The organism is Streptomyces sp. NPDC056128, assembly GCF_042263835.1.
Classification (GTDB): domain Bacteria; phylum Actinomycetota; class Actinomycetes; order Streptomycetales; family Streptomycetaceae; genus Streptomyces.
Map to the genome: position 1 here is coordinate 1 of NZ_JBHJVQ010000036.1, position 56360 is coordinate 56360.

Here is a 56360-nt window from a genome sequence, read left to right on the forward strand (position 1 = left end):
CCTCGGAACGGCGCGGAATCGGTCGGCCACAGAAGTGCCCTCCGTTGACGCGCCAACCGCTGCGGGCGGACACCCCCCGACACGACCCCTTCGCGCCGTACGCGGCTCTCCCTCCCTCCTAGCTGCGGGCAGTCGTGCCGCTGGGGCGGCACGGGTGGGCGCGGCGGCAACCGGCCAGCGCCGGGTCGCGTCACCCACCCGCGGGCCACATCCGCGCCGGGCAACACGTGAGCGCCGGGGCGCAGAACCCCGGCCCGGTCAGCGCCCGCGTCCCGGTGTCAGTGGGGGCCGTTACGGTTCGTGCATGGCTGCTCGTGCGAAGTCCACCAAGGAACGGCCGTCCTTCCGCTGCACCGAGTGCGGCTGGCAGACGGCCAAATGGCTCGGTCGCTGTCCCGAGTGCCAGGCGTGGGGGACCGTCGAGGAGTACGGCGCGCCCGCCGTGCGGACGACGTCGCCGGGGCGCGTGACCACCTCCGCCGTGCCGATCGGGCAGGTCGACGGGCGGCAGGCGACCGCGCGGTCGACCGGTGTGCCGGAGCTGGACCGGGTGCTGGGTGGCGGGCTGGTGCCCGGTGCCGTGGTGCTGGTCGCGGGTGAGCCCGGGGTCGGGAAGTCCACCCTGCTGCTGGACGTGGCGGCCAAGTCCGCGAGCGACGAGCACCGGACGCTGTACGTCACGGGTGAGGAGTCGGCGAGCCAGGTGCGGCTGCGGGCCGACCGGATCCGCGCGATCGACGATCATCTCTACCTCGCCGCCGAGACCGATCTCGCGGCGGTGCTCGGGCATCTCGACGCGGTCAAGCCGTCGCTGTTGATTCTGGACTCCGTGCAGACCGTCGCCTCTCCCGAGATCGACGGCGCTCCCGGCGGCATGGCACAGGTGCGGGAGGTGGCGGGGGCCTTGATCCGCGCCTCCAAGGAGCGCGGGATGTCCACCCTGCTCGTGGGGCATGTCACCAAGGACGGGGCCATCGCCGGGCCGCGGCTGCTGGAGCATCTGGTGGACGTTGTGCTTCATTTCGAAGGTGACCGGCATGCGCGGCTGCGGCTGGTACGGGGGGTCAAGAATCGGTACGGGACGACCGATGAGGTCGGCTGCTTCGAGCTGCATGACGAAGGGATCACCGGGCTGACCGACCCCAGCGGGCTGTTCCTCACCCGGCGTGCCGAACCCGTGCCCGGTACCTGTCTGACCGTCACCCTGGAAGGCCGCCGGCCGCTGGTGGCCGAGGTGCAGGCGCTGACCGTGGATTCCCAGATTCCGTCGCCCCGGCGTACGACCTCGGGGCTCGAGACGTCCCGGGTGTCCATGATGCTGGCGGTGCTGGAGCAGCGTGGTCGGATCAGTGCGCTGGGGAAGAGGGACATCTACAGTGCGACCGTGGGCGGGGTGAAGCTGTCCGAGCCGGCCGCCGACCTCGCCGTCGCGCTCGCGCTGGCCAGTGCGGCCAGCGACACTCCGTTGCCCAAGAACCTCGTCGCGATCGGTGAGGTCGGCCTCGCCGGGGAGGTGAGACGGGTCACTGGCGTACAGCGCCGGCTCTCCGAGGCGCACCGGCTGGGCTTCACGCACGCCCTGGTACCGAGCGACCCCGGCAGGGTTCCCGACGGCATGAAGGTCCTGGAGGTCGCGGACATAGGGGACGCCCTGCGGGTGCTTCCGCGCTCGCGTCGGCGAGACGCCCCACGGGAGGAGGAGGACCGCCGGTAGACTTTGCCCTGGTCTCGCCCGTCCGTACGACCGAGTGTGCGACACGGGCGCACCAGAAGAACCTGCGACCGGAGGAGTGCAGTGGCAGCCAACGACCGGGCAGCAGCTCCCGGAAAGTCCGGTGGGAGTGCCGGTGCCGATGGCCTGATGCGCGCCTCGCTGAGCGCCGTGGCGCCCGGCACGCTGCTGCGGGACGGCCTGGAACGGGTCCTTCGCGGCAATACCGGCGGTCTGATGGTGCTGGGGTCGGACAAGACCGTCGAGTCGATGTGTACGGGCGGCTTCGTGCTGGACGTCGAGTTCACGGCGACCCGGCTGCGCGAGCTGTGCAAGCTCGACGGCGGGATCGTGCTCTCCTCGGACCTGTCGAAGATCCTGCGGGCGGGCGTGCAGCTGCTGCCCGACCCGACCATTCCGACCGAGGAGACCGGCACCCGGCACCGTACGGCGGACCGGGTCAGCAAGCAGGTCGGCTTCCCCGTCGTGTCCGTTTCGCAGTCCATGCGGCTTATCGCCCTCTATGTCGACGGGCAGCGGCGCGTGCTGGAGGACTCCGCGGCGATCCTGTCCCGGGCCAACCAGGCGCTCGCCACCCTGGAGCGCTACAAGCTCCGGCTCGACGAGGTCGCCGGCACGCTCTCCGCGCTGGAGATCGAGGACCTGGTGACCGTCCGGGACGTGTCGGCGGTCGCCCAGCGGCTGGAGATGGTGCGCCGGATCGCCACCGAGATCGCCGAGTACGTGGTCGAGCTGGGGACGGACGGGCGGCTGCTGGCGCTTCAGCTGGACGAGTTGATCGCCGGCGTGGAGCCGGAGCGCGAGCTGGTCGTGCGGGACTACGTGCCCGAGCCGACCGCCAAGCGGTCCCGTACGGTCGACGAGGCGCTCGCCGAGCTGGACAAGCTCAGCCATGCCGAGCTGCTCGAACTGTCCACGGTGGCCCGGGCGCTGGGATACACCGGGTCTCCCGAGACGCTGGACTCGGCGGTGTCGCCGCGCGGGTTCCGGCTGCTGGCGAAGGTGCCGCGGCTGCCGGGCGCGATCATCGACCGGCTGGTGGAGCACTTCGGCGGCCTGCAGAAGCTGCTCGCCGCCAGCGTGGACGACCTCCAGACGGTGGACGGCGTCGGCGAGGCGCGGGCGCGCAGCGTGCGTGAGGGGCTGTCGCGGCTCGCTGAGTCGTCGATCCTCGAGCGGTACGTCTGAGGGCGGTACGCATGAGAGCGGTACGTCTTGCCGGTCCTGCTCTCTCGCGTCAGTCGTTCTTCAGCACGAAGGACGTCCGGACCTTCTCGAAACCGGGCGCCTTCGCCTCCACCAGGTACGTCCCCGCCTTGGCCGAGCCCGCCGGGGGCGTACCGCACTCGGGGGCGCTCGGCTTGCGGTCCCACTTCACGGTGTAGGTGATGCCGCTGTTCGCGGCCACCCGGTACTGGAGGCTGGCCTTGCTCTTGTCCTCGACGCAGTCGTCCGAGGCCCAGTAGGCGTCGTCGCCGCTGGCCGGGGTGATGGTGAACACCGCGTGTTCGGGGCCCAGATCGACCTTGCAGTCGCCGCCGGAGGTGTTCCGCGCGGTCAGTTCGAAGGCGGGGGTCTGTCCGGGCGTGTAGCTGTTGCGGACGCTGCGCAGGCTGAACTTCACCGCGCTCGGGGTGCAGTTGGGCAGGGCCGAACCGCCCGGCAGCGCGTCTCCTGCGCCGACGCCCGTCGCCGCGCCGCCCCCGGAGCCCCCGCCGCCCGCGCTGCCCGGATTGTCGGCGTCCTCGCCGGAACCGGCGCCCCCGCCCGAGCCGTCCTCGCCGCCGGAACCCGAACCCGACCCCGTACCACCGGAGTCCGCGCTTCCCGACTCGTCGCGGCCGCCCGGGGCCTCACTGATCGCGGGCCCGGATCCCGAGGGTCCCGGAGTGATCGACGGGGCCGGGTTCTTGCCGTCCGCTCCGTCGTCGCGTCCCTTGCCGCCGCCCCCGCCGCCGGAGACCACGATCCACGTGATCAGCAGCGCCAACAGGGCGAACAGGGACAGCAGTACGGCCCTCCGTCGCCAGTAGATGGAGGAGGGAAGCGGCCCGACCGGATTGCGCAGAGATCCCACGGCGCAAACTGTACGAGAGATCCGCGCGTTCCCTTGTCCCACCCGCCGTTCAGGCCCGCAACTTTTACGGATCATCATCCCGGAGACCGACCCCGACCCCCTGCCGATCGTCAGGTGTCGGACGTGTCGATCGCAGGGTGTGACCGTTTCGGGCAGCCGCCTACCGTCCGTGAGCATGACCTTCGAGGATGACGATCTCTATCGCGACATCACCGGCTTCGCCCAGGACACCCCGACATGGGTCCAGCACACGGCGGAGGTGGGGACGGAGGCGGGAATCCTGGTGTTCGGCGCGCTGTTCGTCCTCGCCTGGTGGCGGTCGCGGCGCGGCGACCCACGGGCGTTCGCGATCGCGGTCCTTGCACCTGTGGCCACGGCTGTCGCGTATGTGTGCAGTGAACTGCTCAAGTCCGTTGTGGAGGAGGAGCGTCCGTGCCGGGCGGTCGCCGGGGCGGGGCCCTCGCTGGCGGAGTGCCCGCCGACCGGTGACTGGTCCTTCCCGAGCAACCACGCGACGATCGCGGGCGGTGCGGCCGTCGCCCTGGCCCTGGTCCGGTGGACCGCGGTCCGGGTGACGGCGCCGCTCGCCCTGCTGATGGCCTTCTCCCGGGTCTTCGTCGGCGTCCACTACCCGCACGACGTCGTCGCCGGGCTGCTGCTCGGCGCGGTCGTCGCCGCCGTGGCCGTACGGCTCGGCATACGTCCGGCGACGCGGCTGGCCGAGGCGATGCGGGGCTCGTCGGCGCCGGTGGTGCGGTGGCTGACCGGGCCGGGGGCCGTGCCGCCGGGCGCGTACGTCGGCTCGCACCGGCGCCGTTGACGGGCGGCGGGCGCCGGGCGAGGGGGCCTATGCGTCCGCCTCGACCAGGCCCGCTTCGTAGGCCACGATCGCGGCCCGGACCCGGTTGCGTACCTCCAGCCGGTCCAGGACCGTGCTCACGTACGCCTTCACCGTGCCCTCGACCAGATGCAGCCGGGCGGCGATCTCCGGGTTGGACAGGCCGGCGCCGACGAGGCCGAGGACCTCGCGTTCCCGGGGGCTGAGCCGGGCCACGCGGGCGCGGGCGTGCTCCTCGCGGGCGAGCCGGCCGCTGCCACCGCCCCGGCCGAGGTCCTCGATGACGTACCGGGCGACCTTCGGGGAGAGGAAGGCGGCGCCCTCCGCCACGGCCCGTACGCCGGCCATCAGTTCGTACGGGTCGCCGGACTTGAGCAGGAAGCCGGTGGCACCGGCGGCCAGGGCGCGGGCCACGTAGGTCTGTTCGGAGAACGTGGTCAGCATGGCGACGGCGGTGCCGGGGACGGTGCGTACGATCTCCTCGGCCGCCGTGAGGCCGTCCAGGCGGGGCATGCGGATGTCCAGCAGGGCCACGTCGGGGCGGTGCGCGCGGGTCAGTTCGACCGCCTCACGGCCGTCGCCCGCCTCCGCGACGACCTCGCTCTCGCCGCCGCTCGCCAGGATGGCGCTCACCCCCGCGCGGACCATCGCCTCGTCGTCGGCCAGCAGGACCCGGATCACCGTACGGACTCCTCTTGTTGGTGCGTGTCGGCGCGTTCGCCGTCGACTCCGGGGACGACGTCCTTCGTGAGGAGTCGCCGCCGGTCGTCGAAGCAGAGCCGGAAGTGGTCGATGGAGACGAGGAGTTCGCCGCTGGCCCGGTAGTAGCGGCAGTCGGCGGCGTCCGGCGGCGGCGCGGGGGCGCGGTCGGTGGGCGGGTCGTGTGCCTCGCGGTCCGGCAGTACGGGCGCGATCTCGTCGTAGGCGGTCCCCGGGCGCAACTGCGCGTAGGCGCTCGGGGTGAGGACCGAGCGGGTCTCGGTGTAGGCGTACCAGGCGAAGGCCGCGCCGACCAGGACCAGTCCGGCACCGGCGGCGGCGCCCAGGCCCAGGGCGACGCGGCGGCGGGCGCGGGCGAAGGGGGCCGTGGGTGAGGGGGCGGGGGTGGGGGCGAGGGTCCGCCCGGCGGGGACGTGGGCCCGGACGCGGAAGCCGTCGCCGTGCGGGGCCGCCGTGAAGTCGCCGCCGACCGAGGTGACGGCGGCGCGCAGCCCCAGCAGGCCCGAGCCGCCCGCCGAGGGGGAACCGGGGCCGGTGGCGGCGGCGTTGGTGACGGTCACCGTCGTTCCGGAGGGCTGGTCGGTGACCGCTACGACGACGGGGGCGCCGGGTGCGTGCCGGGCCGCGTTGGTCAGGGCCTCGCGCACGATCCGGTAGAGCAGCCGGTCGGCGAGGCCGCCCGGTTCGGCGGCCGGGACGGGAGTGTGCCGTGGGTCCCAGCGGACGGGGAGTCCCGACTCGGCGGCGCGGGCGACGAGTTCCTCGACGGTCTCTCCGGACGGGGTGAGCGGGAGGGGCTCGTCGTCCTCGCGCAGGACGCCGATGATGCGGTGCAGGTGGTCGGTGGCGTCGGCGGCGGCGACCCGCAGTTCGGCCGCGGCGGTGCGGTGGCCGGTGCCGAGGCCGGGGGCGACCTGGAGGGCGGCGGCGCGCAGGGCCAGCAGGCTCAGCTCGTGGCCGAGGGAGTCGTGCATGTCCTGGGCGATCCGGGCCCGTTCGCGCAGTCTGGCCCGTTCCTCCGCGTGCCGTTGCTCGTCCTCCAGGCGGGCCGCCCGGAGCCAGCCGGCCTCGGCGAGCGCGCGGCTCTGCCTCCAGTAGCGGCCGCCCAGCCAGGGGAGGACGCAGCCGAAGAGCAGGGTGCCGGTCAGGACCAGCGCCTCGGGCGCCGGGTCCACTCCGACCAGCGCGATCCGCGCCGCGCCGACGACGCCGGTGCCGGCGAGGACGGCCACCGCCGGGTGAGCCCGCGGGGCTCGCAGGCCGAGCAGGAGGGCGAGGGTCGCGAGGGCGGGGCCGTAGGAGACGCTGAACAGCGCCGGGGTGTCGGCGATGCCCAGGGCCGCCGTCAGCGCGAACGCGGCGAGCGGCCGGCGCCGGGCGAGCGCGGCGGCCACCGCGAGCACGCCAAGACCGGCCAGCTGCTGCCAGAGGGGACGCGGCTCGTTCAGGCCGATCCGGTCGGCGGTGACCGCGGGGAGGGCGAGGACGCACCAGAACAGCGCGCCGCGACCGACGGGGGCGAGCCGGGCGGAGCGCGAGCTGGGGGCGTGCGAGCCGGGCGTGAGGGGCGCGCGCGGGTGCGCGTCCGCCGGGGTGCCGGCGACTCCGGCGGCGGATATCCCGGCGTCGGCGGCCGGGCGCGTACCTTCCATGGGCCGACGCTACAAGCGGCGGACAGGGCGGCGCCCCTGCCGATCGTCAGGTGTCGTGGACGCCACCGGGTGACTGTCCGCCCGTGCTCCGGGGACTCCCACGCCCCTCCCCGCCCCGTCGGCCGGACCGAAATCCTTCCCGCCCCCGCCACCGGGCGGAGACCCTCCACCAAGCCGACACCACAAGCGGCGAACCCGGCGGCGCCCGCCGATCGTCAGGTGTCGTGGACGCGACCGGGTGACTGTCCGCCCGGGCTCCAGGGACTCCCACGCCCCTCCCCGCCCCGTCGGCCGGACCGAAATCCTTCCCGCCCTCACCGCCGGGCGGAGACCCTCCACCAAGCCGACACCACAAGCGGCAAACGCGGCGGCGCCCACCGATCGTCAGGTGTCGTGGGCGCCACCGGGTGACTGTCCGCCCGGGCTCCAGGGACTCCCACGCCCCTCCCCGCCCCGTCGGCCGGACCGAAATCCTTCCCGCCCCGCCACCGGGCGGAGACCCTCCATCAAGCCGACGCCACAAGCGGCGAACCCGGCGGCGCCCGCCGATCGTCAGGTGTCGTGGACGCGACCGGGTGGCGGTGCACCCGGTGGGTGGTCTCGTCGTGGCAGGATCGGAGGGTCATGACTGCGCCCACGAAGTCCTCGCACAGCGGCCCCTCCGACCCCGCCGCCGCCTCGTCCGGCGTGCCGTTGCACGCCCCCGTCATCGACTGGTTCGCCGAGCACGCGCGCGACCTGCCGTGGCGGCGCCCGGAGGCCGGCGCGTGGGGCGTGATGGTCAGTGAGTTCATGCTCCAGCAGACGCCGGTGAGCCGCGTCCAGCCCGTCTACGAGCAGTGGCTGGCGCGCTGGCCGCGCCCCGCCGACCTCGCCGCCGAGGCGCCCGGCGAGGCGGTCCGCGCCTGGGGGCGGCTCGGCTATCCGCGCCGCGCCCTGCGGCTGCACGGTGCCGCCGCGGCCATAACGGAACGGCACGGCGGCGACGTACCGGCGGACCACGCCCAGTTGCTGGCGCTGCCCGGCATCGGCGAGTACACGGCCGCCGCGGTCGCCTCCTTCGCCTACGGCCAGCGCCACCCCGTGCTGGACACCAACGTGCGCCGGGTGTTCGCCCGCGCGGTCACCGGCGTGCAGTACCCGCCGAACGCCACCACCGCCGCCGAGCGGAAGCTGGCGCGTGCGCTGCTGCCGGAGCAGGAGACGCGGGCCGCCCGGTGGGCCGCCGCCTCCATGGAGCTGGGCGCGCTGGTCTGCACGGCGAAGAACGAGTCGTGCCAGCGCTGCCCGATCGCCGCGCAGTGCGCCTGGCGGCTGGCCGGCAAGCCCGCGCACGACGGACCGCCGCGCCGCGGCCAGACGTACGCCGGCACCGACCGGCAGGTGCGCGGCCGGCTGCTCGCGGTGCTGCGGGAGGCGTCCGGGCCGGTGCCGCAGTCGGCCCTCGACCAGGTGTGGCACGAGCCGGTCCAGCGGGCCCGCGCCCTGGACGGCCTGGTGTCCGACGGTCTGGTGGAGCCGCTGGCGGACGGGCTGTACCGGCTGCCGCTGAGCTGACGGACAGCGGGGTCACAGGGGCGGCGGTGCCGGTGTCACAGAAACACCGGTCCCGTCGGCCTCGGTTACAGCCCTGGTAACGGGCAAATCGCCACTTACTGTCATCAAGTGGCCCGCTGATTTACCCGGTTCCTCCTTCCGTTACACAACCGACGGACAGCCGAGTGTTCGTCGCAGGCTGCTCCGCACAGCGCCGTGACAACGCTTCCCTACCTTCATTTCTGTGCCCGGCGGGCACGGCAGGACCAGGGACCACAGGCAGTGGGCCGGCGGTGACCACACCGGCGGAGTACGGGGATCGGAAGGCGGTTGACCATGGGCGAGGTGCTCGAGTTCGAGGAGTACGTCCGGACGCGGCAGGACGCGCTGCTGCGCAGTGCCCGGCGTCTGGTCCCGGATCCGGTCGACGCCCAGGACCTGCTGCAGACCGCGCTGGCGCGGACGTACCGCCGCTGGTCGACAATCGAGGACAAGCGGCTGGCCGACGCCTACCTGCGCCGGGTCATGATCAACACGCGGACCGAGTGGTGGCGGGCGCGGAAGCTGGAAGAGGTGCCCACCGAGCAGCTCCCCGAGTCCTGCGTGGACGACTCCACCGAGCAGCACGCGGACCGCGCCCTGCTGATGGACGTCATGAAGGTGCTCGCCCCGAAGCAGCGCAGCGTCGTCGTGCTGCGACACTGGGAGCAGATGTCCACGGAGGAGACCGCCGCCGCCCTCGGCATGTCGGCCGGCACGGTCAAGAGCACGCTGCACCGGGCGCTCGCCCGGCTCCGTGAGGAGCTGGTCGCCCGCGATCTGGACGCACGGGCGCTGGAGCGTGAGGAGCGGGAGCGTTGCGCGGCCTGACCGTCGGTCGATCACCCGGGGAGACCCGGAGGGGCACGCAGGCGACGAGTGCGGCGGTGGCCGTGTTCGTCGCCCTCGGCGTGTGCCTGTCCGGCTGCGCGGCCGGCGGCACCGGCACCCGTGACGAGGGCGCGGCCCACGCGGACGCGGTGGGCGGCGCCGCCGCCTCCTCGCCGGCCGCCTCCCCCTCGAAGGTCCCCGACCGGGTGGACGCGGTGCGGCTGGTCAAGTCGGACCCCAAGGTCTCCGAAGAGGTCAAGCACGAGCTGAAGCCGTGCGTCGCCGACGAGTACCCCGTCGACGTGTCCTACGGGGAGCTGACCGGCGGCACGGCGGAGGACGTCGTCGTCAACGTCCTGACGTGCGGTGACGCGGTGGGTGTGGGCAGTTACGTGTACCGCGAGGAGGACGGCGCGTACCAGAATGTGTTCCGGACCGAGGAGCCTCCGGTCTACGCGGAGATCGACCGGGGCGATCTGGTGGTGACCAAGCAGGTGTACGAGCGGGGCGACCCGGTGTCCAGTCCGTCCGGCGAGAACGTCATCACGTACCGCTGGGCGTCGGGCCGGTTCTCCGAGCAGTACCGCACCCACAACGACTACAGCAACGCCGCGGGCAACGCGCCGACTCCGGTCCCGGACGCGGACGGCTGAGGCGGGCGGGCGTGAACCGATCGGGCCGCTCGCTCCGATGACCGGGTGAACGCGGTGCGCGGCCCGGGCGTCCGTCCCAGTGGGCCTCCGTGACCGCCCCCGCGTCCGGCGACCGCACCCGACCCATCACAACGAGGACTGAGAGCACCGGGATGGCAGACCAGACCCACGTCCTGTTCGTCGAGGACGACGACGTCATCCGCGAGGCCACCCAGCTCGCCCTGGAGCGGGACGGCTTCGCGGTCACCGCGAAGCCCGACGGGCTGTCCGGCCTGGAGTCCTTCCGGACCGACCGGCCCGACATCGCGCTGCTCGACGTCATGGTCCCGGGGCTCGACGGGGTGAGCCTGTGCCGCCGGATCCGGGACGAGTCCACGGTGCCGGTGATCATGCTGTCGGCGCGGGCGGACTCCATCGACGTCGTCCTGGGTCTGGAGGCCGGTGCCGACGACTACGTCACCAAGCCGTTCGACGGGGCCGTGCTGGTCGCCCGGATCCGGGCGGTGCTGCGGCGCTTCGGCCACGCCGGCGGCGGGGACCGGGGGGACGCGGCGGACCACGCGGACACCGGGGGCGTGCTCACCTTCGGCGAGCTGGAGGTGGACACCGACGGCATGGAGGTGCGCCGGGCCGGGCGGCCGGTGGCGCTCACCCCGACGGAGATGCGGCTGCTGCTGGAGTTCTCCTCGGCGCCGGGGACGGTGCTCTCGCGCGACAAGCTGCTGGAACGGGTCTGGGACTACGGCTGGGGCGGGGACACCCGCGTCGTCGACGTGCACGTGCAGCGACTGCGCACCAAGATCGGCCAGGACCGGATCGAGACGGTCCGCGGCTTCGGCTACAAGTTGAAGGCCTGAGGCGGGATACAGGGATATGCGGGGGTTCTTCCGACGCCGGACCGCCTCGCCTCCGGGACGCCCGGACGGCCGCACGGGGCCGGACAGCGGTACGCGCGGACCGGGTCCGCATGGGCCGGGTTCGCATGGGCCGGGACCGCATGCGCCGGGTCCGCATGGGCGGGGTTCGCATGGGCGGGGCCCGAACGGTCCGCGTCCGGACGGCACGCGTCCGCGCGGCCTGCGCGCGCGTGGCATCCGCACCGGGCTGCGCTGGAAGCTCAGCGCGGCGATCGCGCTGGTCGGCGCGCTGGTGGCAGTCGTCCTGAGCCTGGTCGTGCACAACGCGGCCCGGGTGTCGATGCTGGACAACGCCCGTGACCTCGCGGACGACCGGATCCTGATCGCCCAGCGCAACTACGAGCTGTCGGGGCGGCAGAACTTCCCCAACGCCAAGATCGACGATCCCGAGCTGCCGGTGGAGCTGCGCCGCAGGGTGGAGGCCGGGCAGCGGGCGACGTACGTCTCCGAACGGGACGACGGGGTGACGGACATCTGGGCGGCGGTGCCGCTCAAGGACGGGCACGTGATGTCCCTGCACTCCGGTTTCACCGACCGCAGCGCGGACATCCTCACCGATCTCGACCAGGCCCTCGTCATCGGCTCCATCGCGGTGGTCCTCGGCGGCAGCGCGCTCGGCGTGCTCATCGGGCGCCAGCTGTCGCGGCGGCTGCGGGACGCGGCGGCGGCCGCGAACCAGGTCGCCAACGGGGAGCCGGACGTGCGCGTCCGGGACGCCATCGGCGGGGTCGTCCGGGACGAGACCGACGACCTCGCGAGCGCGGTGGACGCGATGGCGGACGCGCTGCAGAAGCGGCTGGAGGCCGAGCGACGGGTCACCGCGGACATCGCGCACGAGCTGCGGACGCCGGTGACCGGGCTGCTCACCGCCGCCGAGCTGCTGCCGCCGGGCCGGCCGACCGAGCTGGTCCTGGACCGGGCGAAGGCGATGCGCACGCTCGTCGAGGACGTCCTGGAGGTGGCCCGGCTCGACGGGGCCTCGGAGCGGGCCGAACTCCAGGACCTGATGCTGGGCGACTTCGTGACCCGGCGGGTGGCTGCGAAGGACCCGGCCGTGGAGGTGCGGGTGATCCACGAGTCGGCGGTCACGACCGACCCGCGCCGCCTGGAGCGGGTGCTGTTCAACCTGCTCGCCAACGCCGCCCGGCACGGCCGCTCGCCGGTCGAGGTCAGCGTCGAGGGCCGGGTGATCCGGGTCCGCGACCACGGGCCGGGCTTCCCCGAGGACCTGCTCGCCGAGGGCCCGAGCCGCTTCCGCACCGGCAGCACGGACCGGGCCGGGCGCGGACACGGGCTCGGACTGACCATCGCGGCCGGCCAGGCCCGGGTCCTGGGCGCCCGCCTCACCTTCCGCAACGTCCGCCCCGCCGGCGCACCCGACCACGTCCCGGCCGAGGGCGCGGTCGCGGTCCTGTGGCTGCCGGAACACGCGCCGACGAACACGGGGAGCTATCCGATGCTGCCGGACCGGGTGTCCGGCGGGGGTGGGGCGTAGGGGTTGTGCCCGCCGGGGCGGCGTCCGGGCGAGGGCGGGGCGTAGGGGCTGTGCCCCGGCGGGAGCGTCCGGGCAGGGGCGGGGCGTAGGGGCTGCGCCCCGCCGGGGGCGCCTGGGCGGAGGCGAGGCGTAGGGGCTGTGCCCGCCGGGGGCGTCCGGGCGGAGGCGAGGCGTGAGGGCTGCGCCCGCCGGGAGCGCCCGGGCGAGGGCCAGGCATAAGGACTGTGCCCCCGCCGGGGCGGCCAGGCGGAGGCGAGGCATAGGGACTGCGCCCGCCGGGCGGGGGACGTCCGGGTGGGCCCCAGGCGTGTGCACCGCCCGCAGGTGTGGCCGCTGCGGCGCCCACGTACCGGGAACCACGACGCCGACGCCACCGGGCACCCGATCGCGGTGCCACGCACCCAGCCGGAATCATGACGCCGCCAGACGCACGGCCGCGGTACACGCACGTGCCGGGACCGGAGCGGTGGTGGCCGTTCGCGGGCCCGGCAGGGGAGGGTGGCCCTTCCGTGCCGGGCCCGGTCCCGGTCCCCCGGCGCGACGTGAGGGTGCGGACCGGGACGTCTCGGTGTGTCAGGCGCCGAGGGCGTCGATGAGGGCCTTGGTGACGTCCTCGGTGGTGGCCGTGCCGCCGACGTCACGCGTGAGGACGCCGGCCGCCGTGGTGGCCCGGATCGCCCGGTGCAGCCGGGCCGCCTCGTCGGGGAGCCCGAAGTGCTCCAGCATCAGGGCGGCGCTGCCCACCGCGCCGATCGGGTTGGCGAGCCCCTGGCCCGCGATGTCCGGGGCCGATCCGTGGACCGGCTCGAACATGCTGGGGAAGCGGCGCTCGGGGTTGAGGTTGGCGCTCGCGGCCAGGCCGAGGCTCCCGGCCAGGGCGCTGCCGAGGTCGGACAGGATGTCGGCGTTGAGGTTGGAGGCGACGACGACCGACAGGTCCTCCGGGTGCAGGACGAACTTGGCGGACATCGCGTCGACCAGGACGCTCTCGGTCTCCACGTCCGGGTAGTCCGCGGCGACACGCTTGAAGACGTCGTCCCACAGCGTCATGCCGTACTGCTGGGCGTTGCTCTTGGTGACGGAGGAGACCTTGCGGCGGGTCCGGGTACGGGCCAGGTCGAAGGCGAAGCGCATGATCCGCTCGCAGCCCACCTCCGTGAACAGTGCCGACTGGACGGCGACTTCGCCGCCCTGCCCGCGCCCGGAGAGGTTGCGCCCGCCCAGGCCCGCGTACTCGCCCTCGCTGTTCTCCCGGACGACGACCCAGTCCAGTTCGGTGTGGTCCGCCTTGCGCAGGGGGCTCTGGACGCCGGGCAGGAAGTGCACCGGGCGGACGTTGGCCCACTGGTCGAAGTTCTGGCAGATCTTCAGCCTGAGGCCCCACAGGCTGACGTGGTCGGGGACGGTCGGCCAGCCCACCGCGCCGAAGTAGAGGGCGTCGAAGTCCTTGAGCTGCTCCAGCCCGTCGTCGTCCATCATCGTCCCGGTCCGCTCGTAGAACGCGCAGCCCCAGGGGAACTCCCGCCAGTCGAAGGCGAACGCCCCGCCCGAGTCGGCGGCGAGGGCGTCCAGTACGGCGCGGCCCACGGCGACGACCTCGGCGCCGACACCGTCGGCGGGAATGGCGGCGATGCGGAAGGTGCGGGGTGCGGTCATGAGGAGCCTCCGGTGGGCCGGGGTCGCACGGCTCGGACAGGGCCGCGAGCCGGGGGAGTTGACGTTTTCTTCGACGGCTCGAGTCAAACCGGCGGACGCCGTCCCCGTCCAAGACCTGCTTCCGATACGACCCATAGGCGCGGCCGATGGGTTCAGCCGCTGTGCGCGCCCCGCTGTCCGGCGTACGAACGCGTCAGCTCCAGGAAGGCGCGGGCGCCGGGGGTGAGGTGCGCGGGCAGGCTGATCATGGCGACGTGGAGGTGTGCGGTGGGCTCGATGCGCGCCACGGCGGCGCCGCAGCGGCGGGCCAGCCGGGTCCAGGAGGCGGGGAGCACCGCCATGCCGACGCCGGTCAGTACGAGGGGCAGGACGGACGTGCGGTGGTCGACGACGGCGACGATGTCCGTGCCCTCGGTGTGCGCCATGACGTCGTCCACGATCGTGCGCATCAGGCTCCCGCCCCGGGAGGCGATCAGCTTGCGCCCGCCGAGGTCTTCCGGCCGCAGCGTCGCACCGTCCTCCAGTCCCGCTCCCGGCGCCGCGACCACGACGAACGGCTGCTCCTCCACGGGCAGGACGTCGACCCCGGACACGGTCACCGGCCGCTCCGCGCCGAGGAGCCCCAGCTCGCAGGCGCCGCTGCGGACGAGGTCCACGACGCCCTCGGGGGTGAACGCGGCCCGGCTGCTGACGGTGACGGACGGGTGCAGCTCGGTGAAACGGTGGATCAGGCTGGTCAGCGGCTCGATGCCGGGCGAGGGCATGGCCGCCACCTCGACCGTGCCCCCGTGCAGGCCGGACAGCGTCGCCGCCTTGTCCCGTACCGCCACCAGGTCGCGCAGTACGCGCCGGCTCGGTTCGAGGAGTTCCTGCCCGGCCTCGCTGAGCACCACGCCGCGGCCCATCCGGTGGAACAGCGACACGCCCAGGTCGGCTTCCAGGTTGGCCATCGCCTGCGACAGCGACGGCTGCGCGACGTGGAGGACGGCAGCCGCCTTGCTGAAACCACCGTGCTCCACGATGGCGAGGAAGTACTCCAGCTGCCGGGCGTCCACCGTGCCTCCCAGTGCCCCGTGGATCGGGCGACAGGTGGACCCTATCGGTTGACCGGCACCGCCCCGTCGCCCTCGGCCGGCCGCGTGGCGGGCACGTCGGCCCCGGTGACGGCCGCCTTCCCCGTCCCCTGCGCGACGGGGGCGTCCTCCCGCAGGCCGCCGGAGAGCACTTGGCGGGCGCGGGCCAGATCGAGGCCGTTCTCCCAGCGGGCGACGAACAGGGTGGCGACCGCGTTGCCGCAGAAGTTGACCAGGGCCCGGCACTCCGACATGAACTTGTCGATGCCGAAGACCAGCATGATCCCGGCGGCCGGCACATGGCCGACGGTCGAGAGTGTCGCGGTCAGGGCGATGAAGCCGCCGCCCGCGACCCCGGCCGCGCCCTTCGACGTCAGCAGCATCACCGCGAGCAGGCCGAGTTGCTGGCCGAAGGAGAGCGCGGTGTCGGTGGCCTGGGCGATGTAGAGGGTGGCGAGGGAGAGGTAGATCGCCGCGCCGTCGAGGTTGAAGCTGTAGCCGGTCGGGACCACCAGTCGGACGGTGGACTTCTCGGCGCCCATGAACTCCAGTTTGCGCATCAGTCCCGGCAGGGCGGGCTCGGCGGTGGACGTGCCGAGGACCAGGAGGAGTTCCTCCTTGAAGTAGCGCAGGAGCTGGAAGATGTTCAGCCGCACGTAGGCCGCCAGCACCGCGCCGAGCACGACCACGACGAAAAGGAAGGAGGTGACGTAGAAGAGCAGGATCAGCGAGCCCAGGCTGGTCAGCGTCGACAGGCCGAACTTCCCGATGGCGTACGCCATCGCGCCGAAGGCGCCCAGCGGGGCGACCTTCATCACGAACGACAGGACCTTGAAGACCACCTCGGTGAGGCGGTTGACCCCGGCGATGATCGGCTCGCCCACCGTGCCGACGGCCCGGAGGGCCACCCCGAAGAGCACCGCCAGGAAGATCACCTGGAGGATGTCGCCCTCGACGAACGCCCCGAAGACACTGTCCGGCACGATGTGGGTCAGGAACTCCCACCAGTGCTGGTGCTCCCCCGTCTCGACGTAGGAGCCGGCCTCGCCGGAGACCTCGATCCGCGAGGGGTCGGCGTGCACTCCGTCGCCGAGCCGGAACAGGTTGATCGCGACGAGCCCCGCGGCCATGGCCACGATGGTGCCCACCTGGAAGTAGGTCAGCGCCTTCACCCCGGTCCGGCCCACCTGTTTGAGGTCCGCGACTCCGGTGACGCCGCCGATGATGGTCAGGAACACGATCGGGCCGATGAGCATCTTCATCGCGGTGATGAAGGTGGTGCCGATGGGCTCCATCGAGGTGGCCAGGTCCGGCCACCGCCACCCGAGCACGATCCCGATCAGGATCGCGACCAGAACCTGCACGTAGAGCTGCCGGTACCAGGGCCTCTTCCGCACCACGGCCTCGCCTGCGGCTTCCTTCGGGGCATGCGTCACTGCAACCTCCATCCAGGCACGGACAAGGCCCGTCGGCGCACGCGGCGAAACGCGTCCGTGAGAGAGCGGAGCGCCGTCCGTCCGGTGCCGGCTTCGCGGGCCCGGGTACGAGACCGGGTCCCGACCGGCCGTCGCACCATCGACGTGGTCAGTGAAGCGGGTCACAGGCGAGGAGGTCCACGACCAAAAATCGATGCCCCGTATAGGCAGTACCTATACGGGGCGCCGCAGCGGGAGGGGACGGTCGACGCCCCCTAGGTCCCTAGCAGGCGAAGTCCTGGTCCAGGTCGAGGCCGCCCTCGCGGGGCTGGGTGAAGGAGAACCAGTTGCCGGAGTCGTCGCGGAAGAGGGCCTCGGTGCCGTAGGGGCGCTCCTGGGGCTCCTGGAGGAACTCGACGCCGCGGTCCTTGAGCTTCTTGTAGTCGCCGTGGATGTCGTCGGTGGTCAGCACGCCGGCGCCGAGCGCGCCCTTGGCCACCAGCTTCCGGATCATGTCGGCGGACTCGGGGTCCATCGCCGGGCCGCTCGGGAGCATCAGCGTCAGCTCGACGTCGGGCTGGTTCGGCGAGCCGACGGTGAGCCAGCGCATGCCGCCCTCGCCCATGGTCATGTCGGTGCGGACCTCCAGGCCCAGCTTCTCGGTGTAGAACTTCTTGGCCCGCTCCTGGTCGAGGACCCAGACGGTCGAGATGGCGAGACCTTTGATCATGGCGTGCTCCCGTGTTGTCGCGCTCGTTCCGCGGCCCTTGTGGCCTGCCCGGCCTGCTCTGCCACCGTAGGCAGGGCGGCCGTCAGTCCGCTTCTCCGGAATTGCGCCGCACCCCGCCCGCCCAGTGCATGACGTAGCAGCCCGGTATCAGGGCGGTCCCGCGGCCCACGTGCTTGGTCCGGTACTCGCTCGGGGTCAGGCCGGTCCACGCCTTGAACCGGGTGGAGAAGGTGCCCAGGCTGCTGAAGCCGACCAGGTGGCAGATCTCGGTCACGGACAGGTTGGCGGTGCGCAGCATGTCCTCGGCTCGCTCGATACGGCGGCGGGTGAGGTACTGGCCGGGCGTCTCGCCGTACGCCTCCTTGAAGGCGCGCAGGAAGTGATACCGCGAGTACCCGGCGTGCGCGGCCACCGCGTCGAGGTCGAGGTCCGGGTCGGCCCAGTCACGGTCCATGGCGTCCTTCGCCAGCCGCAGCTGCCGCAACTTGTCCATGGGCCGATGGTGACACGGGGTACCGACATCGGCCGGGTACCGGATGTCACAGGGGCAGGGGGCGGGTGTCGACGAGGTTCGCCATGACGAGGGTGGAGCTGAGGCGCTGGACGCCGGGGAGGGAGGCGAGGCGTTCGTCGTAGAGGCGCCGGTACGCCTCCAGGTCGCGGGTCACGACGCGCAGAAGGTAGTCGGGGTCGCCGAACAGCCGCTGGGCCTGCACGACATGGGGGACTTCGGCGACGGCCTGTTCGAAGGCGGCGACGGTCGGGCGGTCCTCGTAGCGCATGGTGACGAAGACCAGCGCCTCGAAGCCCAGGCCGAGCGCGGGCGCGTTCAGTGCCGCGTGGTAGCCGGTGATCGCCCCGGAGCGTTCCAGGGCGCGCAGGCGCCGGTGGCAGGGAGAGACGCTGAGGCGGACCCGCTCGGCGAGTTCGGTCAGGGTCAGCCGACCGTCCTTCTGCAGCTCCGCAAGAATCTGCCGGTCTACGTCGTCCATGGAGCAGATTCTTCCACGAGTACGACCGGGCGAGGGAAGAGTTGGAAGCACCTTTCGCGCAATCTTTCCTAATCTGCCCTGGAGGCCTTGGAGGACCTGGAGGCCCTGGCAAGTGTGAGGTGTGTAGACGTGGAGATGGCCGGCATCGCGGCGTTCTGGACGGTGTCCTTCCTGCTGGTACTCGTCCCGGGGGCGGACTGGGCCTACGCGATCACGGCGGGGCTGCGCCACCGGTCGGTCCTCCCCGCGGTCGGCGGGCTGCTGAGCGGATACGTTCTGCTGACCGCCGTCGTCGCCGCGGGCCTGGCCACCGCGGTCGCCGGTTCACCGACGGTACTGACCGCGCTGACGGCCGCCGGGGCGGCGTACCTGATCTGGCTCGGCGCCACGACCCTGGCCCGCCCGGCGGCGCCCCGGGACGAGCGCGGCGACGAGGGCGCCGACGCCGGCTCGTGGGTGGGCCGTGCGGCCAGAGGGGCGGGCATCAGCGGCCTCAATCCCAAGGCGCTGCTGCTGTTCCTCGCCCTCCTGCCGCAGTTCACCGCCCGGGACGCCGACTGGCCCTTCGCCGTTCAGATCGTCGCGCTGGGCCTGGTGCACACGGCCAACTGCGCCGTGGTCTACACGGGGGTCGGCACCACCGCGCGCCGGATCCTGGGCGCCCGCCCGGCCGTCGCCACAGCGGTGACCCGCTTCTCGGGCGCGGCGATGATCCTGGTCGGCGCCCTGCTGCTGGTGGAGCGGCTGCTCGCCCAGGGCTGAGCACAGCAGTTGGCTACCGCATGCCCTTGATGAAGGACTGCCAGGCGTGGGCACCGACGGTCACGACCGGACCGGCCGGGTTCTTGCTGTCCCGGACAGGGACGGAGCCGACGGGGCAGTTGTCGGCGACCTCGACGCAGTCGCCCCCGTTGGGGCCGCTGTAGCTGGACTTACGCCACTGGGGCTCGCTCGGTCCGGTGTTCATAGCGTTCCTCCATTACGCGGGCGATCAGCGCCGCCGAGTCCTTCACGGAGAGGGCGGCCGCTTGCAAGTGAGCGTAATTGAGGCTGGCCTCTTTGATGGTCTCCGGGTTGGCCGTCATATGGCCGGACATCATGTCCTCCGTGTAGAAGACGTCCGGATGGTCATCGAAGCGCAGGATATTGAACGCCCCCTCAAGGCCGGGGTGTTCGCCGCTGGACAGCGGTAGCACCTGGATGCGCATCCAGCGGTGGCTGGTGAACTTCAACAGGTGGCCCAGTTGGCGCCTCATCACGTCCTCGCCACCGACTGGTCGGTGCAGTACGGCCTCGTCCAGGATCACCAAGGCGAGAGGCGGCTTCTCCCAGTCCAGGATGCGCTGGCGTTCCAACCGAGCAGCCAGCAAACGGTCGAGTTGCCCCGGCCTGCCTGTAGCCAACACCGCCCGCGCGTACTCCTCCGTCTGCAGCAGGCCGTAGACCAACTGCGCCTGATACGTCGAGATGTACGCCGCCTTCGCCTCCATCTCCGCGTACGGCTGGAACCACGTCGGGAGTTGGCTGCGCAGCACCAGACCGATCAGCCGCGAGAACAACCCGTCCGTGCCCAGCGCGGCGTCCACCCGCTCGCTGAAGTCCCGCGTCGGGACCTTCTTCGTCGTCTCGATCTGGCCGACCAGTGAGCCGGTGCAGAAGATGATGTCGCCGAGCTGGCCCTGTTTGAGGCCGTGGGCCTCGCGCTGGCGGCGCAGTTCCCAGCCGTAGTAGTCGAGGGGGGACGCGGTCGGGTCGAGGGACTGGACGTTGGCCACTGCGGCACCTCACTCCGGGACTGCGGACGGCAACACCTCGCGGTGTTCGTTCCTGTGCGTAGTCGAGCGTACGCAGCCCGTCGCAGCCTTGTGGCGTGAACCACGTAACCGGTCCGCAGGCGGCGGACGTTGAGAGCCAGTACCACGCCGAGTTCGCCATGGGTGCGCACTCGGCCCGGCACCTGCGCCGTGTCCTGCGGCTCTACCTCGTCCGCTCGGGTCTGTCCGACGTGACCGACGCCGCCGAGCCGGCCCTCACGGAGCTGGTCGCCGACGGCTGCCCGGAGTTGCCGGTTCCGGCGACGGTCGACACGCTGAGCGACGGCGGGCAGGGCAAGACGGTGTGGTTCGAGTGCGTCGGCCGCGCGGATCCGTAGGCACCGCGCACACTCGGCGAAACCCGGTTGTGCCCGGGTCGGTGATCCGCTTGGGTCCGTGGTCGTGACTTCCTTGAGTGATCTCGTGCGTCCCGACCGTTATCCGCGCTCCTCCCGTTACGACCCCGCGTGGCTGCTCGGCCTCGACATGGGCCCGAATCCGCTGTGGCTGCTGGAGGACCTCGCCGGGAGCCTCGATCTGCGGCCGGGGATGCGGATTCTCGACCTCGGCTCCGGCAAGGGCGCCACGTCGGTGTTCCTGGCCCGCGAGTACGGCGCCGAGGTCGTCGCCGCCGATTTGTGGATCGCGCCCGAGGAGGCCGCGGCCGTGTTCGCCGAAGCGGGGGTCGGGGACCGGGTGCGGGCGGTGCGGGCGGAGGCGCACGCCCTGCCGTTCGACGAGGAGAGCTTCGACGCCGTCGTGAGCGTCGACGCGTTCGAGTACTTCGGCACGGCGGACGGGTATCTGCCGTATCTGGCGCGGTTCCTGCGGCCCGGCGGACAGCTGGGGATGGCGACGCCCGCACTGACGCGGGAGGTCCGTGAGCTGGGGGCGATCCCGCCGCACATCAAGGACGTGGTCGGCTGGGAGGCGATCGCCTGGCACACCGCCGAGTGGTGGCGCTTCCAGTGGGCGATCACCGAGCTGGTGGAGGTCACGTCGGCCCGGCTGCAGCCGGACGCGTGGCGGGACTGGCTGCTGTGGACCCGCGCGGGCGCGGCGCACCGGGCCGACGACAGCGGCTCCGAGCAGCGCGTCATCGACATGCTCACCGCGGACGGCGGCGAGTACCTCTCCCTCGCACTGGTCACCGCGCGCAAGGGGTGAGCACACCGCCGGGTACGGCGAAGACCTCCGGGGGCTGGGCCACCCGGAGGTCTTGGCGGAAGGTGGCGGACACGGGCCGCCGTGCGGTCAGACCGTCTCGGTCACCTGCGCCTTCGCCGTCTTCCCGTCGTCGTCGCCGTCGGCCGGGGCGTCGGCCGGCTGCGGGCCCGCGCCCTTCAGCGGGACCTCCTTCACGAAGACCGCCGCGACCAGGGCGACGACCGCCACCGCCGCGCCGAGCAGGAACGCGCCGTGGGTGCCGGAGGACACCGCGTGCTGGTAGGCGTCGCTGACCGCCTCCGGCAGCGCGGCCAGCGCGTCCGCGGTCAGCGTCGCCGACTCCTCCGTCGCCTTGGCTCCCGCCGGGGCCTGCTCCGCCATCACGTCCTGGACCCGGTTGTTGAACAGGGCGCCCATGATCGCGACGCCGAAGGAGGAGCCGAGGGTGCGGAAGAGGGTGGTGGACGAGGACGCGACGCCCATGTCCTTCATCTCCACGCTGTTCTGCGCCACCAGCATCGTGATCTGCATCAGGCAGCCCATGCCGAGACCGACGACGGCCATGTACAGGCCGGAGGTGAAGCGGGTGGTGTCGGTGTCCATGGTCGACAGCAGGAACAGGCCCACCGTCATCAGCGCGCCGCCCGCCACCGGGAAGATCTTGTAGCGGCCGGTGTTCGTGGTGACCCGCCCCGCCACCATCGACGTGACGAGCATCGCGCCCAGCATCGGCAGGAGCAGCAGCCCGGAGTTGGTCGCGGACGCGCCCTGCACCGACTGCTGGTACAGCGGCAGGAAGAGGGTGGCGCCGAACATCACGAAGCCGACGATGAAGCCGATCAGGGACATCAGCGTGAAGTTGCGGCTGCGGAAGATGTGCAGCGGCACGATCGGCTCGGCCGCCCTGGTCTGCCAGAACACGAACCCGACCAGCGCGGCGACGCCGATGCCGATCAGCTCCATGATCCGCGCGGAGGTCCAGGCGTACTCGGTGCCGCCCCAGGTGGTGACGAGCACGATGGCCGTGATGCCGATGGTCAGCAGCGCGGCGCCCAGATAGTCGATCCGCGCCTGGCTGCGCTTCTTCGGCAGGTGCAGGACGGCACTGACGGCGACCAGCGCGACCGCGCCGAGCGGCAGGTTGATGTAGAAGGACCAGCGCCAGCCCCAGTGGTCGGTGATGGTGCCGCCGACCAGCGGTCCGCCGATCATCGCCAGCGCCATGACGCCGGCCATCATGCCCTGGTACTTGCCGCGCTCCCGCGGCGGTATGAGGTCGCCGATGATGGCCATGACGCCGACCATCAGACCGCCGGCGCCCAGACCCTGGACGGCGCGGAAGCCGATGAGCTGGCCCATGTCCTGGGCCATGCCGCTGAGCGCGGAGCCGACCAGGAAGATCACGATCGAGGTCATGAACGAGCCCTTGCGCCCGTACATGTCGCCGAGCTTGCCCCACAGCGGGGTCGAGGCCGCGGTCGCGAGGGTGTAGGCGGTGACCACCCAGGAAAGGTGCTCCAGACCGCCCAGCTCGCCCACGATCGTCGGCATCGCGGTGCCGATGATCATGTTGTCGAGCATCGCGAGCATCATCGCGATCATGAGAGCGAGCAGGACCACCCGCACGCTCCTCGGCTGCTTGCCGGTACCGGCTTCGCCGGTCCCCGCCTCCGGTGTCTTGGCCATCGCTCCCACTTCCCCCAGCTACCGCTGTCTTCCGATCCCACTTACTTGCCGACCGGCAAGTTGACTACGATCGGGAAGGTAGTCGCGTAACTAGCCGGGCGTCAAGTAAGTTTTTGGGAAAGGGCGCGGAGCGGGCAGAGTGCGCTGAGCAGGAGGTGCGTAGGAGGATGGGCGGCACGATGAACGGCACCAGGCAGCAGCGACGCCGCGGGGACACCCGCCAGCGCATCCAGGACGTGGCACTCGGGCTCTTCGCCGAGCAGGGGTACGAGAAGACCTCGCTGCGCGAGATCGCCGAGACCCTGGACGTGACCAAGGCCGCGCTGTACTACCACTTCAAGACCAAGGAAGAGATCCTCGTCAGCATCTTCGAGGATCTCTCGCGGCCGCTGGAGGACCTGATCGCCTGGGGGCGGGAGCAGCCGCACACCCTGGAGACGAAGCAGGAGCTCATCCGCCGCTACAGCGAGGCGCTGTCGGGTGCGGCACCGCTGTTCCGCTTCATGCAGGAGAACCAGGCGACGGTGCGGGACCTGCGCATCGGCGAGCTGTTCAAGACCCGCATGTTCGGCCTGCGCGACATCCTCATCGACCCGGAAGCGGACCTGGTCGACCAGGTCCGCTGTGTGAGTGCGCTGTTCACGCTGCACGCCGGGATGTTCGTACTGCGGGACCTCGAAGGCGACCCCGAGGAACAGCGCGCTGCCGTTCTCGAGGTCGCCACCGATCTGGTCACCCAGGCACACCGGGGAGCCGGGGGCTCCGGATCCGGGCCCGGGTCCTAGCCGGTCACCGTCGGACGGGTCACCGTCAGACGGTCACGCCCTTGTCCCGCAGGAACGAGACCGGGTCGACGGCCGAACCGTAGTTGGCGGTCGTACGGATCTCGAAGTGCAGGTGCGGGCCGCTGGAGTTACCCGTGTTGCCGGACTTCGCGATGGACTGGCCGGTCTTCACGACCTGGCCGGGCTTCACGTTCACCTTGGACAGGTGGGCGTACTGGGAGTACGTGCCGTTGCCGTGCTTGATGACGATCGCGTTGCCGTAGGCGGGGCCGTCACCGGCGCCGTTGCCGCCGGCCTTGACCACGGTGCCGCCGTGCGTGGCGACGACGTTGGTGCCGATCGGCACGGCGAAGTCCTGGCCGCTGTGCTTGCTCGCCCACATGCCGCCGTTCTGGGCGAAGCTGGCGCTGAGCTTGTACTTCTTCACCGGGTCCACCCAGGAGGCGGCCTTCTTCTTGGTGGCCGTCTTCTTGGCGGTGGCCTTCTTGGCGCTCGCCTGCTCGGCCTTCGCCGCCTTGGCCTGCGCCGCGGCCTGGGCCTCGACGGCGCTCGCCGTGGTGGAGGAGGTGGAGGCCGCCGTGGTGCCGGTGGCGGCCGCGACCCCGGCTCCCAGTGCGACCGAGGCTCCGAGGCCGGCGGCCATCACCGCGGCGCGGGTGCGAAGGGTCGTACGGGAAGAACGGGACGTGACACGCGGAAACATTCGAACCTCATGGGGACGGGTACAGAGGAAAGCCCCTCCGAGCGAGACGCACAGGGCGCTCGTCGGGCGGGCTCAACCTTGGTAACCCGGCGGGCCCGAACCGCACAAAGGTGTGATCTACGACCCTATTTAGTACTTGAGCGCGATACTTCACGACTCTTGACAGAGCAGCCATTCCGGACAAAACCAGCTCAGGCGCCCGGCGGCCGCCAACCGGCGTGCACCGTTATGTCCGATTTCGCAGTTCTCGCGGCTTCCACTATTCCCCGTAGTAAGGGACCAATGGCCTGTGCGCCATGTCACCGGTGACCGTGATCGAAAGGGCGCCGAATGTGACCGGGGCTACTCCCGTCCCGGTTAACCCGCCCCCCGTACAAGGGCGTTCACCTAGGCTCGGAGCATGGTCGACGTCACAGCACTCGGGGCACGTGTCGCGTCCAGCGCGGTCGCTCCGCTCGTCCGCAAGCTCTTCGTACGGGACGGGCCGGGGGCGGGGCTGGTGGACCGGCCGGTGCGGATATCGGCGCTGGTGTCGTTCCGGGGCGAGAAGCGGACCGTCACCCCCAAGGACGTCGACCGGATCGCCCAGGAGCTGGTCCGCCGGGCGCTGGCGGCGGCCGGACCCGGCGAGGAACCCGTCGGGGCCGGCGAGGCGACCGCCGTCAAGGACGCCCTGGCCCGCACCCTCGCCCGGCTCGGCGAGATCACCGTCGAGGACTACGAGGCCGTCGGGCTCGGCCCGGAGCGCTTCGCCCGCGCGCTGCGCACGGACGTGCCGCTGTCGCCGTACGGACTGAGCGAGGGCGGCCTGCTGCTCTACGAGCGGCTGCTGCACACCGCCTCGCTGCACATCCTGAACTTCCTCACCCAGCGCTCCACCTATGTGGCCCGGCAGCAGACCGTGCAGACCCAGCAGCTCGCCCGGCTCGTCCAGGGCGTCGACGTCCTGCTGGAACGGCTGCCGTCCCGGTCGGCCGAGGACGCCGGGTTCGAGGAGCGTTACGCGGATCACGTCACCGCCCGCTACGGCACCCTCACCATCTACGGGCTGGACGCCGGGACCCGGGAGTGGCCGCTGGACACGGCGTACCTGAGCCTGGAGGCGACCCGGCCCCAGGCGGGGCGGGACGGGCGCCGGGACACCGCGCACCCGATCGTGGCCGCCGAGCAGGTCCTCGCCGGCCAGGACCAGGTCTTCCTGCGCGGCGTCGCCGGCTCCGGCAAGACGACCCTGGTGCAGTGGCTCGCGGTGACGACGGCGAGCCGCGTCTACGACCACGGGCTGACCCACCTCATCGGGCGGGTGCCGTTCGTGCTGCCGATGCGCCGGATCGTGCGGCCCGGGGCCGAGCTGCCCTTCCCCGGCGACTTCCTGCGGGCCGTCGGCTGTCCCGTCGCCGGGGAGCAGCCGCCGGGGTGGGTGGAGCGGGTCCTGCGCGCGCAGCGCGGGGTGCTGCTGGTCGACGGCATCGACGAGATCGCCGGTGAGCGCCGCGCCGCCGCCCGGCGCTGGCTGCGGGAGCTGGTGCGGGCCTTCCCCGGGAACCTGTGGCTGGTCACCTCGCGCCCCTCGGCCGTACCGGAGGAGTGGCTGGCCGCCGAGGGTTTCGGCGAGCGCGTGCTGGCCCGGATGTCGCAGGACGACGTCGCCACCTTCGTACGGCGCTGGCACCGCGCGGCCGGTGCCGAGGCGTCGGTCGGCGAGGCGCTGCTGCGGTCGGTGCGGACCACCCCGGAGCTGACCGGGCTGGCCACCAACCCGCTCATGTGCGGCATGCTCTGCGCCCTGCACCGCGACCGGCGCGGCTTCCTGCCGCAGGACCGCAGGTCCCTGTACGAGGCCGCGCTGACCATGCTCCTCGAACGCCGGGACCGGGAGCGTGAGCTGCACGACCCCGACGGGATCCGGCTGGCGTACGCGATCCAGGTGCAGCTGCTGCAGAAGCTGGCGTGGTGGCTGATCCGCAACAGCCGCCTGGAGATGGACCGGGCCGAGGCGCTCCAGCTCATCGGCGGCGCGCTGCCCGCGCTCGACCTGGACGGGGCCGGTGACGAGGACGTCTACCGCGCCCTGCTGCTGCGCTCCGGGCTGCTGCGCGAGCCCGCCGAGGGGCGGGTGGACTTCCTCCACCGCACCTTCCAGGACTACCTGGGCGCCCGGCTGGCCGTGCAGGACCTCGACTTCGACCTGCTGGTCAACCACGCGGGCGACGACGCGTGGGAGGACGTCATCCTGCTCGCCGTCGCGCACGCCCGGCCCAAGGAGGCGGAGCACATGCTGCGCCGGCTGACCGAGGAGGGCACCCCGCGCGGCACCCTGCTGGCGGCGGCCGGGCTGCGGTACGCCGCCGAGGTGGAGCCCGGGACGCGGCGGCTGGTGGAGGAGCAACTGGCCGCCCTCGTCCCGCCGTCCACCTTCGAGCTGGCCGGTGAGGTCGCGCGCCGGGGCGGCGACCTGGTGCTCGCGCTGCTCCCGGGCCCGGAGGGCATCGACGACCTCACCGCCGCCATCGTGGTCGGCACCGCCGTGGAGGTGGGCAGCGAGGCCGCGCTGCACTTCCTGACCCGCTTCCGGGACCATCCGGGCCGGGACGTCCAGGTGATCCTGGCCGACTCCTGGCACCGCTTCGACCGGGACCGGTACGCCCGCGAGATCCTCGCCCACCTCCCCGAGCAGTGGCCCGTCCAGGTCTCCACCCTCGACGACCTGCGCTCGCTGCGCGCGATGGGCGGCTGGGAGCAGATCGTGGTGCGCGGCGCGTACCGGATCGAGGACCTGACCGCGCTGATCGTGCCGGAGCGCCTCAAGTACCTGGCGCTGGAGGCTCCGCACCCGGTCGAGGGCCTGGCCTGGCTGTCGGCCTTCCCCGCGCTGGACACCGTCCACGTGACGGCCGGCGGCGTGGACGCGGCCGTGGCCCGGGAGCTGCCGGCCGGGCTGGAGATCACCTGGGAGTCCGAGCAGCAGCCGTCCCCCATCCACCACCAGGGGTAGCCCACATCCATGGATACCGTCGTCCACACCCCTTCCGACCTCGCCGCGCCCCTCGTCCGCAGACTCTTCCGCGTCCCCGACCGGCCGCCGGTGGGGCCCGAACCGGTGCCCGCCCTCACCACCTGGCAGGGCCCCTCGGACGACGTCCACCGCGCCGCCGCCGACCTGGTGCACCTCGCCGCCGAACGGCACACCGCGCCCACCGCCGAACTGGCCCCGGTCGGCGACGTCCTGGCCCGCACCCTGCTGGCCATCGCCCGCGTCGACGTCACCGACGCCGACGCGGTCAGGATGGGCCCGCAGGACTACGCACGGCGGCTGCGGGGCGCGGTGCAGGGCGCGGACCGCGAACTGTCGCCGGACGCCGCCTGGTTCCACGACGCGCTGCTCGTCTCGGTCTGCCTGCACGTCCTGCACCATCTGGTGCGCCGCTCCCCCTACCTCCAGCGGCAACTGCCGGGCCGCGCCAGCCGGATCGCACAGCTGGTCGACCTGGGGGACGCCGAGGCGGCGGCCCGGCAGCCCGAACGGTCCGAGGAGGACGCCGCGTTCGAGACCGAGTACGCCCAGTGGGTGGCCCGGCGGCACGGCTGGCTGTCCATCGTCGGCGTGGACTTCCCCAACGCGCCCGACCGTTGGCCGCTGGAGGAGACCTACCTGAGCCTGGAGGCGGAGGAACGCAGCGGCGCCGCGGGCGTCACGGGGGACGAGCAGCGCACGGTGCTGCTCGCGGACCGGGCGCTTGAGGACCACGAGCGGGTGCTGCTGCGCGGCGGCGCGGGCTCGGGCAAGACGACCCTGGTGCAGTGGCTGGCCGTGGCCGCCGCCCGGCAGGGCTCCCGGGTCCCCTTCGTGCTGCCCGTACGCCGCTTCGCCCGCGAGGGGTTCCCGGCGCCGGACGACTTCCTGCACGCGGTGCGGCACCCGCTCGCCGACCGGGCGCCGGAGGGCTGGGTGGTGCGCACCCTGCTCGCCGGGCGGGCGCTGCTGCTGGTCGACGGCATCGACGAGGCGCCCGAGAAGGCGCGCGGCGAACTGCGCGACCGGCTCCGGCGGCTGCTGCGCGTCTTCTCCGGCAACGGCTGCCTGGTGACCTCCCGCCCCTCCGCCGTGTCGGAGGGCTGGCTCTCGGGCGGCGGGCTGGCCGAGGAGGACTTCGTCGAACTGTCCCTCGCGCCCATGTCGCGGGACCAGGTGACGCGGTTCGTCCGGGACTGGCACTCGGCGGCCCGGCTGGACGAGCGGGGCAGGACCCCGGGCCCCCGGGAGCGCGGCACGCTGGACGAGTACGAGCAGCGGCTCCTGCACTCCGTACGGATCTACCGCGAGCTGCGCCAGCTCGCCACCAACCCCCTGATGTGCGGCCTGATATGCGCCCTGAACCGGGACCGGGCCGGCTCCCTCCCCAGCGGCCGCAAGGAGCTGTACGACGCCGCCCTGGAGATGCTGCTGCAGCGCCGCGACCCCGAACGGGACGTGCTGTACGCCGATGACGTGCGGCTCCAGCAGAGCACCCGGGAACGGCTGCTCCAGAAACTGGCGCACGCCATGCTGGAGGAGGACGCCTCGGAGCTGACCGCCGAGCGGGCGGTCGGCATCCTGGACGCCGCGCTGCCCGCGATGCCCGCCGCCCGCGCCCAGGGCGACGGCGCCAAGATCTTCCGGCATCTGCTGCACCGCACCGGCCTGCTGCGCGAACGCTCCGGCGAGTCGGTCGACTTCGTCCACCGCACCTTCCAGGACTACCTGGCGGCGAAGGAGATCGTGGCGCGCGGCCGGTTCCCCACGCTGGTGGACCACGCCCACCGGGCCGAGTGGGAGGAGGTCATCCGGATGTCCGCCGCGCACGCCCGCCCCGAGGAGTGCGCGCAGTTCCTGGAGCGGCTGCTCGCCCCCGCGCCCGGGCTGCGCCGCCCGCAGATCAACCACCGCAGGCTGATGGCCGCGGCCTGCCTGGAGCACGTCACCGAACTCGACCCGGCCGTCCAGCAGCTCGTCCACGACCGGACGAAGAACCTGGTCCGCCCGACCACCGAGCTGGCCGCGCGCGGTCTCGGCTGGGTCGGCCCCATCGTCCTGGAGCTGCTGCCCGACCCCGGCCAGGTCCCCGACGACCGGCAGGCGCTGCTGCTCGCGCTCACCGCGACCCGGGTCGAGGACGACGCGGCCATCGACTACCTGGTCCGCCTCCGGTCCCGGTCCGCCCTGCCGGTGCGCACCGAACTCGCCCGGGGCTGGCGGAACTTCGACACCGAGCGGTACGCCCAGGAGATCATCGCCCACCTGGACCCGGACGGCCTGTACTTCCCGGTCGCCGACACCGCCGAGCTGGCGGCGCTGCGCGCTCTCGGCGGGCGGGCGCGCGTCCAGGTGGCCGGCGTGATGCGCGCGGAGGAGCTGACGGAGGGTCTGCTGCCCGGCCGGCTGACCCACCTCTGGCTCAACGCGGAGCTGCCGGACACGGACGTCTCCTGGCTCTCCCACTTCCCCCTGCTGCGGGTCCTGCGGGTCAATCCGCGGCTGCCGCGGGTGCGGAACGTGCCGGACGGGGTGGAGATCACCGCGTAACCGCAGGCCAGGACGCTGACTACTACTCAGTAACCCAATCGTTGCCGTCCGGCCACTTGCTCGGGCAAGCATGCACGCGACAACTTTGGTGCCGTCAGGCATCCGCGCAGGCATGAGAGGAATCCAACCCCCCATGACCGAACAGACCGGACAGACCAGACAGACCCGGCGTCCCTGGAAGCAGGCCGTCGGCACCGTGGCCGTCACCGCTGCGGCGCTCACCGTGGCGGTCACACCCGCCGGCGCCGCCACTCCCGAGGCCCCGGCCGCCGCCGTCTCGACCGCCGCCGTGACGGCAGCCGCCGCGGACGTCGACTACGACACCTGGCAGCGCGACTGCCGGGCCGTGATGGACCGCGCCCTGCCATATCTGAAGGAGCGGATCGGCGACGCCCGGCCCGGCGAGAAGCAGGCGATCGTCCTCGACATCGACAACACCGCCCTGGAGACCGACTTCGGCTTCAGCTACCCGCAGCCGGCCAACCGGCCGGTCCTGGAGGCAGCCCAGTACGCCCAGGAGCGCGGCGTCGCACTCTTCTTCGTCACCGCCCGGCCGGGCATCATCGAACTGCCCACCGAGTGGAACCTCGCCCACGCCGGCTACGACTCCTCCGGCCTGCACGTGCGCGGCTTCCTCGACCTGTTCCGGGACGTCGCCGAGTACAAGACCGAACAGCGCGCGAAGATCGAGTCGAAGGGCTACACGATCATCGCGAACATCGGCAACAGCGCCACCGACCTGTCGGGCGGGCACGCCGAGAAGACGTTCAAGCTGCCCGACTACGACGGCCAGTTGTCCTGACGCCGGATAGGCTCCCCTGGTCGACCGACCAGGGGGGCCGCAGGTGGAACCGACCGTACTCGGCGGAAAGCTGGCGTCCAGCCTGGTCGCCCCGCTGGTGAAGAAGCTCTTCGTGACCGGCGGCCCCGGCGCCGGACTGGTCGACCGGCCGGTCCGGCTGACCAGCCTGGTGTCCTTCAAGGGCGAGCAGCGCACCCTCGGCGAGAAGGAGGTGCGCGGACTCGCGGGGCGGCTGGTGGGCGACGCCCTGGACTCCCCCGGCGAACGCCCCTTCCCGCCCGACGAGGAGACCGCCGTCGCCGACGCCCTGGCCGCGCGGCTGCTGGCCCTCGGCGACCTGGACATGGACGACGTCCAGGCGGTCCGGCTGGGGCACCGGGAACTGGCCAAGCGGCTGCGGTACGGGGCGCCGACGGCCACCACCGGCCTGTCCGCCGACGCCTGCTACTTCCTCGACTCCGCGACCGAGTGGGCCTGCCTGCACATCCTGGAGTTCTTCACCCGCCGCTCCACCTTCGTCGCCCGCACCCTGGTGGAACAGGCCCGCGGCCAGGCGGAGTTGATCGCCAAGGTCGACGAGCTGATCACCCGCGTCCCACGTCCGGACGCCCGCGACACCGACTTCGAACGCCGCTATCTGCCCTACGCGGCCGAGCAGTACAACCACATCACCATCTACGGCATCGACCTGCGCGACTCCCCCGACAGATGGCCGCTGGAGGTCGCCTACCTGAGCCTGGAGGCGACCGGCGACGAGGAACCCGCCGCCGCCCTGCCCGGGGAGCGCACCGAACCGGAACGCACCGTCCGGCTCCCCGCCGAGGACGCCCTGCGCACCCACGACCGCGTGCTGCTGCGCGGCGACGCAGGCTCCGGCAAGACGACCCTCGTGCAGTGGCTCGCGGTCACCGCCGCCCGGGACGGCGACCGGGTCCCGTACGTCCTGCCGCTGCGCACCCTCGTGCGGGTGGGCACGCTCCCCGCGCCCACCGCCTTCCTCACCGCCGTGGGCTGCCCGCTCACCCCGCCCGACGGCTGGGCCGAGCGCGTGCTGACGGCCCGCCGGGGCCTGGTCCTCGTCGACGGCCTGGACGAGATCCCGGCCGCCGAACGGCACCGCACCCGCGACTGGCTCCTCGCCCTGATCCGCGCCTATCCCGGCAACCGCTGGCTGCTCACCTCCCGCCCCACCGCCGTACGCCCCGACTGGCTGGCCGCCGAGGGCTTCCGGGAGCTGACCCTGACCCCGATGCGCCAGGCCGACATCACGACCTTCGTGCGCCGCTGGCACGCGGCGGCGCGGGCTCCCGAGTACGAGGCCCAGCTGCTCGACTCCCTGCGCACCAAGCGCGACCTCGCCCGGCTCGCCACCAACCCCCTGATGTGCGGCCTGATCTGCGCCCTGCACCGGGAGCGGCGGGGCTACCTCCCCACCGGCCGCAAGGAGTTGTACGACGCCGCCCTCACGATGCTGCTCGCCCGCCGGGACCGGGAGCGGGGCATGGCGGCCGTCGAGCTGGGCGAGGAGGCCCAACTGGAGCTGCTCCAGCGGCTCGCGTACGCGCTGGTGCTGAGCGAGCGCACGGAGATGGACGTCGCCACGGCCGAGGGCATCGTGGAGCGCGCGCTGCCGTCGGTCGCCTCGGCGGCGGGACGGGGCGACGCGACGACGGTCCTGCGGGAACTGCTGCTCCGCAGCGGCCTGCTCCGCCGTCCCGCCGAGGGCACCCTGGACTTCGTCCACCGCACCTTCCAGGACTACCTGGGCGCCCGGTACGCGGTCGAGGAGGGCCACCTCGACGTCATCGCGGGCCACGCGGCCGACGCCCAGTGGGAGGACGTGATCCGCATGGCGGTGGCCCACGCCCGGCCCGGTGAGCGGGCGGTCCTGCTGCGCCGGCTCCTCGCGGCGGACACCCCGCGGCTGACGCTGCTGGCCCTGGCCTGCCTGGAGTACGCCACCGCGCTGGACCCGGCGGTGCGCGCGGAGGTGGAGGCCCGGGCGGGGGTGCTGATTCCGCCGGGGTCGACGGAGGACGCGAAGGCCCTCGCGGAGGCGGGTCCGCTGGTGCTGGAGCTGCTGCCGGGCCCGGAGGGGCTGTCGGACGCGGAGGCGCACGGGGTGGCGGTGACGGCCTCGCTGCTGGCGGCGCACGAGCCGGCCGGGGCCTTGGCGGTGCTGAGCAGGTTCCGGGACCACCCCTCACTCGACGTCCGGCGGCAGCTGGTCGGGACCTGGGACCGCTTCGAGGCGCGGGAGTACGCGACGGAGGTGCTGGATCACCTGGACCGGACGGCCCTCTTCCTGACCTGCCGGACCAAGGCCCAGCGGGAGGCGCTGCCCGCGATGGGACCGTGGACCCACCTCACGTTCCTCGGGGATCACCCGACGGCCGGGATCATCGACTGTGTGGCGGAGCCGGGGGCGGTCGAGGAGCTGCAGCTCGTCAACAACACCGAGGTGACCGAGCTGGGTGACCTGTCGGCCTTCGCGTCCCTGCGGCTCCTGCTGGTCGACTGCGAGGCGGTCCGGGACCTGGGACCGCTCACGAGTCTGTCGCTCACGGCTCTCCTGATCAGCCGGACCGCCGATCTCACCGGCCTCTCGGACCTGGCCTCGATCACCCATCTGACCGTGGCGCGCCGGCTCCCCGGCACGCGGCTGACGGACTCCCTCCCCGCGGCCGCGCCCCTGCAGTACCTGTACCTCGGCGACGACGCCATCGCCGGTACCGGTCTTCGGGGTCTCTCCCACTGGGAGACCCTGCAGGCCCTGTACCTGTCCCCCAGCACGCCCCTCACCGCCGAGGACTGGGCGGAGATCCGGCGACTGCCGCAGCTCACCCTCCTGTACCTGCACAGCTCCCTCTTCCCCGACAGCATCGGGACGATGCCCGCGCTCCCGGGCGTCGACGACGTCAACCTCATCGCCCTGGACGGGAGTGAGGACATCTCGGTCCTCGCGCCCCGCCTCCCCGACGTGCGTACGGTCGCCCTCCAGGCCGCGCCCGGCGCCTCCCTGGACGGCGCCCGCCTCGCCGCGCTCTTCCCCGACGCCGAGGTGACCCTGGAGTGAGGGACCCCGGCATGACGAAAGGGGCTGCCCGGGACCGAAGTCCCGGGCAGCCCCTTTCTCGGCTCACCCCCGGAGGGCTACGCCTCCTTGCTCAGGTTCGGCCCCGCGCCGCCGGCCGCCTGCTCGATCGGCGGGACGTCGGGCAGTGCCGACTTCTCCTCGCCGCGGAACGTGAAGGTCTGGGACTCGCCCTCGCCCTCCGTGTCCACGACCACGATGTGGCCCGGGCGCAGCTCGCCGAAGAGGATCTTCTCCGACAGCGTGTCCTCGACCTCGCGCTGGATCGTGCGACGCAGCGGACGCGCGCCCAGCACCGGGTCGTAGCCCTTCTTGGACAGCAGCTCCTTGGCGGACTGGGAGAGCTCGATGCCCATGTCCCGGTCCTTGAGACGCTCGTCGACCTTGCCGATCATCAGGTCGACGATCCGCAGGATGTCGTCCTGGCTGAGCTGCGGGAAGACGACCACGTCGTCGACGCGGTTGAGGAACTCGGGCCGGAAGTGCTGCTTCAGCTCGTCCTGGACCTTGTTCTTCATGCGCTCGTAGTTGGTCTTCTTGTCACCCGCGGCGGCGAAGCCGAGGTTGAAGCCCTTGGAGATGTCCCGCGTGCCGAGGTTGGTCGTCATGATGATGACCGTGTTCTTGAAGTCCACGACCCGGCCCTGGGAGTCGGTCAGGCGACCGTCCTCCAGGATCTGCAGCAGCGAGTTGAAGATGTCCGGGTGGGCCTTCTCGACCTCGTCGAAGAGGACGACGGAGAACGGCTTGCGGCGGACCTTCTCGGTCAGCTGGCCGCCCTCTTCGTAGCCCACGTAACCGGGGGGCGAACCGAAGAGACGCGACACCGTGTGCTTCTCGCTGAACTCCGACATGTCGAGGGAGATCAGCGCGTCCTCGTCACCGAAGAGGAACTCCGCGAGCGCCTTGGACAGCTCGGTCTTACCGACACCGGACGGACCGGCGAAGATGAACGAGCCACCCGGACGCTTCGGGTCCTTCAGACCGGCACGGGTACGGCGGATCGCCTTGGACAGCGCCTTGACGGCGTCGACCTGGCCGATGACCCGCTTGTGGAGCTCGTCCTCCATGCGCAGCAGACGCGAGGACTCCTCCTCCGTGAGCTTGAAGACCGGGATGCCGGTGGCGGTCGCGAGGACCTCGGCGATCAGCTCGCCGTCGACCTCGGCGACGACGTCCATGTCGCCGGCCTTCCACTCCTTCTCCCGCTTGGCCTTGGCGGCGAGGAGCTGCTTCTCCTTGTCGCGCAGGGACGCGGCCTTCTCGAAGTCCTGCGAGTCGATCGCGGACTCCTTGTCGCGGCGGACGCCGGCGATCTTCTCGTCGAACTCGCGCAGGTCCGGCGGCGCGGTCATCCGGCGGATCCGCATCCGGGAGCCGGCCTCGTCGATCAGGTCGATCGCCTTGTCCGGCAGGAAGCGGTCCGAGATGTAGCGGTCGGCGAGCGTGGCCGCCTGCACCAGGGCCTCGTCCGTGATCGAGACGCGGTGGTGCGCCTCGTACCGGTCACGGAGACCCTTGAGGATCTCGATCGTGTGCGGCAGCGACGGCTCCGCGACCTGGATGGGCTGGAAGCGGCGCTCGAGGGCCGCGTCCTTCTCCAGGTGCTTGCGGTACTCGTCAAGCGTGGTCGCACCGATGGTCTGCAGCTCACCGCGGGCCAGCATCGGCTTCAGGATCGACGCGGCGTCGATGGCGCCCTCGGCGGCACCCGCACCGACCAGCGTGTGCAGCTCGTCGATGAACAGGATGATGTCGCCGCGCGTGCGGATCTCCTTGAGCACCTTCTTCAGGCGCTCCTCGAAGTCACCGCGGTAGCGGGAGCCGGCCACCAGCGCGCCGAGGTCCAGGGTGTAGAGGTGCTTGTCCTTGAGGGTCTCGGGCACCTCGCCCTTGACGATGGCCTGCGCGAGGCCCTCGACGACGGCGGTCTTGCCGACGCCGGGCTCACCGATGAGCACCGGGTTGTTCTTGGTACGGCGGGACAGCACCTGCATGACCCGCTCGATCTCCTTCTCGCGCCCGATGACCGGGTCGAGCTTGGACTCACGAGCGGCCTGGGTGAGGTTCCGGCCGAACTGGTCGAGGACCAGGGACGTGGAAGGCGTGCCCTCCGCAGGACCGCCGGCGGTGGCGGTCTCCTTGCCCTGGTAACCGGAGAGCAGCTGGATGACCTGCTGCCGCACCCGGTTGAGATCGGCGCCCAGCTTGACCAGGACCTGGGCGGCGACGCCCTCGCCCTCACGGATCAGGCCGAGCAGGATGTGCTCCGTGCCGATGTAATTGTGACCCAGCTGGAGGGCCTCGCGGAGCGACAGCTCCAGGACCTTCTTGGCACGGGGGGTGAAGGGAATGTGACCCGACGGGGCCTGCTGGCCCTGCCCGATGATCTCCTCCACCTGCTGGCGGACCGCCTCGAGCGAAATCCCGAGGCTCTCAAGGGCCTTGGCGGCGACACCCTCACCCTCGTGGATCAGGCCCAGGAGGATGTGCTCGGTGCCGATGTAGTTGTGGTTGAGCATCCGGGCTTCTTCCTGAGCCAGGACGACAACCCGCCGCGCGCGGTCGGTGAACCTCTCGAACATCGTTAATCGCTCCTCAGAGCGGTCAGGCAGTAAGGGGAACTTCCCCTCCCTGTCCTTCCGCAGCTTAGTCCCGCAAGCGGGGACCGCTCATTCCAACTGCCGACACCGTCGATGGCCTCCTGACCCCTGACGCCGACATCTGCCACAACCCGATGGTGCGAGACGATGTTCCCGCAGGCCAGGCACTTACCCCACTCGCCAGTACGCCGATGGCGAACGCGAGACGGCCCGAGCTGCGTGTCGCCCCCTCCCACTAGGGATGTCTTACCCGCTGGGACTGACACTCCATGCCGCGTGCACCGGTTCCCTCCGCTACGGGCGAACAACCTTGCACCTCCCCGCACCCCCGCACGCCCCCATCGCCGGAACTCTGTGCAATCACCCCGGCACCCAGCGTAACTCCGGGGCACTTTCGACTGTTGCGCTTGGCATGGTTGGCGCCCCGCCCCCGGTACCCGTCGTCCCCGCGGCTCCCGCCGCCGTGCCGCCGCCGCGCCGGTCGCTCGAAGCGGGCGGCTCGCGGTGGGAAGGGGTGCGGTCCTGGTACGAGGACGTGCTCGGGTGGCCGACGGTGCCCGGAGTCCCGCCCCGACTGCGCGTGGGCGTCCGCTTCGACGTCCTGGACGTCCCGGCCGAGGCCGGTCGCGCGGCGCTGGAGCGGCTCGGACCGACGGGCCCGGTGGCCGTCCGGGGCGAGCGGATGCTGCTGCTCGTGGCGGCGGGCGGCGCGGAGGAGGTGCCGGGGCTGCTGGAGTGGCTGGAGTGGGGCTCGCTGCCGCTCGATCTGACCGGGGTGGGCACGGGCGGCCTCATGGACGCGCCCCTCGCGCCCGCCACCGAGCCGGGGTCCGGCCGTGACGGGCCGCGGGGGGCCGCCTTCTGGCTGCGGCCCCCGGAGCCGGGGTGCGCGGCCGAGACCTCGCTGCCGACGCTGTCGGTCCTCGGGGGCACCGGGACCGCCCCGGATCTCGCACGGCTCGTCCGCACACTGGCTACGCAGTGCCACCGGGTCCGGCTCCGCTCCGGGCGCGGCCGGTGACGGTGACGCGGGCGACGACGTGGACGGTGTCGCGGGCCGGGTGATCAGCCGTTGGCCTTCTCGTACGCCTCGCGGATGATCGCGGGAACACGGCCGCGGTCGTTGACCTCGTAACCGTTCTCCTTCGCCCAGGCGCGGATCGCCGCGGTGTCCTGGCTGCCACCGGAAGAGGCGCGCGCCTTGCCGCGACCGCCCGAGGCACGGCCTCCGGTACGGCGGCCACCCTTGACGTAGGCGTCGAGAAGACCACGGAGCTTGTCCGCGTTGGCGGTGGTGAGATCGATCTCGTACGTCTTGCCGTCGAGTGCGAACGTCACGGTCTCGTCTGCCTCGCCGCCGTCGAGGTCATCGACAAGAAGGACCTGAACCTTCTGTGCCACCGGATTTCCTTTCATCGATAACGTGAGGGCCGGAGGTCCGTCGGCGTCCGCCGTATCGCCGTCCCTTGTTATATGCAGTACTGCACTACGCCGGAAAGCAAACCGCTTTTGCCGGAAAAACACAAACCCCCGACGGAGACCGGCAGCCCGACTCCGGGCCGGAAACATACGCGTTTCGGACATAGGGTCTGGCCCTGTCCCGCGATCACAGATGCAGAAGCATCCGACTGTTACCCAAGGTGTTCGGTTTCACTCGTTCGAGACCGAGGAACTCCGCAACGCCCTCGTCATAGGAACGCAGCAGCTCCGCGTAGACATCGGTGTCGACCGGCGTCTCCCCGATCTCCACGAAGCCGTGCTTGACGAAGAAGTCCACTTCGAAGGTCAGACAGAAAACGCGGCGAACACCGAGCCAGCGCGCCGTGTCCAGCAACTTCTCCAGCAAGTGATGTCCCACGCCGGCCCCCTTCAGGCCCGGCTTCACCGCGAGAGTGCGCACTTCCGCGAGGTCTTCCCACATCACGTGCAGGGCACCGCAGCCGACCACCTCGGCGTTGTCGTCCCGTTCCGCGACCCAGAACTCCTGGATGCTCTCGTAAAGCGTCACCATCGCTTTGTCGAGCAGGATACGGTCGCGGACGTACGCGTCGAGGAGCCGGCGTACGTCCGGGACATCCCTGGTACGGGCCCGCCGGACGGTGATGGCATTTGACATGTGGGGACGCTATCGCTCGCCGCCGTCCGGTACCGAGCCGGGGTTGGGGGCGGGGGTTTCCGGTCCCTGCACGATGCGGATGGCGTCTCTGAGGGCCTGCCGCTGTTCCTCGCTCATCATGCCGAAGAAGGCGATGAGGGCGGCGGCGGGGTTGTCGCTCTGCGACCACGCGTCGTTCATCAGCGCGGCGGCGTAGGCGGCTCGGGTGGAGACCGCCTCATATCGATAGGCCCGGCCTTCCGACTCGCGGCGGACCCAGCCCTTCTGATGGAGATTGTCCAAAACGGTCATCACGGTGGTGTACGCGATGGACCGTTCCTGTTGGAGGTCTTCCAGGACTTCTCGAACGGTCACGGGGCGGTTCCACTTCCACACCCTCGTCATGACCGCGTCTTCGAGTTCTCCCAATGGGCGAGGCACGCTCCGAACGATAGTGGGAGATCTGGCCGATCGCGTGCCGGACGTGCGGTTTTGCTGGCAAACGGGCGTGGAAAGGGCGTACGGCTCCCGTGGGTCACCTGGGAGCCGTACGCGCGGTGAGGTCAGCCCTCGGCGTGGGGGGACTGCTGCCGGGCGCCCTCCGCCCGGGCGAGGGCGGCGTCCACGGCCGCGTCCTCCTTGGCCTTGTTGGCGCCGCCCTGGGTCTTCACGATCACCCGGATCAAGCCGATGAAGAACACGGCCATGACGGCCGGGGGCAGGAGCGCGGAGACGTAGTCCATGGACCCAGGGTAGCCAGGGGGTGTCAGCCGGCCGCGAGGTGGTGCCGCGAGCCGGGGGCGGGCGGGGCCGGCTTGCGGCGGGGGAAGACCTCGCCGGGGGTCGGGACGGGGCGTTTCGGGGTGGCCGGGGCCGGGGCCGGGCGGGGGGCCGGCTTCTGGGCGGGCTTCTGGGCGGGCTGCTTGTCGGGCTGCTGGCCGCCTGGGAGGGCGTGCAGGTGGGTGCGGGCGGCGGGGAGCCGGACGGTGAGGGGTGCGGGCGGTGCGCAGCGGGTCAGCAGCGCGGCAGCGGTGGGGTTGCCGCGCAGGGCGCCGAGGGCGGCGAGGTCGTCCGCGTGGGGGCGGTGGCCGGCGCCGAGGGCCTCGTCCAGGAGTGCGAGGTAGCCGGTGGCGGTGCCGGGGAGGGCGGCGCGGTACCGGGCGAGGTCGGCCACCAGGAAGGCGCGTAGCCGGGCGCTCTCCCGCATCGCCTCGTCGAGCGACTCTGCGAGGCGGAGGCAGTCCTGGGCCTCCTCCGCCGAGACGGGACTGGGGTTCAGGGCAAGGGCGAGAGCGCGCCGGAGCACACACAGCTCCTGAGCACCGAACGCCATGCCGCCGCGGGTTCCGTAGGGCGTGGGCATGCGGTGACGATACGCGCTAATCAGACAAACTCGGCATAGGGGACGGGCGCGGCGCGGCGGGATGCCTGCGGCGGCCCGCGCGGGTGGGCGCGGCGGCATCCGGCAAGCGCCGGGCCGCGTCACCCACCCCCGGCGCCCCTACAGGCGGGACACGTTGCGTTCGTACACCAGGCGGAGGCCGATCAGGGTCAGCCAGGGCTCGTGTTCGTCGATGACCGAGGCCTCGCCAAGAACCATCGGCGCGAGTCCGCCCGTCGCGATGACCGTGACGTCCTCGGGGTCGTCGGCCAGTTCGCGGGCCATGCGGTTGACGACGCCGTCCACCTGACCTGCGAAGCCGTAGACGATGCCCGACTGCATCGCCTCCACCGTGTTCTTGCCGATCACACTGCGCGGGCGGGCCACCTCGATCTTGCGGAGCTGCGCGCCCTTCACGCCGAGCGCCTCGACCGAGATCTCGATGCCGGGGGCGATGACCCCGCCGACGTACTCCCCGCGCGCGCTGACCGCGTCGAACGTCGTCGCCGTGCCGAAGTCCACGACGACCGCCGGGCCGCCGTACAGCTCGACGGCCGCGACGGCGTTGATGATGCGGTCGGCGCCGACCTCCTTGGGGTGGTCGGTGAGGATGGGGACGCCGGTCTTGACGCCCGGTTCGACCAGGACCGCGGGGACGTCGCCGTAGTAGCGGCGGGTGACCTCGCGCAGTTCGTGCAGGACCGAGGGGACCGTCGCGCAGATGGCGATGCCGTCGATGCCGTCGCCCAGCTCGTCGCCGAGGAGCGGGTGCATGCCCATCAGGCCCTGGAGGAGGACCGCCAGCTCGTCGGCCGTGCGGCGCGAGTCCGTGGAGATGCGCCAGTGCTCGACGATGTCCTCGCCGTCGAAGAGGCCCAGGACGGTGTGCGTGTTGCCTACGTCGATCGTCAGCAGCATGGCCCTACTCCGCCGCTCGCAGGTCCAGGCCGATGTCCAGGATCGGGGAGCTGTGGGTGAGGGCGCCCACGGCCAGGTAGTCGACGCCCGTGTCGGCGTACGCCTTGGCGTTGGTGAGGGTCAGGCGGCCCGAAGCCTCCAGGGCCGCTCGGCCGGCCACCAGGGCGACCGCCTCCTCGCACTCGGACGGGGTGAAGTTGTCCAGCAGGATCAGGTCGGCGCCCGCGTCCAGCACCTCGCGGAGCTGGTGCAGGGTGTCGACCTCGACCTCGATGGGGACCTCGGGGAAGCGTTCGCGGACGGCCTGGAAGGCCCGCGCGACGCCGCCCGCGGCCACCACGTGGTTGTCCTTGACCAGGGCCGCGTCCGACAGGGACATGCGGTGGTTGACGCCGCCGCCGCAGCGGACGGCGAACTTCTCGAGGCCGCGCAGGCCGGGCGTCGTCTTGCGGGTGTCGCGGACCCTGGCCTTCGTGCCGTCCAGAGCGTCCGCCCACGCGCGCGTGGCCGTCGCGATGCCCGACATGCGGCACAGGAGGTTCAGCGCGCTGCGTTCGGCGGTGAGGATGTCGCGGGTGCGGGTGGTGACGGACAGGAGCTTCTGGCCGGGCTCCACGCGGTCGCCGTCCTCGACGTGGCGTTCCACCTCGAACTCGTCCGTGCAGACCACGGAGAGGACCGCCTCGGCGACCCTGAGGCCCGCCACCGTGCCCGCCTCCCGCGCGGTGAGGTCGCCGGTGGCCACGGCCTCCTCGGGGATGGTCGCGACCGTCGTCACGTCCACGCCGCCCGCCAGGTCCTCCTGGACGGCGAGGTTCGCGATGTCCTCGACCTCCACCGGGTCGAGCCCGGAGTCCAGCAGGAGCGCCGCGAGAGCGGGGTCGAGGCCGCACTCCAGGTACGCGTCTTCGTCGGTTTCCGCGCCGCAGGCGCAGCCGTCGCCGCAGCCTCCGGAGGAGGCAAGGGGAAGGTCGGGGGTGTTCACTGCTCTCACTGCTCCTGGGGACGCTGCGTCGGCCGGCGGCCGTGGACGGTCGGAGGGAATTCTGGCGTGTCCGTGGTGTGCACGGCGAGGGTGCGGTCCGGGTTCAGGCGTACGACGATGTGGCGGGCCCAGGCGGTGTCGTCCCGGTCCGCGTGGTCCTCGCGCCAGTGGCAGCCACGCGTCTCCTCGCGCCGGGCCGCGGCGGCCACCAGGACGCGGGCCACGCACATGAGGTTGGTGGCCTCCCAGGTGTCGACGCCGGGCTCGGACGTCTTGCCGTGGTCCCGCAGGGCCTCGCGGGCCTCGGTGTGGAGGTGGTGCAGCCGGTCGGCGGCCTGGTCGAGGGAGTCCGCCGAGCGCAGGACGCCCGCGCCCTCGGTCATGATCCGCTGGATGGCGAGGCGGGACTCCGGAGGGAGCAGGGGGTGCGCCGGGTGGGCGGGGTGCGGGAGCGGGGCGGGCACGCGCGCGTGGAGGACGTCGTCCGCGTGGCTCGCCGCGATGTCGGCCGCGATGCGTTCGGCGTAGACCAGCCCTTCGAGGAGGGAGTTGGAGGCGAGGCGGTTGGCGCCGTGCACGCCGGTGCAGGCGACCTCGCCGCACGCGTAGAGGCCGGGGACCGTGGTGCGGCCCGCGGCGTCGGTGCGGACGCCGCCGGAGGCGTAGTGGGCGGCCGGGGCGACCGGGATCGGCTCGGTGACCGGGTCGATGCCGTGCGACCGGCAGGCGGCGAGGATCGTGGGGAAGCGCTGCTCCCACATCGCCCTGCCGAAGTGGCGCGCGTCCAGGTACATGTGCTCGGCGTCGCGCTCCAGCATGCGGCGCAGGATGCCCTTGGCGACGATGTCCCGGGGGGCGAGTTCCGCGAGTTCGTGCTGCCCCTCCATGAAGCGCACACCGTCCGCGTCCACCAGGTGGGCGCCCTCGCCGCGTACCGCCTCCGAGACCAGGGGCTGCTGGCCCTCCGCGTCCGGGCCGAGGAAGAGGACCGTGGGGTGGAACTGCACGAATTCGAGGTCGCTCACCTCGGCGCCCGCGCGGAGGGCGAGCGCGACGCCGTCGCCGGTCGAGACGGACGGGTTGGTCGTCGCCGAGAAGACCTGGCCCATGCCGCCGGTCGCCAGGACCACCGCGGGGGCGTGCACGGCCCCCACGCCGTCGTGCTGGCCCTCGCCCATCACGTGCAGGGTCACGCCCGCGGTGCGGCCCTCGGCGTCCGTGAGGAGGTCGAGCACCAGGGCGTTCTCGACGGTGCGCAGTCCACGCGCGCGTACCGCCTCGACCAGCGCGCGGGAGATCTCCGCGCCGGTGGCGTCGCCGCCGGCGTGCGCGATGCGGCGGCGGTGGTGGCCGCCCTCGCGGGTGAGCGCCAGGCCGCCCTCGGTGGACTCGTCGAAGTGCGCGCCGGTCTCGATGAGGCGGCGTACCGCGTCGGGGCCCTCGGTGACCAGGATGCGGACCGCCTCCGCGTCGCACAGGCCCGCCCCGGCGACCAGGGTGTCGTCCAGGTGCTGCTCGGGGGTGTCGCCCTCGCCGAGGGCCGCGGCGATCCCGCCCTGGGCCCAGCGGGTGGAGCCGTCGTCGAGGCGGGCCTTGGTGACCACCACCGTGCGCAGTCCCGCCGCCTCGCAGCGCAGGGCCGCGGTGAGGCCCGCCACGCCGGAGCCGACGACCACCACGTCCGCGTCGAGGGCCCAGCCGGGCGCGGGGGCGTGCAGACGTATGCCTGTGCTGGTCACGAGGCGGCTCCGAAGGTGAGGGGGACGTTGTCGATCAGCCGGGTCGCGCCGACCCGGGCGGCGACGGCGAGGACGGCCTCGCCGGTGTGGTCGTCGCCGATCTCGGCGAAGTCGGCCGGGTCGACGAGGGCGAGGTAGTCCAGCTCCAGCGGCGGGGTGGCGCGGGCGGCGTCGTCCAGGATCAGGCGGGCGGCGGCCCGGACGGCCGTGGCGCTGCGCGGGGCGGACGTGGCGACGGCGTGGGCGTCGGCCGCCGCGCGGGACTCGCCCAGGGCGCTGAGGGCCTCGGCGCGGGCCTGGGTGGCCGGGACCTCGCGGGCACGCGCGCACAGCGCCTCCTGGGCGGCGTGCCGGTCCAGTCCCGCGAAGAGCGCCTGGGAGAGCGCGAGGGCCGTGCGGCGCTCCGGGGCGGAGAGGTAGCGGTTGCGGCTGGACAGGGCCAGGCCGTCCTCCTCGCGCACCGTGGGGACGCCGATGATCTCCACGCCGAAGTTGAGGTCGCGGACCATGCGGCGGATCAGCGCGAGCTGCTGGGCGTCCTTCTGGCCGTAGAGGGCCAGGTCCGGGCGGGTGAGGTGGAGCAGCTTGGCGACGACGGTGAGCATGCCGTCGAAGTGGCCGGGGCGGGAGGCGCCCTCCAGACGTTCGCCCATCGGGCCCGCGGTGACGCGCACCTGGGGTTCGCCGCCGGGGTAGACCTCGTCGGCCGAGGGGGCGAAGACGGCGTCGGCGCCCGCCCGCGCGGCGATCTCCAGGTCGGCGTCCAGGGTGCGCGGGTAGCGGTCCAGGTCCTCGCCGGCGCCGAACTGGAGCGGGTTGACGAAGACGGTGGCCACGACCTCGCCGTCCGGGCCGGCCAGGTCGCGCGCCGTGCGGATCAGGGTGGCGTGGCCCTCGTGCAGGGCGCCCATGGTCATCACGACGGCCCGGCGGCCGCGCCGCACACGCGCGTGGAGCTCGCCGGCGGTGCGCAGCAGGACGGGCGGGGTGGTGGTCATCGGGCTTCTCCCTCGGGGCCGTCGGGGCCGCTGGGTCCCTCGGAGCGGTCGGGGCCGGTGGGTCCCGCGGGGCCGTCGGGGCCGTCGGGGCCCGGCCTTCCTTCGGCGAGTACCCCGAGCAGGTCCTCGGCCAGTTCGGCCTTCAACAGCCCGTGGGCCAGCGCGCGGTCGGCCGTCGCGCGGGCCATCGCCAGGTAGCCGGCCACGGCCTGCGGCGCGTGCTCGCGCAGCTCCACGATGTGCGCGGCGACCGTGCCCGCGTCCCCGCGCGCGACGGGGCCGGTGAGGGCCGCGTCACCGGAGCGCAGGGCGTTGTCGAGGGAGGCGCCCAGCAGCGGGCCGAGCATCCGGTCGGGGGCCGCCACGCCGGCCGTGCGCAGCAGCTCCATGGACTGGGCGACCAGGGTGACCAGGTGGTTGGCGCCCAGGGCGAGCGCCGCGTGGTAGAGCGGGCGCCGGTCCTCGGCGATCCACTCCGGCTCGCCGCCCATCTCGATGACCAGGGCCTCGGCGGCCAGCCGCAGCTCCTCGGGAGCGGTGACGCCGAAGGAGCAGCCCGCCAGCCGCTGGACGTCCACGGGAGTGCCGGTGAAGGTCATCGCCGGGTGCAGGGCGAGCGGCAGGGCGCCGGCCCGCAGCGCGGGGTCCAGGACCCTCGCGCCGTACCGTCCGGAGGTGTGCACGAGCAGCTGGCCCGGCCGCACGGCACCGGTCTCGGCGAGGCCGGTCACCAGGCCGGGCAGGGCGTCGTCGGGGACGGTCAGCAGGACCAGTTCGGCGCGCCGCAGGACCTCGGCGGGCGCCATGAGGGGCACGTCGGGCAGGAGCGCGGCGGCGCGCCGCCTGGAGGCGTCGGAGACCCCGGAGACGGCCACCGGGCGGTGTCCGGCGAGCTGGAGGGACGCGGCCAGCGCGGGGCCCACGCGTCCGGCGCCGACAACGCCTACGGTGAGCCGCGCGGGGCGGTCCTTGGGGTCTGGCTGTGGGGTTGTGTTCACGCGAGGACGGCCTTCCCGTTCCAGTCCGCTCGGGGTACCGGACGATTTCTCGTCATGTTAACGCGATTGGTTCGGGGGGCGTTCGGTTGTCCACAGGCTGTGGGTTTCCATCCCGCGCCCGGCATGATCCCGGCATGACTGACACCGTGGAGGAAAGTGGCGGACCGGCCGGGCAGGAGGCGCCCCCGGTGGAGCGGGACCGGCGGACGCGGGAGCGGCGGCTCGCCGTCCAGCGGGCCGCCCGCCGGGTGCTGGACCGCCCCGGCTACCTGTGGACCGTGCGCGAACGGCTGGCGCTGCTCGACGACGTCCAGGACCTCTACGACCTGGACGAGCCGGTGGACATGTACGGCAACGGCGTCGTCGAGGCCCTGGAGGAGCGGACCGCCCTGCTGCTCGGCCTGGAGGCCGCCGCCTTCTTCCCGACGGGCACGATGGCCCAGCAGGTGGCCCTGCGCTGCTGGGCCGGCCGCACCGGCGACCCGACGGTCGCCCTGCACGGACTCAGCCATCCCGAGGTGCACGAGCGGAACGCGTTCAGCCGGGTCAGCGGGCTGCGACCGGTACGGGTGACCAATGAGCCCCGGCTACCGACCGCGGCGGAGGTGCGTGACTTCGAGGAGCCCTTCGGGGCGCTGATGCTGGAGCTGCCCCTGAGGGACGCCGGTTACGTGCTGCCCACCTGGGAGGAGCTGACCGAGGTCGTCGCGGCGGCGCGGGAGCGGGACGCGGTGGTCCACTTCGACGGCGCCCGGCTGTGGGAGACCACCGTGCACTTCGGCCGGCCCCTGGCGGAGATCGCGGGCCTCGCGGACAGCGTCTACGTGTCGTTCTACAAGTCGCTCGGCGGCTTCGGCGGCGCCGCGCTCGCCGGTCCGCGCACGCTGGTGGAGGAGGCGCGGGCCTGGCGGCACCGCTACGGCGGCGCCCTGTTCCAGCAGTTCCCCACCGCCCTGTCGGCGCTGGCGGGACTGGAGCGGACGCTGCCGCGACTGCCCGAACAGGTCGTGCACGCGCGCGTGGTGGCCGCCGCGCTGCGCGAGGGGTTCGCGGCGGCCGGCGTCCCGTGGGCGCGCGTGCAGCCCGAGGTGCCGCACACCCACGAGTTCCGGGTCTGGCTGCCGTACGACGCCGAAGTCCTGGGCGAGGCCGCGCTCCGGCAGGGCGAGGAGACCGGCGTCCTGCTGTTCGCCGGGCCCTGGGACGCCGCCGGGCCGGGGATCTCCGTCGCGGAGGTCGGCGTGGGGGCGGCCGGCCTGGAGTGGACGCCCGACGACGTGCGGGCGGCGGTCGCGGGCTTCGTGGCCGGGCTGAAGGACTGAGCGGCGGTCCGGGTCAGCCCAGGGCGCGCGGCCGCCGGGACCACCACCCGCGCAGCGCGCGCCGCAGGCGGCCGTGGGCGGGGCGGCCGGCGAGTACGGCCCGGAACCGGCGGCGTTCGTGCCACTCGCGCACGACCTGCCGGTCGTGGGTGCCGGGCGCGGGCGGGGCGGGCTCGCCGAGTTGCCGGGCGCGGTAGGTGTCGAGGAGGTACTGCTGCGTGATGCTCATGGCGGATCGCCTTCTCCAGGAGACGGGTCGGAGACGTAGCGGTGGGAGGGGGCTCCGCGGCTGCCCCGGTGACCCCAGCCTGCTCCGGTCCCGCCCCGCCGTCGCGCCGATTGACGGCTGCGGTCAATCGGCGGCGGCGTTGTCAGTGGCGGCGTGCACCATGGGGACATGAGCGTGCGCATCGACATCGCGGGGCTGCGGCCGGAGAGGGTCGCCGTCGTGCCCTCACCCCTGGCCGAGCTGGGCATGGCGCTGCACGCGCTGTCCGAGCCGGGGCACCACCCCGGTCTGCAGGGCTGGGCGACGGGCGTGACCGCCCGGCTCGACTCGCATCTGGCCGACCGGATGTGCGAGGCGGACTTCCTGTGGCGGACCACCTTCTCGGACCTGTTCATGCCGTTCGCCGGGGTGCCGGGCCGCAGCACGCTGCCCGGCGCCACCCTCGCCGAGGACCTCGACCTGCTGGACAAGCTGTCCGACGAGCAGTTCGTGGACGCGGCCCTGGAGTTCACCTGCGCGCTGCCGTACAGCACCGGCGGGGTCTCCGCGCTCGCCGACGCCGAGGTGCGCCGGCGCGCCCTGGACCTGGCCGCCGCGCGGGGCCCGCAGCAGCTGCGGTTCAGCGAGCGGCTGCTGGCCGACCCGCCGCGGATCCGGGGCTGGCTGCGGCAGTTCGCGCACGACTGCGACGAGGCGTTCTTCGCGGAGGCCTGGTCCCGGCTGCACCACCAGCTCGCGGCGGACGCCCGGCTCAAGACGGACCTGCTGCGCCACAAGGGCCTCGCCGAGGCGCTGGCCGCCGTCTCCCCGGCGGTGACGCTGGACGAGGGCGCCGCGCGGATCACGGTCGACAAGCTGGGCGACGGCCGCTCCGCGACGGCGGACGGCGGCCTGCTGCTCGTCCCGACCAGCCTGGGCTGGCCGCATCTGATGGTCCTGCACCGGCACGGCTGGCAGCCGGTCCTGCACTACCCGGTCGGCTCCCCGGAGATGGCCTCGCCGGCGTCGGTCGAGCAGCTCACGCTGCGGATGACCGCGCTGTCGCACCCGGTGCGGATGCGGATCTGCCGGTATCTGGCCCGCAGCGAGTACACGACGGGCGAGCTGGCGCAGGTGCACGGCATGACGGCCCCCGAGATATCCCGGCACCTGGGCGTGCTGAAGAAGGCGGGGCTGATCACCACCCGCCGCCGCGGCCGGTACGTCCTGCACCAACTGGACGTGACGGTGGTCGCCCGGCTGGGCAGCGACTTTCTGGAGGGGATACTCCGGTAGCCCCTTACCGGGCCGTGAACGGTCAGTCGGTCCGGATGTGCCGGATCCCGACGCCCGCCTGCCTGATCCGGGTGCGCAGCGCGCCCTCGTTGTTGGGCCTCAGGGTGAGTCCCGCCAGTACGGCGATCCGGTCGGCGGTCTTCGGGACGGTCGTGTGGTCCGTCCACAGGTGCTCGGCGAACTCCGGCTCGGCCAGCCGCTCCAGGCAGTGGTCGAGCCGTCCCTCGGCCCAGGTGTCGCGACGCGGCCCGGGACGCTTCCCACGGGCGTACCCGAGGAGGTGGCCCAGCCCGCGCTCGCGCAGCCGCCGCAGCACGGTCTCGCGTTCGGCGACGAGGGTGAAGTGGCGGACGTCGTGGCCCAGTTCGCCGAGGCGGCCGACGGTCTCGGCGAAGTACCCGGAGTCGGTGACCGTCATCGGCGCGATCACCACCCCGTCGTGCTTGGTGAGGGCCAGGTCGAGGACCTCGACCACGCCCTGCCGCCAGGAGGCCAAGTCCTGGAAGTCTCCCCGCAGTTCGGGCGGCAGCATGCGGCGCAGCCCGAAGCCCACGTGCTCGGGGTCGCAGACGACGCTGCCCGGCAGCCGCCGATGTATCTCGTGCGCGGTCTGTGTCTTGCCGCCCCCGAAAGGGCCGTTGATCCACAGGAGCATGCGCAGACCCTACCGACGCTGGCGCACCCGCGGAGCCCCGTCAGCCCTGTCCCCCGCCCGCCCGCACCAGCCCGGTCTCGTAGGCCAGCACCACCACCTGCACCCGGTCCCGCAGGTTCAGCTTGGTCAGGATGCGGCCCACGTGCGTCTTCACGGTCGCCTCCGACAGCACGAGCCGCGCCGCGATCTCCCCGTTGGACATGCCCTGCGCGACCAGCACCATGACCTCGCGCTCCCGGTCGGTGAGCCGCTGGAGCTCCTTGTGGCGGGGCTCCTGGCCGGTGGCCGGCAGCATCGGAGCGAACCGGTCGAGGAGCCGGCGGGTGGTGGAGGGGGCGACGACCGCGTCACCGCTGTGCACGGAGCGGATGGCGGCGAGCAGTTCGCCGGGCGGCACGTCCTTGAGCATGAAGCCGGAGGCGCCCGCCTTCAGCGCCGAGAAGGCGTACTCGTCGAGGTCGAAGGTGGTCAGGATCAGCACCTTCGGCGCGTCGGGGTCCACGCAGATCCGGGCGGTGGTCTCCACACCGTCGAGCTTGGGCATCCGGACGTCCATGAGGACGACGTCCACGGCGGTCGAGCGCAGCACCTGGAGGGCCTCGACGCCGTCTCCCGCCTCCGCGACGACCTCCATGTCCGGCTGGGCCGCCAGCACCATCCGGAACCCGGTGCGCAGCAGCACCTGGTCGTCGACGAGCATTACGCGGATAGCCATCGGGGCCTCTTCCTTACAGGTGTCAACGCGGTACGGGGGTGCGGGGGCGGTTGTCAGGGTGCGGGTTTCAGCGGCAGCAGCGCACTGATGCGGAATCCTCCGCCCGGACGCGGTCCCGCGTCCAGGGTCCCGCCGACCATGCCGATCCGCTCACGCATGCCGATCAGGCCGTGGCCCTGGCCGTCGAAGCCGCCCTCCTCGTACAGCTCGTGCGGGGCGCCCTTGCCGTCGTCCTCGATGAGCAGCCCGAGTCCGTCGTCGAAGTAGACCAGGCGCACGCTCGCGCCCGCGTTGGGCCCGCCGTGCTTGCGCGTGTTGGTCAGCGCCTCCTGCACGATGCGGTACGCGGTCAGCTCGACGCCGCTGGGCAGCTGCCGCGGGGTGCCCTCGACCTTGAAGTCGACGGGCAGCCCGGAGGTACGGCAGTGCTCGACGAGGTCCTCGATCTGCTGGACGTCGGGCTGCGGGACGTACTCTCCGGCCTCCTGGTGCTCGCCGGTGCGCAGCACGCCGAGCAGGCGGCGCATCTCGGCGAGCGCCTGGCGGCCGGTGGAGGAGATGGTCTCCAGGGCCTTCTTCGCCTGGTCGGGGGCCGCGTCGAGGACGTAGGCGGCGCCGTCGGCCTGGACGACCATGACGGAGACGTTGTGCGCGACGACATCGTGCAGCTCGCGGGCGATCCTGGCGCGTTCGGCGGCGACGGCGACCTTGGCCTGCGCCTCGCGCTCCTTCTCCAGCCGGGCGGCCCGCTCCTCCAGCTGCGCGAAGTAGGCGCGGCGGGTGCGGATGGAGTCGCCGAGCACCCAGGCGAGCGCGAAGGGCACCGCCTGGAAGACCGTTATGGCGATGTTGCTCCCTATCCCCAGCTCGTCGTCGGCCCAGCGCAGCTGGGCGAAGGGCGCGGCGCACAGCCCCACGGCGAGAGCGGTGCGGGAGGCCCAGCGGGCGCCGGTCGCGGCGACCGTGTAGACGATCACGAGGAAGGCGAAGTCGGACGGCATCGTGGAGACGTCCAGCGCCAGCTGCCCCACGCCGAGTGCGACGGCGAGCAGCAGCATCTTCTCCGGCATCCGCTGGCGCAGCGCGATCACGACGCTCAGCAGCACGGCGAAGGGGACGATCAGCGCCATGAGGTGCGTGCCCTCGTCCGACGTCCCCGGGCCCGACACGGACACCAGGGAGACCCCGAGGACGACGAGGGCCCAGAAACTGTCGACCCCTGTCGGGTGTCGGCGGAGGAAATCGTAGAGGCGCTGCACGTAACCCAGCGTAGGGAAGCGGAATAGGTGCAGGGGTCAACCGGAGGGTCGATCCGTATCCGCCGCGCATACTCCGCAAGGTGGAGGCCCCGCTCTTCTGTGCCCCTAGCCTGGGCCTGTGACACGAGGGACGACAGGGGCCGAAGAGATTCCAGAGGCACCGGACGAGTGGCGTGGCTGGAGGGATGCCACACAGGAGGCCCTGTACGGGCCCGCGGGGTTCTACCGGGCCGGTCCGGAGGGCCCGGCCGGGCACTTCCGAACGTCCGTCCACGCGTCGCCGCTCTTCGCCGGGGCGGTGGCGCGGCTGCTGTGCCGGGTCGACGAGGCCCTGGGCCGGCCCGCCCCGCTGGCCTTCGTGGACATGGCGGCCGGACGCGGCGAACTGGTCACCGGCGTGCTGGCCGCGCTGCCCGCCGCCGTGTCGGCCCGCACGCGCGCGTACGCCGTCGAGGTCGCCGGGCGTCCCGAGGGCCTTGACCACCGGATCGAGTGGCTCGCCGAGCCGCCGCGCGGCGTCACCGGGCTGCTGTTCGCCAACGAGTGGCTGGACAACGTGCCGGTGGAGGTGGCGGAGGTGGACGCCGCGGGCGTGGCGCGGCGGGTGCTGGTCCGCGGCGACGGGACGGAGCGGCTCGGCGAACCGGTGGCGGGGGCGGAGGCCGCGTGGCTGGCGCGGTGGTGGCCGCTGCCCGGCGAGGAGGGGCTGCGGGCCGAGATCGGGCTGCCCCGGGACACCGCTTGGGCGTCGGCCGTGGCCTCGCTGGACGCGGGGCTCGCGGTGGCCGCCGACTACGCGCACACCGTGGACTCCCGCCCGCCGTTCGGGACGCTCACCGGCTTCCGGGCGGGGCGGGAGACGCGGCCGGTGCCGGACGGGTCGTGCGACATCACCGCGCATGTCGCGCTGGACGCGTGTGCGTCGGCCCACGCCGCGAGGTGCGCTCCGGATCGCACGCCCCCGGATGCCCTCACGCGCCCCCAGCGCGAGGTCCTGCGCGCCCTCGGCCTCACGGGCGTACGCCCCCCGCTCGCGCTGGCCTCCACCGACCCGGCGGCGTACGTGCGCGCCCTGACGCGCGCCTCGCAGGCGGCCGAACTGCTCGCGCCGGGCGGTCTCGGTGACTTCGGGTGGCTGCTCCAGCCGGTGGGCGGCGTGGACGCCGCCGCGCTACTTGTCGATGTCGCCGACGACGAAGAAGAGTGACCCGAGGATCGCCACCATGTCCGCGACCAGCGTGCCGGGCAGCAGCTCGGTCAGCGCCTGGATGTTGTTGAACGAGGCCGAGCGCAGCTTCAGCCGGTACGGCGTCTTCTCGCCCTTGCTGACGAGGTAGTAGCCGTTGATGCCGAGCGGGTTCTCGGTCCAGGCGTACGTGTGGCCCTCGGGCGCCTTCAGCACCTTGGGCAGCCGCTGGTTGACCGGCCCGGGCGCCAGCTCGGCCAGGCGGTCCAGGCAGGCGTCGGCGAGGTCGAGGGCGTTGTGCGTCTGCTCCAGCAGGACCTCGAAGCGGGCGAGGCAGTCCCCCTCGGTGCGGGTGACGACCTTCAGGGTGTCCTGGAGTTCGCCGTAGGCGAGGTACGGCTCGTCGCGGCGCAGGTCGAAGTCGACACCGGAGGCGCGCGCGATCGGGCCGCTGACGCCGTAGGCGTGCACGGCCCCGGGCGTCAGGGCACCCACCCCGCGCGTGCGCCCGCGGAAGATCTCGTTGCCCAGCACCAGGTCGTCGAAGACGTCCATGCGCGGGCGCACGGCGGCGACGGCGGCACGCGCGCGGCCGGTCCAGCCCGCCGGAAGGTCCTCCTTGAGGCCGCCGACGCGGTTGAACATGTAGTGCATGCGCCCGCCGGAGACCTCCTCCATGACGTTCTGGAGGACCTCCCGCTCCCGGAACGCGTAGAAGACCGGGGTGATCCCGCCCAGCTCCAGCGGGTACGACCCCAGGAACATCAGGTGGTTGAGGACCCGGTTCAGCTCCGCGAGCAGCGTCCGCGTCCACACCGCGCGCGTGGGGACCTCCATGCCGAGCATCCGCTCCACGGCGAGGACGACGCCCAGTTCGTTGGAGAACGCCGACAGCCAGTCGTGGCGGTTGGCGAGCACGATGATCTGCCGGTAGTCCCGGGCCTCGAAGAGCTTCTCCGCGCCGCGGTGCATGTAGCCGATCACGGGCTCGGCGCTGGTGATGCGCTCGCCGTCCAGGACGAGCCTGAGCCGCAGCACGCCGTGCGTGGACGGATGCTGGGGCCCGATGTTGAGCACCATGTCGGTGCTCTCCGCGGCGCCGCCGATCCCGACCATGGTCTCCGTCGTAGGAGTCATGAACACAGTCTCCCCTACGTACGCTGGCCTCATGGAGACGGGGAGCCCTGACGACGCGGGCACGGCGGGGGCGACGGGCGCGGTGCGGGACGAGCCGGTGTGGACCGGCCTGCCGCCGGGACTGCTGCGTATGAGGCGGCTGTTGCTGGTGGTGTGGCTGGGGCTGCTGACGCTCGCCGCGGGGCTGCTGCCCGGCCTGTTCCTCGGTGCCCCGTGGGCGGCCCTGGCGCTGCCGCCGCTGGCCCTGCTGGCCTGGGGCTGGGTGATGCTGGAGCGCAACTGGCGGTCCTGGCGGTACGCCGAGCGCGCCGACGACCTGCTGATCAGCCGGGGCGTGCTGTGGCGGGAGGAGACCGTGGTGCCGTACGGCCGGATGCAGCTGGTCGAGGTCACCTCCGGGCCGGTCGAGCGGCACTTCGGCCTGGCCAGCGTGCAGCTGCACACGGCCGCCGCCGCGACCGACGCGACCATCCCCGGCCTCGACCCGGCCGAGGCGGAACGCCTGCGCGACCGCCTCACCGAGCTGGGCGAGGCCCGATCGGCGGGGCTGTGACCACGCCCGGGGCCGGCGGCGGCACCCAGGCCACCGAACACGGCCCGCCCCCGGGCGCGGACGGCGTGACCGAGCGCCGGCTGCACCCCATCACGCCCCTGCGCCGCGCGTGGGCACCGGTCGCCGTGCTCGTCGGCTGGGCGGTCCACGACCCCGACCAGGCGCAGCGCCAGCTGACCCGGCTGACCACGACCCACCTGCTCATCGGCCTCGCCGTGCTGATCCCGGCCGCCGGCCTCTACGGCTTCCTGACCTGGTGGTTCACCCACTACGCGGTGACCGACACGGAGCTGCGCATCCGCACCGGACTGCTGTTCCGCCGTACCGCGCACATCCGCCTGGAACGCATCCAGGCCATCGACGTCACCCAGCCGCTGCTGGCCCGGGTCGCGGGGGTCGCCAAGCTCAAACTCGACGTCATAGGGACCGGCAAGAAGGACGAACTGGCCTTCCTGGGCGCCGGTGACGCCCGGGCGCTGCGGGCCGAGCTGCTCGCCCGCGCGGCGGGCTTCGCGCCCGAGACCGCGCACGAGGTCGGCGAGGCCCCCGCCCGGCAGCTGCTGCGTGTGCCGCCCGGTGTGCTGGCCGTCTCGCTGCTGCTGACCGGCGCGACCTGGGGCACGCTGCTCGCCGCCGTGGTCGTACCGACGCTGCTGTGGCTGGCCACCCACAACCTGTGGACGGTGCTGGCGACCGCCATCCCCCTCGTGGGCGCCGCGGGCGCGAGCAGCGCGGGCCGGTTCGTCGGGGAGTACGACTGGACCGTGGCCGAGTCCCAGGACGGGCTCCGCATCGACCACGGCCTGCTGGACCGGGCCCACGAGACGGTGCCGCCGGGCCGGGTGCAGACCGTGCGGATCGTGGAGCCGCTGCTGTGGCGGCGGCGCCGCTGGGTGCGGGTGGAGCTGGACGTGGCCGGCTCGTCGAACTCCGTGCTGCTGCCGGTCGCCCCGCGCGAGATCGCCGAGTCGGTCGTCGCGCGGGTGCTGCCCGGGGTGACCGTCCCGGCGGCGCGGGACCTGTCACGTCCGCCGCGGCGCGCGGCGCGGTGCCGGCCGCTGTGGTGGCGCGGCTACGGCCTCGCCGTCACCGACGCGGTGTTCGCCGCCCGGTACGGACTGCTGCGCCGCAGCCTGGCGCTGGTGCCGCACGCCAAGGTGCAGAGCGTCCGCCTGACCCAGGGGCCCTGGCAGCGGGCGCTGCGCCTGGCGGACGTACGGGTGGACACGGGGGCGAACAAGACCGTGACCGCGCGGCTGCGGGACGCCGACGAGGCGGCCCGGCTGCTGGACAGCCAGGCGGAACGGTCCCGGACCGGCCGCCGGGACGCCCCACCGGACCGCTGGATGGCCTGAGCCGCCCGAGCCCCGCCCGCAGCGGTCAGGAGACCGCGCTGCGCAGCCCCTGGATGTCGATCTGCTCGGTCTCGTCGTGCTCCGTCAGGTCGATCACCTGGCCGACCCCCCGGGACTCCACGCCGGCCGGCTTGAAGGCGGCCTCCGCCTCGGCCTTGTGCAGGGCGAGGGCCTCCTGGCCGACCACATCGGCGAGATCCTCGTTCTGGACGGTCTCCAGGGCGGCGTCGGAGGGCCCCGCACCGTCCGCGCCGTCCGCTCCGTCCCCGGGCGCCTTGGTGCCGAAGAAGTCGAACCCGCCCTCGACCGACGGACGCCGCGCCGGAGCCGCCGGTACGACGGCCACCGCGGTCGGCACCGTGAAGTGCCCGTCGGCCTGCCGGGTGGACCGGTCGGGCGGCGCGGGCCGTTCGTCGGACTGGGTCGCCGGAGCGGCGGCGGCGGAGCTCTCGTGCCCGTCGGCCGTCTCGGGCTGCCCCTGCGCCTCGTCCTCCTGGGCCGCCTCGGGCGCCGTCGCGCTCTCGCCACCGCCGCTGCCGCCGTCGTCACCGCCGTCGCCGTCGTCGCCGCCGTCCTCCTCGTCGGAGGAGTCGCCGCCGTCGTCCCGGTCGCCACCGTCCGGGCCGTTCGGCGCGTCCTCGTCGAAGCGCGCGAGGGCCGCGTTGGCCCGCAGGAACAGCCGCGAGCCCGCGGGCGAGAAAACGGCCGGCGCCTCGTCCTGCTCCGCCTCGCCCGTGTCCTCGGCGGCCGGGACACCGTCCTCGCCGGTCGCCTCCTCGGCCGGTGCCGGTCGTGCCGCCGGCAGGGCGGGCGCCGACGGCACCGCCTCTATCTCCAGCAGGCGGCGGCCCTCCAGCGCCGTGGCACGCTCGGTCTCCGCCGTGGCGTAGCGCCGCAGCAGCGAGGCGTGCTCGTTGCGCAGCCCCGCCAGTTCGGTGCGCTTGGCCCGCAGCCGGTGCTCCAGCTTGACGCGCAGTTCGCGCGACT

General features: G+C 72.8%; 52 protein-coding genes (1 of these 52 running past the window's edge). 22 read left to right on the top strand and 30 right to left on the bottom strand.

The annotated features are described in order from the left end of the window. Nucleotides 1–304: 304 nt before the first annotated feature. Nucleotides 305–1714, top strand: coding sequence for a DNA repair protein RadA (gene radA / locus ACFC1X_RS36030; protein ID WP_376362472.1), 1410 nt, complete (start codon nucleotides 305–307; stop codon nucleotides 1712–1714). Nucleotides 1715–1795: 81 nt separating this feature from the next. Next, nucleotides 1796–2920: a DNA integrity scanning diadenylate cyclase DisA gene (gene disA, locus ACFC1X_RS36035; protein WP_073726741.1), complete on the top strand. Its 1125-nt coding sequence runs from the start codon at nucleotides 1796–1798 to the stop codon at nucleotides 2918–2920. 49 nt (nucleotides 2921–2969) lie between these two features. Here disA and ACFC1X_RS36040 read toward each other — a convergent pair whose 3' ends face one another. Further along, on the bottom strand, nucleotides 2970–3809 hold the full coding sequence (locus ACFC1X_RS36040) for a hypothetical protein (protein ID WP_376362476.1): 840 nt from the start codon (nucleotides 3807–3809) through the stop codon (nucleotides 2970–2972). A gap of 175 nt (nucleotides 3810–3984) precedes the next feature. On the opposite strand from ACFC1X_RS36040, the gene ACFC1X_RS36045 reads away from it, so the two are divergent. Continuing rightward, the gene (locus ACFC1X_RS36045) at nucleotides 3985–4629 is read left to right on the top strand and encodes a phosphatase PAP2 family protein (RefSeq protein ID WP_376362479.1); all 645 of its coding nucleotides are present in this window, start codon (nucleotides 3985–3987) and stop codon (nucleotides 4627–4629) included. 27 nt (nucleotides 4630–4656) lie between these two features. On the opposite strand, the gene ACFC1X_RS36050 is transcribed toward ACFC1X_RS36045, so the two are convergent. After that, nucleotides 4657–5328, bottom strand: coding sequence for a response regulator (locus ACFC1X_RS36050; RefSeq protein WP_376362481.1), 672 nt, complete (start codon nucleotides 5326–5328; stop codon nucleotides 4657–4659). Next, complete coding sequence (locus ACFC1X_RS36055; RefSeq protein WP_376362484.1) at nucleotides 5325–7019, bottom strand: sensor histidine kinase; 1695 nt, start codon at nucleotides 7017–7019, stop codon at nucleotides 5325–5327. The genes ACFC1X_RS36050 and ACFC1X_RS36055 overlap by 4 nt, the downstream gene beginning before the upstream one ends. Nucleotides 7020–7643: 624 nt before the next feature. On the opposite strand from ACFC1X_RS36055, the gene ACFC1X_RS36060 reads away from it, so the two are divergent. From ACFC1X_RS36060 to cseC, 5 genes are all read left to right on the top strand, one after another. Further along, nucleotides 7644–8576: an A/G-specific adenine glycosylase gene (locus ACFC1X_RS36060; RefSeq protein WP_307014179.1), complete on the top strand. Its 933-nt coding sequence runs from the start codon at nucleotides 7644–7646 to the stop codon at nucleotides 8574–8576. 309 nt (nucleotides 8577–8885) lie between these two features. Beyond that, nucleotides 8886–9425: a SigE family RNA polymerase sigma factor gene (locus ACFC1X_RS36065; RefSeq protein ID WP_100048447.1), complete on the top strand. Its 540-nt coding sequence runs from the start codon at nucleotides 8886–8888 to the stop codon at nucleotides 9423–9425. After that, on the top strand, nucleotides 9413–10078 hold the full coding sequence (locus ACFC1X_RS36070; RefSeq protein ID WP_376362488.1) for a hypothetical protein: 666 nt from the start codon (nucleotides 9413–9415) through the stop codon (nucleotides 10076–10078). The genes ACFC1X_RS36065 and ACFC1X_RS36070 overlap by 13 nt, the downstream gene beginning before the upstream one ends. A 152-nt stretch (nucleotides 10079–10230) precedes the next feature. Continuing rightward, on the top strand, nucleotides 10231–10935 hold the full coding sequence (cseB, locus tag ACFC1X_RS36075; RefSeq protein WP_376362491.1) for a two-component system response regulator CseB: 705 nt from the start codon (nucleotides 10231–10233) through the stop codon (nucleotides 10933–10935). Between the two features lie 16 nt (nucleotides 10936–10951). Then, nucleotides 10952–12490, top strand: coding sequence for a two-component system sensor histidine kinase CseC (cseC, locus tag ACFC1X_RS36080; protein WP_376362494.1), 1539 nt, complete (start codon nucleotides 10952–10954; stop codon nucleotides 12488–12490). A 573-nt stretch (nucleotides 12491–13063) separates the two neighbouring features. Here cseC and ACFC1X_RS36085 read toward each other — a convergent pair. The 6 genes from ACFC1X_RS36085 to ACFC1X_RS36110 form a co-directional block, all read right to left on the bottom strand. Then, complete coding sequence (locus ACFC1X_RS36085) at nucleotides 13064–14146, bottom strand: tartrate dehydrogenase (protein WP_376362497.1); 1083 nt, start codon at nucleotides 14144–14146, stop codon at nucleotides 13064–13066. Between the two features lie 152 nt (nucleotides 14147–14298). After that, nucleotides 14299–15201, bottom strand: coding sequence for a LysR family transcriptional regulator (locus tag ACFC1X_RS36090; protein WP_376362500.1), 903 nt, complete (start codon nucleotides 15199–15201; stop codon nucleotides 14299–14301). 41 nt (nucleotides 15202–15242) lie between these two features. Further along, nucleotides 15243–16667 carry a C4-dicarboxylate transporter DctA gene (gene dctA / locus ACFC1X_RS36095; RefSeq protein WP_376362502.1) on the bottom strand — a complete coding sequence of 475 codons (1425 nt, stop codon included), beginning with the start codon at nucleotides 16665–16667 and terminating at the stop codon, nucleotides 15243–15245. 250 nt (nucleotides 16668–16917) lie between these two features. Continuing rightward, nucleotides 16918–17364 (bottom strand): VOC family protein, encoded by a 447-nt coding sequence (locus ACFC1X_RS36100; protein ID WP_376362505.1) that lies wholly within the window; start codon nucleotides 17362–17364, stop codon nucleotides 16918–16920. 82 nt (nucleotides 17365–17446) lie between these two features. Next, complete coding sequence (locus tag ACFC1X_RS36105) at nucleotides 17447–17857, bottom strand: helix-turn-helix transcriptional regulator (RefSeq protein ID WP_376362507.1); 411 nt, start codon at nucleotides 17855–17857, stop codon at nucleotides 17447–17449. Nucleotides 17858–17903: 46 nt separating this feature from the next. Beyond that, nucleotides 17904–18356, bottom strand: coding sequence for an Lrp/AsnC family transcriptional regulator (locus ACFC1X_RS36110; protein ID WP_376362510.1), 453 nt, complete (start codon nucleotides 18354–18356; stop codon nucleotides 17904–17906). A gap of 135 nt (nucleotides 18357–18491) precedes the next feature. On the opposite strand from ACFC1X_RS36110, the gene ACFC1X_RS36115 reads away from it, so the two are divergent. Beyond that, entirely contained in the window at nucleotides 18492–19118 is a 627-nt protein-coding gene (locus ACFC1X_RS36115; RefSeq protein ID WP_376362638.1) for a LysE family translocator, read from the top strand. A gap of 13 nt (nucleotides 19119–19131) precedes the next feature. Here the strand turns inward: ACFC1X_RS36115 and ACFC1X_RS36120 are convergent, their stop codons facing one another. Together ACFC1X_RS36120 and ACFC1X_RS36125 are read right to left on the bottom strand one after the other, a co-directional pair. Beyond that, nucleotides 19132–19323 carry a DUF397 domain-containing protein gene (locus tag ACFC1X_RS36120; protein ID WP_376362513.1) on the bottom strand — a complete coding sequence of 64 codons (192 nt, stop codon included), beginning with the start codon at nucleotides 19321–19323 and terminating at the stop codon, nucleotides 19132–19134. Continuing rightward, entirely contained in the window at nucleotides 19289–20131 is an 843-nt protein-coding gene (locus ACFC1X_RS36125; protein WP_376362516.1) for a helix-turn-helix domain-containing protein, read from the bottom strand. Before ACFC1X_RS36125 ends, ACFC1X_RS36120 begins: the two co-directional genes overlap by 35 nt. Nucleotides 20132–20226: 95 nt before the next feature. Here ACFC1X_RS36125 and ACFC1X_RS36130 point away from each other — a divergent pair, with 95 nt between their 5' ends. Beyond that, the gene (locus ACFC1X_RS36130; protein ID WP_376362519.1) at nucleotides 20227–20508 is read left to right on the top strand and encodes a hypothetical protein; all 282 of its coding nucleotides are present in this window, start codon (nucleotides 20227–20229) and stop codon (nucleotides 20506–20508) included. 85 nt (nucleotides 20509–20593) lie between these two features. After that, nucleotides 20594–21337 (top strand): SAM-dependent methyltransferase, encoded by a 744-nt coding sequence (locus ACFC1X_RS36135; protein WP_376362522.1) that lies wholly within the window; start codon nucleotides 20594–20596, stop codon nucleotides 21335–21337. An 87-nt stretch (nucleotides 21338–21424) separates the two neighbouring features. On the opposite strand, the gene ACFC1X_RS36140 is transcribed toward ACFC1X_RS36135, so the two are convergent. Continuing rightward, complete coding sequence (locus ACFC1X_RS36140) at nucleotides 21425–23023, bottom strand: MDR family MFS transporter (protein ID WP_376362525.1); 1599 nt, start codon at nucleotides 23021–23023, stop codon at nucleotides 21425–21427. A 179-nt stretch (nucleotides 23024–23202) separates the two neighbouring features. Between ACFC1X_RS36140 and ACFC1X_RS36145 the strand changes: the two genes are divergently transcribed. Continuing rightward, a complete protein-coding gene (locus ACFC1X_RS36145) occupies nucleotides 23203–23808 on the top strand; it encodes a TetR/AcrR family transcriptional regulator (RefSeq protein ID WP_376362528.1) in 606 nt (201 codons plus the stop codon). Between the two features lie 25 nt (nucleotides 23809–23833). On the opposite strand, the gene ACFC1X_RS36150 is transcribed toward ACFC1X_RS36145, so the two are convergent. Further along, the gene (locus tag ACFC1X_RS36150; protein WP_376362531.1) at nucleotides 23834–24511 is read right to left on the bottom strand and encodes a M23 family metallopeptidase; all 678 of its coding nucleotides are present in this window, start codon (nucleotides 24509–24511) and stop codon (nucleotides 23834–23836) included. Between the two features lie 400 nt (nucleotides 24512–24911). Between ACFC1X_RS36150 and ACFC1X_RS36155 the strand changes: the two genes are divergently transcribed. The 4 genes from ACFC1X_RS36155 (at nucleotide 24912) to ACFC1X_RS36170 (ending at nucleotide 33952) form a co-directional block, all read left to right on the top strand. Beyond that, on the top strand, nucleotides 24912–27506 hold the full coding sequence (locus ACFC1X_RS36155; RefSeq protein ID WP_376362534.1) for an NACHT domain-containing protein: 2595 nt from the start codon (nucleotides 24912–24914) through the stop codon (nucleotides 27504–27506). 9 nt (nucleotides 27507–27515) lie between these two features. Then, nucleotides 27516–30074, top strand: a complete 2559-nt coding sequence (locus tag ACFC1X_RS36160) for an NACHT domain-containing protein (protein WP_376362537.1) — start codon at nucleotides 27516–27518, stop codon at nucleotides 30072–30074. A gap of 133 nt (nucleotides 30075–30207) precedes the next feature. After that, nucleotides 30208–30876 (top strand): HAD family acid phosphatase, encoded by a 669-nt coding sequence (locus tag ACFC1X_RS36165; protein ID WP_376362540.1) that lies wholly within the window; start codon nucleotides 30208–30210, stop codon nucleotides 30874–30876. A 43-nt stretch (nucleotides 30877–30919) separates the two neighbouring features. Further along, nucleotides 30920–33952 (top strand): NACHT domain-containing protein, encoded by a 3033-nt coding sequence (locus tag ACFC1X_RS36170; protein WP_376362543.1) that lies wholly within the window; start codon nucleotides 30920–30922, stop codon nucleotides 33950–33952. A gap of 77 nt (nucleotides 33953–34029) precedes the next feature. Here ACFC1X_RS36170 and ACFC1X_RS36175 read toward each other — a convergent pair whose 3' ends face one another. After that, on the bottom strand, nucleotides 34030–36555 hold the full coding sequence (locus ACFC1X_RS36175; protein ID WP_122616868.1) for an ATP-dependent Clp protease ATP-binding subunit: 2526 nt from the start codon (nucleotides 36553–36555) through the stop codon (nucleotides 34030–34032). 430 nt (nucleotides 36556–36985) lie between these two features. Between ACFC1X_RS36175 and ACFC1X_RS36180 the strand changes: the two genes are divergently transcribed. Beyond that, a complete protein-coding gene (locus ACFC1X_RS36180) occupies nucleotides 36986–37594 on the top strand; it encodes an SCO3374 family protein (protein ID WP_376362547.1) in 609 nt (202 codons plus the stop codon). A gap of 44 nt (nucleotides 37595–37638) precedes the next feature. On the opposite strand, the gene ACFC1X_RS36185 is transcribed toward ACFC1X_RS36180, so the two are convergent. The 10 genes from ACFC1X_RS36185 to ACFC1X_RS36230 form a co-directional block, all read right to left on the bottom strand. Beyond that, nucleotides 37639–37974 (bottom strand): Lsr2 family protein, encoded by a 336-nt coding sequence (locus tag ACFC1X_RS36185; protein WP_064729127.1) that lies wholly within the window; start codon nucleotides 37972–37974, stop codon nucleotides 37639–37641. Between the two features lie 205 nt (nucleotides 37975–38179). Next, nucleotides 38180–38689, bottom strand: coding sequence for an amino-acid N-acetyltransferase (locus ACFC1X_RS36190; RefSeq protein WP_122616866.1), 510 nt, complete (start codon nucleotides 38687–38689; stop codon nucleotides 38180–38182). A 9-nt stretch (nucleotides 38690–38698) separates the two neighbouring features. Further along, the gene (locus tag ACFC1X_RS36195) at nucleotides 38699–39097 is read right to left on the bottom strand and encodes a BlaI/MecI/CopY family transcriptional regulator (RefSeq protein WP_122616865.1); all 399 of its coding nucleotides are present in this window, start codon (nucleotides 39095–39097) and stop codon (nucleotides 38699–38701) included. Between the two features lie 134 nt (nucleotides 39098–39231). Further along, complete coding sequence (locus tag ACFC1X_RS36200; RefSeq protein ID WP_234959492.1) at nucleotides 39232–39411, bottom strand: hypothetical protein; 180 nt, start codon at nucleotides 39409–39411, stop codon at nucleotides 39232–39234. Between the two features lie 23 nt (nucleotides 39412–39434). Continuing rightward, entirely contained in the window at nucleotides 39435–40031 is a 597-nt protein-coding gene (locus ACFC1X_RS36205) for a hypothetical protein (RefSeq protein ID WP_376362552.1), read from the bottom strand. A 138-nt stretch (nucleotides 40032–40169) separates the two neighbouring features. Beyond that, nucleotides 40170–40967, bottom strand: coding sequence for a type III pantothenate kinase (locus tag ACFC1X_RS36210; protein WP_161330432.1), 798 nt, complete (start codon nucleotides 40965–40967; stop codon nucleotides 40170–40172). Between the two features lie 4 nt (nucleotides 40968–40971). Next, complete coding sequence (nadC, locus tag ACFC1X_RS36215; RefSeq protein WP_376362555.1) at nucleotides 40972–41952, bottom strand: carboxylating nicotinate-nucleotide diphosphorylase; 981 nt, start codon at nucleotides 41950–41952, stop codon at nucleotides 40972–40974. 5 nt (nucleotides 41953–41957) lie between these two features. Next, nucleotides 41958–43691 (bottom strand): L-aspartate oxidase, encoded by a 1734-nt coding sequence (locus ACFC1X_RS36220; RefSeq protein WP_376362558.1) that lies wholly within the window; start codon nucleotides 43689–43691, stop codon nucleotides 41958–41960. Continuing rightward, entirely contained in the window at nucleotides 43688–44689 is a 1002-nt protein-coding gene (gene panC / locus ACFC1X_RS36225) for a pantoate--beta-alanine ligase (RefSeq protein ID WP_376362561.1), read from the bottom strand. The genes ACFC1X_RS36220 and panC overlap by 4 nt, the downstream gene beginning before the upstream one ends. Beyond that, complete coding sequence (locus tag ACFC1X_RS36230) at nucleotides 44686–45687, bottom strand: DUF2520 domain-containing protein (protein ID WP_376362564.1); 1002 nt, start codon at nucleotides 45685–45687, stop codon at nucleotides 44686–44688. Before ACFC1X_RS36230 ends, panC begins: the two co-directional genes overlap by 4 nt. A gap of 134 nt (nucleotides 45688–45821) precedes the next feature. On the opposite strand from ACFC1X_RS36230, the gene ACFC1X_RS36235 reads away from it, so the two are divergent. Continuing rightward, nucleotides 45822–47009, top strand: coding sequence for a threonine aldolase family protein (locus ACFC1X_RS36235; protein WP_376362567.1), 1188 nt, complete (start codon nucleotides 45822–45824; stop codon nucleotides 47007–47009). Nucleotides 47010–47022: 13 nt separating this feature from the next. Here ACFC1X_RS36235 and ACFC1X_RS36240 read toward each other — a convergent pair whose 3' ends face one another. Continuing rightward, entirely contained in the window at nucleotides 47023–47238 is a 216-nt protein-coding gene (locus ACFC1X_RS36240; RefSeq protein WP_376362570.1) for a hypothetical protein, read from the bottom strand. Between the two features lie 168 nt (nucleotides 47239–47406). Here ACFC1X_RS36240 and ACFC1X_RS36245 point away from each other — a divergent pair, with 168 nt between their 5' ends. Further along, nucleotides 47407–48513, top strand: a complete 1107-nt coding sequence (locus ACFC1X_RS36245) for a DUF5937 family protein (protein WP_376362573.1) — start codon at nucleotides 47407–47409, stop codon at nucleotides 48511–48513. A gap of 22 nt (nucleotides 48514–48535) precedes the next feature. Here ACFC1X_RS36245 and ACFC1X_RS36250 read toward each other — a convergent pair whose 3' ends face one another. Genes ACFC1X_RS36250 through ACFC1X_RS36260 form a run of 3 tightly spaced genes read right to left on the bottom strand, consistent with a single transcriptional unit; the run spans nucleotide 48536 to nucleotide 51142 of the window. Beyond that, nucleotides 48536–49168, bottom strand: a complete 633-nt coding sequence (locus tag ACFC1X_RS36250) for an AAA family ATPase (RefSeq protein ID WP_376362576.1) — start codon at nucleotides 49166–49168, stop codon at nucleotides 48536–48538. A gap of 40 nt (nucleotides 49169–49208) precedes the next feature. Next, nucleotides 49209–49883: a response regulator gene (locus ACFC1X_RS36255; RefSeq protein ID WP_376362579.1), complete on the bottom strand. Its 675-nt coding sequence runs from the start codon at nucleotides 49881–49883 to the stop codon at nucleotides 49209–49211. A 53-nt stretch (nucleotides 49884–49936) separates the two neighbouring features. Beyond that, a complete protein-coding gene (locus ACFC1X_RS36260) occupies nucleotides 49937–51142 on the bottom strand; it encodes a sensor histidine kinase (RefSeq protein WP_376362582.1) in 1206 nt (401 codons plus the stop codon). Between the two features lie 118 nt (nucleotides 51143–51260). On the opposite strand from ACFC1X_RS36260, the gene ACFC1X_RS36265 reads away from it, so the two are divergent. Beyond that, complete coding sequence (locus ACFC1X_RS36265; protein WP_376362586.1) at nucleotides 51261–52349, top strand: SAM-dependent methyltransferase; 1089 nt, start codon at nucleotides 51261–51263, stop codon at nucleotides 52347–52349. Here ACFC1X_RS36265 and ACFC1X_RS36270 read toward each other — a convergent pair. Next, nucleotides 52314–53465, bottom strand: a complete 1152-nt coding sequence (locus ACFC1X_RS36270) for an NADH-quinone oxidoreductase subunit D (RefSeq protein ID WP_376362589.1) — start codon at nucleotides 53463–53465, stop codon at nucleotides 52314–52316. The two genes, ACFC1X_RS36265 and ACFC1X_RS36270, sit on opposite strands and share 36 nt — an antisense overlap. Before the next feature lie 31 nt (nucleotides 53466–53496). On the opposite strand from ACFC1X_RS36270, the gene ACFC1X_RS36275 reads away from it, so the two are divergent. Both ACFC1X_RS36275 and ACFC1X_RS36280 read left to right on the top strand, forming a co-directional pair. Beyond that, entirely contained in the window at nucleotides 53497–54018 is a 522-nt protein-coding gene (locus tag ACFC1X_RS36275) for a PH domain-containing protein (protein WP_376362592.1), read from the top strand. After that, the gene (locus ACFC1X_RS36280; RefSeq protein WP_376362595.1) at nucleotides 54015–55373 is read left to right on the top strand and encodes a PH domain-containing protein; all 1359 of its coding nucleotides are present in this window, start codon (nucleotides 54015–54017) and stop codon (nucleotides 55371–55373) included. The genes ACFC1X_RS36275 and ACFC1X_RS36280 overlap by 4 nt, the downstream gene beginning before the upstream one ends. Nucleotides 55374–55398: 25 nt before the next feature. On the opposite strand, the gene ACFC1X_RS36285 is transcribed toward ACFC1X_RS36280, so the two are convergent. Then, a protein-coding gene (locus tag ACFC1X_RS36285; protein ID WP_376362598.1) for a hypothetical protein crosses the window boundary here: on the bottom strand, nucleotides 55399–56360 show its 3' portion. The gene runs 289 nt beyond the window's last position; only the last 962 of its 1251 coding nucleotides appear in the window; its start codon lies off the right edge, out of view; the stop codon is at nucleotides 55399–55401.

Excerpts from the sequence above, each read along its gene's own strand:
- radA (WP_376362472.1), top strand. The coding sequence starts at position 305 with ATGGCTGCTCGTGCGAAGTCCACCAAGGAACGGCCGTCCTTCCGCTGC.
- ACFC1X_RS36045 (WP_376362479.1), top strand. The coding sequence starts at position 3,985 with ATGACCTTCGAGGATGACGATCTCTATCGCGACATCACCGGCTTCGCC.
- ACFC1X_RS36055 (WP_376362484.1), bottom strand. The coding sequence starts at position 7,019 with ATGGAAGGTACGCGCCCGGCCGCCGACGCCGGGATATCCGCCGCCGGA.
- ACFC1X_RS36060 (WP_307014179.1), top strand. The coding sequence starts at position 7,644 with ATGACTGCGCCCACGAAGTCCTCGCACAGCGGCCCCTCCGACCCCGCC.
- cseB (WP_376362491.1), top strand. The coding sequence starts at position 10,231 with ATGGCAGACCAGACCCACGTCCTGTTCGTCGAGGACGACGACGTCATC.
- cseC (WP_376362494.1), top strand. The coding sequence starts at position 10,952 with ATGCGGGGGTTCTTCCGACGCCGGACCGCCTCGCCTCCGGGACGCCCG.
- ACFC1X_RS36085 (WP_376362497.1), bottom strand. The coding sequence starts at position 14,146 with ATGACCGCACCCCGCACCTTCCGCATCGCCGCCATTCCCGCCGACGGT.
- dctA (WP_376362502.1), bottom strand. The coding sequence starts at position 16,667 with ATGGAGGTTGCAGTGACGCATGCCCCGAAGGAAGCCGCAGGCGAGGCC.
- ACFC1X_RS36100 (WP_376362505.1), bottom strand. The coding sequence starts at position 17,364 with ATGATCAAAGGTCTCGCCATCTCGACCGTCTGGGTCCTCGACCAGGAG.
- ACFC1X_RS36105 (WP_376362507.1), bottom strand. The coding sequence starts at position 17,857 with ATGGACAAGTTGCGGCAGCTGCGGCTGGCGAAGGACGCCATGGACCGT.
- ACFC1X_RS36110 (WP_376362510.1), bottom strand. The coding sequence starts at position 18,356 with ATGGACGACGTAGACCGGCAGATTCTTGCGGAGCTGCAGAAGGACGGT.
- ACFC1X_RS36115 (WP_376362638.1), top strand. The coding sequence starts at position 18,492 with ATGGCCGGCATCGCGGCGTTCTGGACGGTGTCCTTCCTGCTGGTACTC.
- ACFC1X_RS36120 (WP_376362513.1), bottom strand. The coding sequence starts at position 19,323 with ATGAACACCGGACCGAGCGAGCCCCAGTGGCGTAAGTCCAGCTACAGC.
- ACFC1X_RS36140 (WP_376362525.1), bottom strand. The coding sequence starts at position 23,023 with ATGGCCAAGACACCGGAGGCGGGGACCGGCGAAGCCGGTACCGGCAAG.
- ACFC1X_RS36145 (WP_376362528.1), top strand. The coding sequence starts at position 23,203 with ATGAACGGCACCAGGCAGCAGCGACGCCGCGGGGACACCCGCCAGCGC.
- ACFC1X_RS36150 (WP_376362531.1), bottom strand. The coding sequence starts at position 24,511 with ATGTTTCCGCGTGTCACGTCCCGTTCTTCCCGTACGACCCTTCGCACC.
- ACFC1X_RS36155 (WP_376362534.1), top strand. The coding sequence starts at position 24,912 with ATGGTCGACGTCACAGCACTCGGGGCACGTGTCGCGTCCAGCGCGGTC.
- ACFC1X_RS36160 (WP_376362537.1), top strand. The coding sequence starts at position 27,516 with ATGGATACCGTCGTCCACACCCCTTCCGACCTCGCCGCGCCCCTCGTC.
- ACFC1X_RS36165 (WP_376362540.1), top strand. The coding sequence starts at position 30,208 with ATGACCGAACAGACCGGACAGACCAGACAGACCCGGCGTCCCTGGAAG.
- ACFC1X_RS36175 (WP_122616868.1), bottom strand. The coding sequence starts at position 36,555 with ATGTTCGAGAGGTTCACCGACCGCGCGCGGCGGGTTGTCGTCCTGGCT.
- ACFC1X_RS36180 (WP_376362547.1), top strand. The coding sequence starts at position 36,986 with ATGGTTGGCGCCCCGCCCCCGGTACCCGTCGTCCCCGCGGCTCCCGCC.
- ACFC1X_RS36190 (WP_122616866.1), bottom strand. The coding sequence starts at position 38,689 with ATGTCAAATGCCATCACCGTCCGGCGGGCCCGTACCAGGGATGTCCCG.
- ACFC1X_RS36200 (WP_234959492.1), bottom strand. The coding sequence starts at position 39,411 with ATGGACTACGTCTCCGCGCTCCTGCCCCCGGCCGTCATGGCCGTGTTC.
- ACFC1X_RS36205 (WP_376362552.1), bottom strand. The coding sequence starts at position 40,031 with ATGCCCACGCCCTACGGAACCCGCGGCGGCATGGCGTTCGGTGCTCAG.
- ACFC1X_RS36210 (WP_161330432.1), bottom strand. The coding sequence starts at position 40,967 with ATGCTGCTGACGATCGACGTAGGCAACACGCACACCGTCCTGGGCCTC.
- panC (WP_376362561.1), bottom strand. The coding sequence starts at position 44,689 with ATGACCACCACCCCGCCCGTCCTGCTGCGCACCGCCGGCGAGCTCCAC.
- ACFC1X_RS36235 (WP_376362567.1), top strand. The coding sequence starts at position 45,822 with ATGACTGACACCGTGGAGGAAAGTGGCGGACCGGCCGGGCAGGAGGCG.
- ACFC1X_RS36240 (WP_376362570.1), bottom strand. The coding sequence starts at position 47,238 with ATGAGCATCACGCAGCAGTACCTCCTCGACACCTACCGCGCCCGGCAA.
- ACFC1X_RS36245 (WP_376362573.1), top strand. The coding sequence starts at position 47,407 with ATGAGCGTGCGCATCGACATCGCGGGGCTGCGGCCGGAGAGGGTCGCC.
- ACFC1X_RS36250 (WP_376362576.1), bottom strand. The coding sequence starts at position 49,168 with ATGCTCCTGTGGATCAACGGCCCTTTCGGGGGCGGCAAGACACAGACC.
- ACFC1X_RS36255 (WP_376362579.1), bottom strand. The coding sequence starts at position 49,883 with ATGGCTATCCGCGTAATGCTCGTCGACGACCAGGTGCTGCTGCGCACC.
- ACFC1X_RS36270 (WP_376362589.1), bottom strand. The coding sequence starts at position 53,465 with ATGACTCCTACGACGGAGACCATGGTCGGGATCGGCGGCGCCGCGGAG.
- ACFC1X_RS36275 (WP_376362592.1), top strand. The coding sequence starts at position 53,497 with ATGGAGACGGGGAGCCCTGACGACGCGGGCACGGCGGGGGCGACGGGC.